This is a genomic window from Sphingopyxis sp. EU05-FHT14B03 (assembly GCF_058790875.1).
In genome coordinates, this window is sequence record NZ_JBYTDC010000004.1 from 113,716 (window position 1) to 170,257 (window position 56,542).

The window sequence follows — 56,542 nt, forward strand, 5'->3', positions numbered from 1 at the left end:
CAGCATGGCATCCGCTGTGCCTTGCGGCTTGATCCGCGCGCGAAGGCCTTGTCCGGGGGTCAGTCCGCCAATGCCTTCGGGAATGAGGACGATCGTCGCCGTCTTGCTCTCGGCGTCGAGGCTCGGGGTAGCCGAGCGCACCACAGCCTTGACGGTCTCACCGCCGAGCAGTTCGATGACCGCCGTATCGCCAGGCCTGATCCGGCGGGCGTCGGCCGCGAGCACCGAGGCGTTGATCTGGATATGGTTGGGATCGGAGACCCGGAACAACTCGGTTCCGGCGAGCACATAGGCACCGAGCTTGGCGTCCGATTTGGTAATCCGCCCCGAAATCAGGCTCGTCACCGCGAGGGTGCGGCCATCGCCCGACACCTTGGCGGCGGCGGCAGCCGATTGCGACCGCCGCGCCTCGGCTTCGGCTTCGGCCAGCGCTGCGGCGGCGGCCTCAAGGTCCTGCTTTGCGGTGATGCGGGCGTCGAACAGCTTCTTTTCGCGCGCATAGGTCGATCGCGCGAGCGCCAGGCGCGCCGTCGCCGAACTCCGCTCGGACGCGATGGCCGCCGCGTCGCGGCTTTCCATCACCGCCACCGATTCACCGGCGCGAACGACGTCGCCAAGGCGGCGATGGATGCGGGTGATCGCTCCGTCGGCGCGCGCCGTCAGCACCGCCTCGCCATCGGGGGTCGATGCGACGACGCCCTGTGCCAATATCTCGGAGGCCAGACCGCCGGCCTGGATCGTCTCGGTGACGATGCCGGCCCCCTTGGCGCGCGCCTCGTCCATCAGGACCAGCCCTTCGACATGGCCTTCCTCTTCCTCCTCGGCGGGAGTCGCCGCGGGTGCGACGGCCGAAGGTGCGGTCGTCGAGCGGCCGATCAAGATGCCGCCGCCACCCAGAACGAGCGCCCCGGCCGCGACGGCGGCCATCAGGCGATATTTGTTTTCGAAGATTTTCATGGTGTAGTCCCCTATTGCGCGTTCGCGCGGCCCAGCGCGGCAAGCGCGCGGGCGCGATCGAGTTCGGCTTCGATGAGTTTGAGATTCGCGCTGGTCAGCGCCTCCTGGGCATCGATCAGTTCGATGAGCGTGAACTTGCCCTGCTGGTATCCGATCTCGGCGACCCGCGCGGCTTCGCTCGCCTGAAACAGGCCGACCCCCGACAGCGCCGACACCCGTTCGTTGGCGGCCGAGAGCATCAGCTCGGCATCGCGCCGCGAGAAGCGGGTGTCGAGGCGGGCCTGTGCGAGTTGGGCCTCCGCGGCCTCGCCTTCGGCGCGCGCCGCATCGATATTGCCACGATTGCGATTGAACACCGGCAGCGGGATCGAAACACCAACGATAAACGCCGTGTCCTTGCTTTCGCGAAAGTTCCGCACCCCGCCTGACGCCGTGATGTCGGGAACGCCCTCGGCCTGCGCCTGCCGGACCCGTGCGGAGGCGGCATCGCGCTCGGCGGCGGCAAGCCGCTCGTCGAGGCTCTGCGCATCGGCTGCGAGAGCGGGAAGCGAAAGGATGTCCTGCCGAACGGCCGACAGCTCAGGATCATCGCTGCCGATGAACAGCGCCAGTTTTTGGCGAGCCGACATCAACTGCGCCATCGTCTTCAGGCTTTCGGCCTTCGCCTCGGCGAGCAGCGCATCGGCGCGCAGCTTGGTCAGCGGCGGATCGCGCCCGACATCGACGAGGGTTTCCGCGATCCGAGCCAGTTCGACCGCCCGCGCGAGAACGCTTTGCGACAGCACCGCCCGGTCTTCCGCCGCGCGGAGTTCGGCATGCGCCACGATGATGTCGTAGGACAGGTCGGCCTCGGCGCTGCGCAGTGAGATTCGGGCCAATTCGCGCTCGGCGGCGGCGACCGCTTTGCGGGCACGCCTTTTGCCGCCAAGCTCGAAGGGCTGCGAAACCGCGACGGTCGTCTCGGTCTGGCCAAAGGTCCGATAGGGTCCGGTGCCGCTGAAATTCTCGACTTCGGCGGATATGGTGGGATTTGGACGCACGCCAGCCTGCGTCGCGCGGCCTTCGGCCGCCTTCAGCTCGGCCTTGGCTCTGGCGATCCGCGGTGAGGCCTCTTGTCCGCGCGCCAAGGCGTCGGACAGCGAGACAGGTTCGGCCAATGCCGGTTGAACCGACATAGCCAGCATCCCTGCAAACAGCAGGATGCCCGATGATTTCGACATAAATACTCCCGATCAATGCGTGGAGCGCGGGCGAAATGCCCGCGCGAAGCAGTGATCAGGCGGCGGGAGGTTGGGTTGGTGGCGCGATGCTGCGCGATGCGAGCGCCACGGCGAGGCGCGGCAGATGCACGTCGCGTGCGTGCGGCCCCGACGCGGACGCCAGGCCTTCGTCCGCGACAAGGCCGGTCGGACAATGATGATGATGCACCACTTCGCCGCCGCTTTCGGTCGGCGAATTGTCGTCGCGAACCGCGTCATCCGACGGTTCCACAAAGTCATGGTGATGGCCGACAATGCCCGACGCCGCCACATTGTCATCCGCCATGGCACGCGTGTCCATGCCCGCCATCAGCGCCGCGATGAGCAACAGGAACTGGATCAGGGCCTTCCGCATCGCCCGCCAACTAACAGTCGAGTAAGAGACAGGCAAGCTGGCGATCATCGCGCCCCCGGTCGCACATAGGGCTGCAAATCGTCGGGCACCGGCATCGGCACGAACGCGCTGACGCTGGCGCGGCCCGTATTGCCGACGGGCAGCCGGCCGGTGAGCGCGCCGAGCGGGACCAGCATGATGCGCAGCACCTGCCCGAATATCTCGCGCGTGTCGCCCCGCGAGACTGCGAAGCCCAGCATTTCGAAATGCGAGGAGATATGCAACCGAAACAGGGGCTGGGCGACGATATGGGCACGCTCGAGATACCGCCAGCAGGCGGCCCAATCGCGATCGCGGCGTGCGCGCCGAAAATGATCGATCTCGTGGCGATATGCGCCGTGCCGCGCCTCCGCGGTGCTGGTCGCACGCAAGGCCCCTGAGTCTCCGATGGAGCGATGGTCTGGCATCATATTGCACCGATGTTGTTCGAGTCGGCGCCTTCCCTACACCCTGTAGCTGCTACAGGGTCAAGCCGGATCGAACGACCAGCTTGGCGGCGGCGTGATGCCACGGATGCCGTCCCGGCCCATATTTTCCCCGAAACGGTCGCGACCCGCAGCGCGAGCCCGACGCGACACACTGGCGCTTCGACGTCGTGCTGCTCGGTTGAACAGATTTGGGGGTAAGCGACGATCCGTGGAACAGCGGCGCGCGCATCAGAACCAGGCCTTGATCCCCATCACGAAACTGACGCCGCTCGCATCCTCGCCTGCGGCGCGGGCGAAGCGGGCGCTGTCGCCGACCTTGCGCGCCCATTCGACGCCGACATAGGGGGCGAATTCCTTGACCACCTCATAGCGGAGCCGCAGGCCGAGTTCGACGTCGGAGAGCCCCGAACCGATCCCGCTTTCGGGCACGTCCTGCGCCGCGAAATTGACCTCGGCCATCGGCTGGAGGATCAGCTTCTGGGTCAGGCGCTGGTCGTAACTCGCTTCGAGGCGGGCGAGCAGATCGCCCTTGTTCGACAGGAACAGCGCCCCCTCGACCTCGAACCAATAGGGCGCAAGCCCCTCGAAGCCGATCGTGGCATAGGTCCGGTCGGGGCCGTGGCCAAAGTCCTGGCGAACCCCCGCCTGCGCGTTGAAATAGGGACCGATCGCGCGGCTGTAGAGCGCCTGGACCTCGCCGCTTTCGATGCCTTCGCCGAACACCGCCTCGCCTTCGCTCTTCACCGTCAGGCGGTTGATGTCGCCGCCGTACCAGCCCTCGCCCTCCCAGCGAAAGCCGTCGCGCCCCTTGCGCGCCTGATATTCGGCAAGGTTCAGGCTGACGAAGGCGATCGTCTGGTCGCCGCCCTCCTTCATCATCTCGTGGCGCGAATGTTCCATCGCGCCGCCCGGAAAGATGCGATCGGCATACCAGTCGGTCGGCGGCGGGGGCGCCGGCGCGTCGCCGGGCGGCAGGTCGGTGCCGCTGGCACCGCCCGCCGGAACGGGCGCCGGCGCCTTCGGCGTGCAGTGCCCCATGCCCGCATGCTCGGGCGGGCAGTCGGGATCGGAGGGCGCCGGCGTGCCATGATCCATCGTTCCCATGTCGGGCATTTCCGCATCGGGTTCGCTTGGCTGCGGCGTTTCCGCATCGGGCGTGCAATGCCCCATCGCGGCATGTTCGGGCGGGCAGGCCGACGCCTTGGCCGCGGGTTTCGTCACCGGCGCGGGCGCCGACCCATGCATCGAATGATCCATCGTCTGCGCCGCCGCCGGAACGGCAAAAACCAGCGGCGCGATGCCCGACAGAAGGAGGACAAGCCGGGTCATGCGGCCTCTCCTTTCGGACGGACGCTAACGACGCGCATCATGCCGGCGTGCATATGGTAGAGGAGGTGGCAGTGGAACGCCCAGTCGCCGAGCGCATCGGCGGTGAAATCGAAACTCGCCGTCCCGCCCGGCTGGACCAGCACCGTATGCTTGCGCGGCGAGCGATCGCCCTTGCCGGTGACCAGTTCGAAGAAATGGCCGTGCAGGTGGATGGGATGGCTCATCATCGAATCGTTGATGAGGTTGATCCGCACCCGCTCGCCCTCGATGAAGGGGATGGGCTCATGATGGTCGGACATCTTCACCCCGTCGAACGACCACATGAAGCGTTCCATATTGCCGGTCAGGTGGATGTCGAGCGAACGCGAGGCAGCGCGCACGTCGGGGTTGCGATCGAGCGCGATCAGGTCGTGATAGGTCAGCACCCGGTGTCCGACATCCTCCAGCCCCTGCCCCGGCTCGCCCATGCGGTCGACGGGCATCGGCGAGATCGTCTGGACGCTCGGGTCGCGCTTGACCTGCGGCGCGACGTCGAAGTCGCGCATGCTGTGCTTCATGCCGCCGGCGCCATGTCCCATGGCGGCATGATCCGACGCCGCTCCGTCGGCGGGTGCGGGGGTGCAATGGCCCATCGCGGCATGTTCGGGTGCGCACGCCGCGTCGCCGCCCGGGGTCGCACCCCCGCCCATGTCCATGCCCATGTCCTTCATCGTGGCGAGCGGACGGGTCCGGAGCGGCGGCACCGCGGCGACCATGCCCGCACGCGGCGCCAGGGTGGCGCGGCCCAGGCCCGACCGGTCGTTGGCCTCGGCGACCAGCGTATAGGCACGGTCCTCGACCGGGGTGACGATCACATCATAGGTTTCGGCGACGGCAATCTGGAATTCGTCGATCTCGACCGGCACGATGTTGAGTCCATCGGCCTGGACGACGGTCATCCTGAGGCCCGGAATCCGGATATTGAAGATCGACATCGCCGAGGCGTTGATGATGCGCAGCCGCACGCGCTCGCCCGGGTTGAACAATGCGGTCCAGTTGTCGCGCGGCCCGTGGCCGTTGACAAGGAAGCTGTAGGTCGAGCCGTTGACGTCGGCGATGTCGGTCGGGTCCATCCGCATCGCGCCCCACGCGATCCGGTCCTTCAATGGCTGGTCCTTGCCATCCAGCAGCCCGCCCAGCGTCTGGCGCTGGTGGTTGAAATGGCCGGGATTGACCTTGAGCTTGCGGTAGATCGCCTCGGGCGACAGCAGACTGTGGTCCGACAGCACGACGACATGCTCGCGGTCGGATGCGATGGGGTCGGCGCCCGCCGGATCGATGACGATCGGACCATAATGGCCGATCTGTTCCTGAAGCCCCGAATGGCTGTGATACCAATAGGTCCCCGACTGGACGACGGGAAATTCATAGACGAAGGTCGATTTGGGCTTGATGCCCGGAAAGCTGACCCCCGGCACGCCGTCCATGTGAAAGGGCAGGATCAGCCCGTGCCAGTGGATCGAGCTGTCCTCGTCGAGGTCGTTGACCACGGTCAGGCGCGCCTGCTGCCCCTCCGTCAGGCGGACGAGCGGCGCGGGAACGGTGCCATTGATCCCGATCGCGCGACTGACCTTGCCATCGACCCGCATCGTCTGGCGCGCAATGCGCAGCGTAATGTCGTTGCCCGACACGGTGGGCAGTGTCGACGCAATGCCGGGCGAGACCGGCTGCGCCCAGGCCGGAAACCACGATGCGAGCGCGGCCGCGGTTCCACCACCCAATGCTCCGCTCACGAAACGACGCCTGTTAATCTGCATGATCTTCCTGATGGTTGCCGATTGTCTGCAATATCATACGCAGGGAATGCCGACGCCCCTTGTCGCTGCCGGCTTTTTGCGGACCGGCGGCGCGCTTGTCCACGCAAGCCTAGCCCTCGCCCCCTTCGAGCAGCGCGCGGAGCCTGCCACGTGCGCGATAGAGCCGCGTCTCGACCGTCTTTTCGCTGACCTGCAGCAGCGCCGCGGTCTCCGCCTGGCTGAGGTCCTCGACCCCGCGCAGCACCAGCACCTCGCGCAGATTGTGCGGCAGCGCCGCCATCGCGGCACGGACGCGCGCGAGTTCGGCCCGGTTTTCCGCCTCGACATCGGGGGCGGGCGCTTCGATCGCCACGTCATGCGCGCTGTCGAGCGGCAGCGCACGCGCGAAAAAGGCCCGCACCGCGCGCCGCCGCGCCCAGTCGCGGCACTTGTTGAGCGCGATGCGCGAAATCCACAGGCGAAAGGGCCGCTCGCGATCATAGCGCGACAGCGCGGCAAAGCCCGCGACGAAGCTTTCCTGGGTCAGGTCCATCGCCTCGTCGGCATCGCCGACATGGCCCCGGATCAGGCGAAAGACCGGCGCCTTGTAGCGGGCCAGAAATTCGCGATAGACATCCTGCCGCCCGGCGTCGGCGAGCGCGGCGAGTTCGCCGTCGCTACATTGCGACAGGTCGAGGCTCACCGCGCATCGGCGGTCAGCGCCTTGACCACGCGCTTGTCGAACATCGCCGCCTGCTCGCGGTCGAGCACCCCGCGCATCGCGAACAGGTGCTGGAGCGTTTCCTTTTGCAGGTCGCCCATCACCTCATGCGTCTCGTCGATCGCCTCGGTAACCTGCGGTCCATAGCCATGCTCGGCGTCGATCGCTTGCGCCAGCCGGATGTTGGCGGCGCGCATCTCGAGCTCGAGCGCATCGCGCCGCGCGGCGAACCGGGCCTCGATCAGGTGGATCTTCTTTTCCTGATCGGCGGACAATTTCAATTCGCGGTGCAATAGCGCGTGCAATTCGGTCTCGTTCGCGCGCGGCGCATCGACGAGTATCCGGCCGACGAACACACCCGCCACCGCCGCCAGAAAGGCGATCAGGCCAATGATGAGCAACCGGCGCGAAGCCATCGTCAACGCACGTCCAGCAGCGTCGATGGCGCTAGCGGACTCGCCGGAACCAGCGGCGTCAGCGGGCTCGCCGCAACCGCGGGCGGCACGACCAGGCTGCCCGCCGCGATGCCGCCGCCGAGCGAGACGAACGCCGCGAGCGCGATCGTCCGCCGCATCGCGGCGGCTTCGCGGCGGCGCGCGGCCAGCATCTGCAGCACGCGGTCGTCGAGCGCGTCCAGCGCGGCGGGCATCGCCGCCGCATTCAATATCCGAAGTTCGTCGTCCATCGGCTTTCCGCCAATCCTTTCAAAAGGACTATACGCGCGCCCGCGCCCTACCCCTCAACCGCCGCCCACCGCGAAAACTCTATTTTCCCGAGGGGGAACCCAACCGGGCTGCGTAATAGCCAAGACGGACATGCAATTGGAGTTTTTTATGACCAAATGGTTCCCCCTTCACCTCGCCGCCGCGATCGCGCTGCTATCGGCGCCCGGTGCTGCGCTGGCGCACACCAAGCTCGTCGGTTCGACACCGAGCGCGAACAGCACCGTGTCGAAGGTGACTTCGGTCCAACTGAAATTCAGCGAAAAACTCATCGCCTCGACCGTGAAGGCCGAACTGGTGATGACGGACATGCTCGGCATGAAGGATCATCCGCCGATGAAAATCGCCTTCACCTCGGCGATCGGCAAGGACGGCAAGTCGATGACGCTGCAGCCGAAACGCGCGCTCGTTCCCGGCACCTATACGGTCAAATGGTCGGCGGCCGGTGCCGACACGCACCGCATGGGCAGCGAATTCAGCTTCACGGTGAAATAGGCGATGGGCGACCTCCTCGTGCCGGGTGTCAGGTTCGCGCTTTACGCCGATCTCATGCTCCTGACGGGGCTGGCCGCCTTCCCGCTTCATGCCTTCGACCGCACGGAACGCCATATTCCCGCGCTGCTCACGCTATTCCGGCGCCCGCAACCGTGGCTCTGCGCGTTCGGGCTGCTGGTCTCGGCGGCCGGCATGGTCATCCTGACCGCCGATATGCAGGGTGTTCAGCCGGACGCGGTCGATCCCGCGATGCTGCTGGGCATTATCGGGGAAACCGGCGTCGGCGCCGCATGGACCTGTCGCATGGTGGCGCTGCTCCTCGCGGCGGCCGCGCTCTGGCGCCTCGCCAGCCATCCGGTGATCGCGGCGTGGGCCGTCGCAATCGCCGGCGCGATCGCGCTTGCGACGCTGGCATGGTCCGGCCACGCGGCGGCAAGCGAGGGTTGGGCGGGCACCATCCACCGCGCCAGCGACGCGCTGCACCTCGTCGCCGCCGCCATCTGGATCGGCGCGATCGCAGCCTTCCTGCTGTTGCTGCGTCCACGCCACGGCGCCGTACCGCCCGAATATGCGACGCTGGCGGCGCGCGGTCTCGACCGTTTCGCCCGGACCGGAACGATCTGCGTCCTCGTCATCGCGGCGACAGGGCTGGTCAACGCGCAGGCGATCGTTGGGATCGCGAATGTCGGTCAGGCGCTGGCATCGCCCTATGGGCAATGGATGCTGGCCAAGCTCCTGCTCTTCGCCGCGATGCTGGGACTTGCGGCCGCGAACCGCTGGCGGCTGACGCCCGCGCTCAGGACTGCGCTCGTCGAAGGCGAAGCCGCGCCCGCCATCGGTGCGATACGGCGGAGTCTTGCGGCCGAAATCCTCGCCGGCCTGGCGATCCTCGCCCTCATCGGCTGGCTCGGGTTGCTTGATCCGTTGCCCTGACCGGCGCCTATTGGCGCGGCGGGGGCGGATCGGGCGGCGGGGTCTCGGGCGGACGGCCGCTGTCGATCGGCAGCCGCAGGTCGATGCGCGTGCCGTTGATCTCGGTCGTCACCACGGCATTGCCGCCTTCGACCCCGATGCGTGTCGCCTCGCCGACCGGGATGGTGCCGATATCGGGAACGTCCTGCGGCTGGACCGGGCCGCGCGGATTGCTGGGCGCCGGCGCCGGTGCGGCCTTCCTGCCCGCCGCTTCGCCCATGAAGTCGCGCCAGATGCGGGCGGGCAAACCGCCGCCGTTGATCCCGGCCAGCGGGCTATTGTCGTCATTACCGATCCACACCCCGACGACGAGGCCGTTCGCATAACCGACGAACAGCGCGTCGCGATTGTCCTGGCTGGTCCCGGTCTTGCCGAAATTCGCCGTGGGTAGCCGCGCCGCGCGGCCGGTACCGCGATTGACCGCGGCGCGCAGCAGTTGCTCGATCGCGTCATGATCGCCCGACGAGAAGCTGTCCGGACCCGAAAACAGGCTTTCGAACCAGCCCGGCTTCTCGGTCTCGAAGGCGTGCGGAACGACCGGATAGCTGTTCGCCGCGACCCCGGCATAGGCGGCAGTGAGTTCGAGCAGGGTCATGCTCGACGTGCCGAGCGCAAGGCTGGGGTCGCCCTCCGCCATCGGCGAGGTAACGCCAAGATCGCGCGCGAGCGCGATGACCTTCTCGCTGCCCACCGCGTTGAACAGCCGCACCGCTGCGACATTGCTCGACGTCGCGAAGGCATCTTCGAGGCTGATCGTGTCCGAATAGGCGCCGCCGGCATTTTTGGGGCGGTAGGACCCAGTCTCGATCGGCGTGTTGGCGATGGTGTCGTCGGGATCCCAGCCGTCGCGCAGCGCGGCCAGATAGACGAACAGTTTGAAGGTCGAACCCGGCTGGCGGCGCGCCTGCGTCACCCGGTTGAAAGGGGAGTCGGCATAATCCTTGCCGCCGACCATCGCGACGACCTCGCCATTGGGGCGCATCGCGACCATCGCGACCTGCGCCTTGCCGACGCCCGCCCGGTTCACCGCGCGCCGCGCCGCCGCCTGCAATCGCGAATCGAGCGTCGTCGTGATCGTCTGGCGCGCATAGCCGACGTCGCTCAGCTTGCGCGCCTCGGGCAGCGCCCAGTCGGCGAAATAGGTGCCGGTGGGCAGCGTGTTGCGGGTGCGCACATCGATGCGCGGGGTGCGGATCGCCTTGGCCTCGGCTGTCGTGAGGTAGCCGGTGTCGACCATCGCGCCGAGCACAAGGCGCATGCGCTTTTCCGCGAGGCCGGGGTTCTTGGTTGGCGCGAGGCGCGACGGCGCCTGTACCAGCCCGGCGAGCATCGCCGCCTGCGCCGGGGTCAGTTTTTCGGGCTGGCGATAGAAATAATGCATCGACGCGGCGCGCAAGCCATAAGTGTTATCGCCGAAATAGGCGTTCGACAGATAGCGTTCGAGTATCTCGTCCTTGCTTAGCCAGGCTTCCAGCCAGAAGGCGATCAGCGCCTCGCGCGCCTTGCGTCCGAGCGTCTTCTTGGGGGTCAGGAAGGTGAATTTCGCCAGCTGTTGGGTGATCGTGCTGCCGCCCTGCGTCGAACCGCCGGTGACATTGCTCCACACCGCGCGCGCGATGCTGCGCGGGTCGACGCCCCAATGGCTGTAGAAACGCCGGTCCTCGATCGCCAGGAAGGCGCCGGTGACATGTTTGGGCAACGCGCTGGCCTTCACCGGTTCGTCGACGATCGCCCCCATGCGCGCGATCGGAGTACCGTCGGACGCCAGCAGCGTGAGTTGCGGCGGTGCAATCGGTTCGAGCGATTTCGACAAAGGCGCGGTGATCGCGAGCCAGCCGACGAGCAGGATGAAAATGATCGCGAAGATGGCGAAGCCGCGCGAAATACGGCGCAGCCATTTGCGGCGACGCGATAACGGAACCGCAACAGGCGGAGTGCCGCCATCGGGCAGCGGGGCACCACCGACGGGCGCGAGCTCGGCTGGAGGCGTGGCGGGGCGACGGAAAGCGAACATGCCTGGCGGCCGTATTAGACGGGCAATACGGTCTTGGCAAATGGCTTGGCGAGGGTCAGGGCAGAGCGGTTTTGCCACCATCGGCAACAAGTTAGTCGATCTTCCACCTTTCCATTGTTAGAAGGCGGAGAATTTTGGGGGATCGCATTTGGCTGGCTTCTTTGCATTTGTCGCGATTGTCATACTTTTCCTCCTGCTGATCGACACGCGCGGCCGGCTCAAGCGCGCCGAGGCGACGCTGCAGGAAGCCGCGAAGCGGATCGGCGCGCTGCAACGCCACGCCGGCCTGCTGCCGCCCAAGCCGGGCGAGACGCCGTCGCAGGCACGCGCAGCCGCCACCGCCCCGCTTTCATCGCAACCGGTCGGTACGCCCAGCCCGGCACCGGCCGCGCCGCCGCCCTCTCGCTCGCCCTGGGCGCCGCCGTCTCCGGAAACGCTCGACCGCTGGAAGCCCAAAACCGACGAACCGGTCCCCGCGCAACAAGAGGAGGCGCCGGAACCGGTCGCTCCGCCGCAGGATGAGGCGCCCGCCCCCATACCCGTACCCGCGGAAGAGATCGTTCCGGCCGCCGCCCCGGTTGCCGCCGCCAGCGCGCCGCTTCCGGCGGTGTCGGAGCCGGTGCCCGACGAAGAACTGACGGAAGAGGAAGAAGCCGGGGAAACGGCCGCCGCAGCGCCCGCCAACGCCGAGGCCGAAGCGGATGTTCCGGAACCCGAAGCGGAGCCGGTCGCGGCACGCGCCGCCGCGCCGCCGCCAAAACCGCCCGCTCCGCCCGCGCCTCCCGCCAGCATGGCGCAGCGTTTCGAAAATCTGTTCGGCAAGACGCTGCCGATCTGGGCCGGCGGGATCACGCTGGCAATCGCCGGGGTACTCATCGTCCGTTATGCGATCGACGCGGGATTCTTCGCGCGCGTCTTCACGCCGGGGGTACAGGTCATCGCGGGCGTCCTCTTCGGCCTCGGGCTGATCGGCGGCGCCGAATATGCCTGGCGCAACGAGGACAAGGTGCGCGACCTGCGCGTGCCACAGGCGCTGTCGGGCGCAGGCATCGCGACGCTTTATGCCGCCATATTGGTCGCGGCCAACGTCTATGGCCTGATCGGGCCGCTCGCCGCTTTCGTCGGGCTGGCGGCGGTCACGGCCGCCGCGCTCGGCCTGTCCTTGCGCTTCGGGCCACCGAGCGCGCTGCTCGGGCTCGCGGGGGGCCTTGCCGCGCCGGCGCTGGTCGGCGCGATGCAGCCCAATGTGCCGCTGCTCGCGGTCTATCTCGGCCTCACCATCGCGGGCCTCACGGGCGTGTCGCGGATGAAGCGCTGGCCCTGGCTCGCGCTCGCCGCACTTGTCGGCGGCGTGGGGTGGAGCCTGTGGATGGTCCTCGCAACGAGCGCGCTCGACACGCTCGGGTCGCTCTCGATCGGCGGCTTCGTGCTGCTGCTCGCCCTAGCGCTGCCGATGCTGGCGTTCGACGGCCCGCGAGCGGCGGTCCTCCGCGCCGGGTCGGCGATCGTCGGCGCGCTGCAACTCGCGCTGCTCGTCGGCTATGGCGGTTTCGCACCGCTCCACTGGGGCCTGTTCGCGCTGCTCGCGGCGGCAGGCCAGTGGCTCGCCTGGCGTGAAAAGGACTTCGCGATCGTGCCATCGATCAGCCTCGCGCTGTCGGTGATGCTGCTCGCCGTGTGGCCCGATCCGAGCGGCTACTGGTTCACGCTGATCGGGCTGGCGCTCGCGGCGATCCATGCACTGCCGCTGCTCGCTCGGCTGTGGAGCGTGCCAAAGACGCTGCGCCGCACGCTCGAACTGTGCGGGCTGCTACTCGCAGCGGTGCCGCTCACCAAATATCATTTCTGGCATATCGCCGACGCGACGCTGGCGCTCGTCGCCCTCGGCGGCGTGCTGCTCGCCGGCGCGGGCATCGCGCGCGGGTGGAAGGTCGAGGATCGCGCCGCGGACACCCGCTTCGCATGGCTGACCGCCACCGGCGGCATCCTGCTCGCGCTCGCGATCCTGCTCGTCCTGCCGCACTGGATGGCGCCCTTCGCTATCGGCGGTGTCGCAGCGGCGCTGCTCTTTTTCGGCAAAACGGCAAAGGATCGGCGGATCGAACCGATCGCCGCCGCCTTCGTCGGGGCCGCGCTGGTGTCGCTGGTCGCGACCCCGCTCGCGCTCGCCGAACTGCCGCGCCTCGTCATCGGCGCGGGTGACGGGTTCGCCACGCAGGCGCTGCTGCGCTGGGCTGGCCTCGCCGCCTTGCTCGCGTTGTTCGCGGGCAAGGCCGAGGATCGCTTTTTCCGCGCCGCGTCGCTCGCGATCGCGGGCGGGCTGGCCTATGGCATGCTCGCACAGATCGTCCCGGGCTGGAGCCTGACGCTGGCGATGGGCGCGGTGACGGTCGGGCTCTTCCTGCTCGCACGGCGCGGCGCGTCGCTGCCGGTCGAACTCCTGTCGGCGGGCTTCGGCCTGCTCGCGCTGATGCTGCTCGCTGCGACCGGCCCCAATCTGGTCGCGCAGTGGAGCCGCCTGTTCGGCAGCGACGCCGTCGTCGGCGCCACCGATATGATCCGCTGGGCGGGCATGACCGCGCTGCTGGCGCTGTTCGCGGCGAAGGCCGGTCAGCCCATCCTCCGCTTCGCCGCACTGACGATCGCGGGCGCGCTGACCTATGGCACGCTGGCGCAGGTCGTGCCGGGCTGGAGCCTGCCGCTCGCGATGGGCGCAGTGGCGATGACGCTGTTCGCGATCGCGCGGCGGCGTGCATCGCACCCGGTCGAATTGCTCTCGCTCATCTATGCCCAGCTCGCGGTGCTGCTGCTCGCCGGCACCGGACCGCATCTGGTCGCGCAATGGACTCGCCTCTATGGCAGTGACGCAGCGGTCGGCGCGACCGAGGTCCTGCGCTGGGCCGGACTCGCCTTCGCCGGCCTCGCCTATGCCCTATGGTCGGGCACGCCGATCATTCGCCGCGCGGGTCAGGTTGCGGCGGCGCTGCTCGCTTATGGTGCCTTCGCGCAGGTCATCCCCGGCGCGTATCTGATGCTCGTGCCCGCAATCGGCGGCGCGGCGGTGTTGTTCGCGGCGCGGCGCATCGCGCTCGCGCGTGTCGATGGCGCGGCGGCGAGCTTTGTCGCACTCAGCCTCGCCTGGGCGGCCTTGCCCGTCGCGGCGTGGGCGGTCGAGGCGCTGATGTCGATCGCCGGCCAGCCGATGTTGCTCGAAAGCCCCATGCTCGCGGTCGACCAGTTGCTGCTGCGCCTGCTGGTTCCCGCCGCGCTGTTCGCCGCGCCGCTATGGCTGATCCGCGCGCACTTGCCGCGCTGGCTGTTGCTCGCGGGACTGGCGACCGCCGGCGTCGTCGGCGGGATCGCGGTCCATTGCCTCTATCGTCTCGGTTTCGCGGCGGCGTTCGGGGGCGATTTCGTCGCCACCGGGGTCGGCCAGCGGCTCGTCTGGGAGGCGTTGCTGATCGGCGGCGGCTGGCTCGCGATGACACGGCGGTGGATCGGCCTCGCCCGTCCGCTCGTCCTTGCCGGGACCGCGCACGCGGTCTGGTACGGGCTGATGCTCCACAATCCCTTATGGGCCGAGCAGACGGTCGGCGGCTGGCCGGTCGCCAATTGGCTGGTCCCGTTGTTCCTGCTGCCCTGGCTGGGGTTCACGCTCATCGGCCGGCTGTTCCCCGGTGCGCCCGCGATATACGGACGCGCGGTCCAGCTCATCACAATGCTGTTCGTCGCGGGCTTTGCCTGGGCGACGCTGCGGCAGCTCTTCCACCCCGCGCTGCTGATCGAACCGGGGGTGACCGCGACCGAGAATATCCTGCGATCGATCCTGATCCTCGCACTCGCGATCGGTTTCCTGCTCTGGGGCATCCGCAAGGGCCGCCACGACTGGCGCATCGCATCGCTGATCCTGATGCTGGGGGCGGTGGGCAAGGTGTTCCTGTTCGACGCCTCGGGGCTCGAAGGGCTGCTGCGTATCGGCTCGTTCGTGGTGCTGGGTTTCAGCCTGATCGGGATCGGCTGGCTCTACAGCCGCCAGCTCGCGCGCCCGGCGGCGGAGGATGACGGGAAGGCAGCGTGACGACCCTCCTGTGGCTGGTCGCCGCGATCGGCCTGCTGCCCCTGGTCATCGGCATGGCGCGGCTCGGCGGCGGCGGGCCGCGCATCGACGCCCGCGGTTTCGTCGCCTCGGTGCTGCTCTGTGCGCTGGCGTTCAGCCTGACCTTCCTCGTGCAGGAACTCGGACTCGTCCTGCCCAAGGCACTGGTGCCGGGACTCGACCCGATCCTTTACCACAACGACCATGACTGGTCCGGCGACGCGCCGGTTGCCGAACTGCTGCAGGGCGGCGGCGCGGTCGCGACCTTGCTCAGCGGATTGCTCTTCCTGTGGCTCGCGGGGCGAATTTCGCCCGCGCGCCCGACGTTGCGGCTCTTCGCCTTCTGGATGGCCTTCCAGGGTCTGTTCCAGTCGCTGAGCCAGGGCGCGGTCGGCAGCCTTATCGCGGGCAATGACGTCGGACGCGCGCTGGGCTGGCTAGGCGCCGGGCCGGTGGCGAAAGGCGCCTTACTGCTGGTCACGATCACCGCGATGGCGCTGGCCGGACGCGCGCTCGCGCGGCGCTATCCGTTTGGCGGCGACGAGCGGGCGACGGCGCTGCAGTTGATGGCGACGCTCGCGCTCGCGATCCTGCTGATCGTCCCGTTCCGCGTCCCGCGCGAACCGGTCGAGGTCGTGCTGATCCCGCTGCTCGTCCACCTGATCGGGTCGGGCTGGCTGGTGCTGGGCCTCGCGACCGCAAGGGTCGACGTCGCCCCGGCTCCTGCCGCACCCGCAATTGTGGGGCCGCTGGCGGCGCTGGTCGCACTGCTCGCCATCTTCCAGCTCGTCCTGAGGACCGGCATCGCGTTCTAATAGGTAGGTAAAGGTGGGACGATTCTGTTGCCCGGCTCGTCCCCAGCCGCTGGTATCCGATTCTGTTGCCCGGTTCGGTCCGAACCGCGTTCTATTTGAATAACCTTAGGCCGTGAGGCTTATCGGTTACGCAGCCAGAGCGAGTGCTTCGTTATCGTTAGCACCTATTGGTTTTGAGCCTTGAACGGGTTACTCAGCCCGGGCAAAAACACCGTCTTTGAACACACGTCGATCCTAGTTCGGCCCCGTCAGAAACCCGATCTTCCTTGCGGATCGTCGGGTTTGTGGTGGAGCCGCCGGGTACTGCCCCCGGGTCCGCTGTGTCTATTACACGGCACCATTTATCACCATAGTCGGCCGAAACCGACAGCGTGCATATAGGAAGCCCGCCCGCGCTTGGAAAGGGCGCGGACGGGCGAAGCCTTGAAAAACGGTGGAAAATTATTTCTTGCGTAGCTCGTCGCGAATTTCGGTGAGGATATCGACCTCGGTCGGCCCCGCCGGCGCGTCGGGGCCGCGACGCAACACCTTGTTCACCCATTTGACGAGCAGGAAAATGATGAACGCCAGGATCAGGAAATTGATCACCGCGGTGATGAAGGCGCCATAGCCGATCATCGCGACGCCGGCCTTTTTGAGCGCGGCATAATCGGTCGCGGCGATGCCATCGGGAATGCTGCCAAGCAGGATGAACTTGCTCGAAAAATCGACCCCGCCGAATATCCAGCCGACCAGCGGCATGATGAGGTCCGCGGTCAGCGATCCGGTGATCGTGGCGAAGGCGCCGCCAATGATGACACCCACCGCAAGGTCCATGACATTGCCCTTGGCGATAAATTCCCTGAATTCTCCCAACATCTTGCTGCTCCCCGAGTGGTTGGTCCCGAGCGCCGAACCTGCCGCGCGGATTGCACAAAGGCAAGCGCCATCCTATGTACTGTATTGTTGCGGCAAAACGCCGCCGGAGGGAGCTTGTTACCATGTCCTATCGTTCTGCCCGTTGGTTGATCGTGCCGGTTGCGGCGATGTCGCTGTCCGCCTGCGGCATCAACAGCGTTCCGACCAAGGAAGAGGCCGCCAAGGCGAAGTGGGCGAATGTCGAAGCGGCCTATCAGCGCCGCGCCGACCTGATCCCCAATCTCGTCGAAACCGCCAAGGGTGCATCGAAAATCGAACAATCGACGCTCGAGGGCGTGATCCAGGCGCGCGCGTCGGCAACGCAGGTCAAGCTGTCGACCGACGACCTCAATGACCCCGCGAAGGTGCAGGCCTTCCAGCAGGCGCAGGGCAATGTGTCGAGCACTCTCGGCCGCCTGCTCGCGACCGTCGAAGCCTATCCCGACCTCAAGAGCCAAGCGCGCTTCGCCGACCTGATGACCCAGCTGGAGGGCACCGAGAACCGCATCAATGTGACGGTTCAGGACTATAATGCCGCGGTGCAGGACTATAATACGACGATCCGCACCTTCCCCGACATCATCGGCGCTAAGATCGTCCATGGCGCGCAGCCGATGACGCCTTACAAGGCGATCACTCCCAACGCGAACGTCGCTCCGAAGGTCGATTTCGGGCAATAATATGCGCCGCCCTCTCCTTGCCGGCCCGCTCGCGATCCTGTTGGTCGCGAACGGCTGCAAGGAGGCGCCGCCACCCGAAGCCGCCACTTGCGGCCAGGTTCCGCAGATGGCGTTGCAGGGACGGGTGAACGACGCGGCGACCGTTCTGAGCGACGAGGAGGAGGTCCGCTTGACCCAGCGTCTCGCCCGATACGAAGCGCGAACACGGCATCCGATGGTTGTCGCAACCGTCGCAAGCCTCAACGGCGTCACGGTCGAGGATTTTGCGACCTGCCTCGGCAATCGCTGGGGCATCGGCCGAAAGGGTGAGAATGACGGAATTCTTATTTTGGTCGCGCCTAACGAACGCCGTGTTCGCGTCGCGACGGGAACCGGAATCGAAAAGCTGCTCTCCGATGAAAAGGCGAAGGCCGTGATCGACCAGATGACCCCCGGCTTCAAAAGCGGCGATTATGCGGCCGGCCTGACGACAGGCATCGAGGCCATCGCCGCACAGACGGGAGAGCCGCAATGAAGTCCATCCTGCTCGGCTGGGCGCTGGGCCTCTCTCTGCTCGCCGCACCCGCGAGCGCGCAGACCTTCCCCAAGCTCACCGGCCGCGTCGTCGACCAGGCCGACATCATCCCGCCCGCCGAGGAAGCCGCGCTCAACACCCAGCTCGAAGCGCTGGAGACCAAGACAGGGCACCAGTTTGTCGTCGCGACGGTCAAGGACCTCGAAGGCAACGACATCGCCGATTACGGCTACAAGCTTGGCCGCGACTGGAAGATCGGCGACGCGGCGAAGGACGACGGGGTCGTCTTCCTGGTCGCACCGAACGAGCGGCGGATGAACATTTCGGTCGGTTACGGCCTCGAACCCGTGTTGACCGACGCGATGTCGGGGCGGATCATCCGCGATACCGTGACCCCGCTGTTCAAGGCGGGCGACATGCCCGGCGGCATCCAGGCCGGCGTCAACGCGATCGCCGAGCAGATCCAGTTGACCCCCGAGGAAGCCGCGGCGCGCGCTGCCGCGGCCGACGCCGCGGAGCGCGACCGCGCCGACGACGGCGACATCGGCGGGCTGATCTTCGTCGGCTTCATCGTCTTTTTCTTCTTCATCCTGCCAATGCTGTCGAGCCTCGGTCGGCGCGGCAAGAAACGGCGGCGCAAGAACAGCCCGTGGGGCGCCCCGATCATCATCTGGGGCGACAATGACTGGGGTGGCGGCAGCGGCGGATCATCGTGGGGCGGTGGCGGCGGTTCGAGCTGGGGCGGTGGCGGCGGCTTTTCGGGCGGCGGCGGCAGCTTCGGCGGCGGCGGCGCCTCGGGCGGCTGGTAGGAGCAGGGACAATGCCACGCAAAGTCAGCCATGTGAGCGAAGCCGACCACGACATCGTCACGACCGCGGTCGCCGCGGCGGAAGCGCATACCAGCGGCGAGATCGTCACCGTCATCGCGGCGCAGTCGAACGATTATGACGATGTCGCGCTCGTCTGGGCGAGCATCGTCGCCTTCGTCGCGATGTCGGTGATCGCGCTGTTCCCCGATTTCTATCGCACCCTTTATGACCGGCTGACCGGCGGCTGGGGCTATGAGCTCACCGCCAATCAATGGCTTGGTACGGTGATCGCGATCGGCGTGCTCAAATGGATCGGCATGTGGCTGATTTTGCTGTGGCGCCCGCTGCGGTTCGCACTCACGCCGGGAGCGATCAAGGCCGCACGGGTGCGCGCCCGCGCGATCGACCTGTTCAAGGTCGGCACCGAGGCCAAGACATTGGGCCGCACCGGCATCCTGCTTTACGTCAGCCTGAAAGAACATCGCGCCGACATCGTCGCCGACGAGGCGATTGCGGCGAAGGTTTCACCCGATGTCTGGGGCGATGCGATGGCGGCGCTGATCGAGCATGTTCGCGCCGGCCGGCCGGGCGAAGGCATGGCCGAGGCGGTACGCCAGATGGGCCTGGTGCTCGCCGAACATTTCCCGCGCGGCAGCGAAAACCCGAACGAACTGCCCGACCGCCTGATCGAACTTTAAAAAGGACAAACAATGGCCCGCCCCGCCCCCGACACCCCCATCGAAACACAGTGGGAGGGCCGCTTCATCACGGTCAAGCAGCAGGGGACATGGGAATATGTCTCGCGCTCGCGCGGCATCCACGCCGCGGTGATCCTGGCGATCGACGAGGCCGCCGACGGGCGGCACATCATCCTCGTCGAGCAATATCGGGTGCCGATGGGCAAGAATTGCATCGAACTGCCCGCGGGGCTCGTCGGCGACGACCATGCGGGAGAAGCGTCGGAAATCGCGGCCGCGCGGGAACTGGACGAAGAGACCGGCTATGCCGCCGCGAAGTGGCGCACGGTCGGCGAGTTTTTCAGCTCGCCGGGCATGGTCAGCGAGAGCTTCACCCTGCTCGTCGCCACGGGGCTGACAAAGGTCGGAGAAGGCGGCGGGGTCGATAGCGAGGATATCATCGTCCACCGGGTGCCGCTGAACGGCATCGAGGATTTCATTGCGGCAAAACGCGCCGAGGGTTGCGGCATCGATGTGCGGGTGGCGATGCTGCTGGTCGGCGGATTGCTGAACAGCGTCTGATCGCACGCCAATCCCTCTAATCCGTTTGTGTCGAGCGAAGTCGAGACACCCATCGGGCGGGCGTTTGCCTTCGGGGTGTCTCGACTGCGCTCGACACAAACGGGAATGGGACGTTACCGCCCCTTGAACCGCCACCGCAACAACGGCCGCGCCAGCAGCAGCCCGGCGATGAAACCGCCGACGTGCGCCCAGATCGCGATATTGCCCAGCCCCGCTCCGCCAGCGAAACCGATGAGCAGTTGCAGCCCGATCCACGCCGCGGCGAGCCACAAAGCGCGCACCCAATGGCCGGGGATCGGCCCGATCGCCGCGGTGCGCGTGCGGCTGAAGATCAGCGCATAGACCGCGACCAGCGCCGAAATCGCCCCGCTCGCGCCGATCACGACAACGAGCGATCCGGGGTCGGCGATCCATTGCGCCAGCGCGCCGGCATAGGCCCCGGCGACGAGCAGGAACGCCGTCGCCGACGACCCGAGCGGCGCCTCGAGCTGGCGGCCGATGAAGATCAGCATGATCATGTTGAAGACGAGGTGCATCACCCCGCCGTGCAGGAACGCCGACGACAGCGGCGTCAGCGCAAAGGGCAGCATCGTCCCCGGCGGCGCGATCAGCTCGCTGCCGAACCGCCCGGGGATGAAGCCCGCGCCGATGAAAGCCTGATGCTCATAGCCGGTGATCGCGAGCAGGACGAAGACGATGACGCACGCCGCCGCATAGCCGGTGATCACGGGGGTGCGGGCGGCGTTCATCGACGCTGCGCCGGTCAGACGAATTCGATCTTGGTCACCACATAATATTTATCGCCGGCGGGAACCGTCACCTCGATTTCGTCCTCGACGCGGCGGCCGATCAGCGCGCGGCCGAGCGGCGAATTATAGCTGATCTTGCCATCCTTGGCGTCGGCTTCGGCCTGGCCGACGATCTGGTAACGCAGCGGCTTGTCGTCCTCGTCGGCGAGGGTGACGGTCGCACCGAACACGATCCGGTCGCCCGACAGCGTCGTCGGGTCGATCACCTGCGCGCGCGAAAGCTTGTCTTCGAGATCGCCGATCGTCGCTTCGACCTGGCCCTGACGCTCTTTCGCGGCGTGATATTCGGCATTTTCCGAAAGGTCGCCATGCGCGCGCGCTTCCTCGATCGCGTCGACGATCAGCGGTCGCTCGGCCTTGAGCGCAGTGAGCTGCGTGCTCAGCTTCTCATAGCCTTCTGCCAGCATCGGCACCTTTTCAACGCTTGCCATTATCCCATTGTCCTTCGTCAATAATCCGCCGCCAGCGAAACTTCGCCGGGCGGCTGCGCCGCTGTTTCCGTCAATGTCGGGGGGTGGAGCGGTCTCTCAATAATAGTCCTGAAGCGGCTTCACTTCAAGACTGTGCGCGCGCAATGCGCCGATCGCGTGGGTCGCGGCGTCGCTGCCCGCCGCCGTCGTGTAATAAGCGACGTCGGCCGCGAGCGCCGAGGCGCGGATCGACTGCGAGTCCTGCAGGCTCTGCCAGCCCTCGGTGGTGTTGAAGATCAGCTGCACATCGCCGTCCTTGATCCGGTCGACGATATGCGGGCGGCCTTCGGCGACCTTGTTGACGCGTTCGACGTCGATCCCCTGCCCCGCCAGATAGTCGGCGGTGCCACCGGTCGCGATCACCTTCCAACCCCAGCCCGCCAGGCGGCGGACCGATTCCAGGATGCGCGGCTTGTCGCTGTCCTTGACCGACACGAACACCCGGCCGTCGGTCGGCAGGCGGTCGCCCGCGCCGAGCTGGGCCTTGGCAAAGGCGAGGTTGAAATCGCTGTCGATTCCCATGACTTCGCCGGTGGACTTCATTTCGGGCGACAGCACCGGGTCGGTCCCGGGGAAGCGAGCGAAGGGGAAGACCGCTTCCTTCACCGCGACATGTTTGATGTCGCGGTTGATCTTCGGCAGGTCGGCAAGCTTCTCGCCCGCCATCACCCGCGCCGCGATCTTGGCGATCGGCGACCCGACGGCTTTCGCAACGAAGGGCACGGTACGGCTGGCGCGCGGGTTGACCTCGATCAGGTAGACCTCGTCGCCCTTGACCGCGAACTGGATGTTCATCAGCCCCAGCACGCCGAGCGCGCGGGCGAGCGCCTCGGTCTGGCGCTCGATTTCGGCGACGGTCTCGGCGGGCAGGCTGTACGGCGGGATCGAGCAGGCGCTGTCGCCCGAATGGACCCCGGCTTCCTCGATATGCTGGAGCACGCCCGCGACGACCACGTCGGTGCCGTCGCAGAGCGCATCGACATCGACCTCGATCGCATCGCGCAGGTAACGGTCGATCAGCACCGGCGAGTCGCCCGACACCTGCACCGCGGTCTCGATGTAATTTTCGAGCTGCGCCTGGTCGTCGACGATTTCCATCGCGCGGCCTCCGAGCACGTAGGACGGCCGCGTCAGCACCGGGTAACCGATGCGCGTCGCGACCGCGATCGCTTCCTCGCGGCTGCGTGCGATGCCATTCTCGGGCTGCTTGAGGCCGAGCTTGTTGACCAGCGCCGCGAAGCGCTCGCGGTCCTCGGCAAGGTCGATCGCGTCGGGCGAGGTGCCGAGGATCGGGATGCCGGCATCCTCCAGCGCCTGCGCGAGCTTCAGCGGGGTCTGGCCGCCGAACTGGACGATGACGCCGACGAGCGTGCCCTTGGTCATTTCGACCGCGAGGATTTCAAGCACATCCTCGGCGGTCAGCGGTTCGAAATAGAGGCGGTCCGACGTGTCATAATCGGTGCTCACCGTCTCCGGGTTGCAGTTGATCATGATCGTCTCATAGCCGGCCTCTTCGAGCGCGAAGCAGGCGTGGCAACAGCAATAATCGAACTCGATCCCCTGCCCGATGCGGTTCGGACCGCCGCCGAGGATGACGATCTTCTTGGCGTCCGACGGATTGGCCTCGCATTCGGGTTCGCCGAAGGTCGGGGCTTCGTAGGTCGAATAAAGATAGGGCGTCTTGGCCGCGAATTCGGCGGCGCAGGTGTCGATCGTCTTGAAGACAGGACGCACGCCGAGCTTGTGCCGCAGCGCGCGCACTTCCATTTCGGTGACGCCGCCGGTCATCGCCTTCACGGCTTCGTGGATCAGCCCGCTGCCGCGCGCGGTCGCGCGGGCGGCGCCGGGGCGCAGATGCGCCGACTTGAGCGCCAGATAGGCAAGGCGCTTGTCGGAGAAGCCCATGGCCTTGAGCGCGCGCAGCCCTTCGGCGTCGCGCGGCAGGCCGTTTTCCATCACCGCATTTTCGGCGGCGACGATTTCGGCGATGCGCTCGAGGAACCACATGTCGTAACCCGCGACGCGGTTGATCTCGGCGAGCGGTAGCCCTTCGCGGATCGCCTGCGCGGCGTTGAGCAGCCGGTCGGGGGTGCGCTGGGCGAGTTCGCTGCGCAACTGGTCGTGGCTCGCGCCGACGAGACGATCGACGAAGTTGAAGCCGCTGAGGCCGGTCTCCAGCCCGCGCAGCGCTTTCTGCATCGATTCATGGATCGTGCGGCCGATCGCCATCACCTCACCGACCGACTTCATCGCGGTCGACAAGGTCGACTCGGCGCCCTTGAATTTTTCGAAGGCGAAGCGCGGGATCTTGGTGACGACATAGTCGATCGTCGGTTCGAACGACGCCGGGGTCACCCCGGTGATGTCGTTCATGATCTCGTCGAGCGTGTAGCCGACCGCGAGTTTCGCCGCGACCTTGGCGATCGGGAAGCCCGTCGCCTTCGACGCCAGCGCCGACGATCGCGACACGCGCGGGTTCATCTCGATGACGATCAGGCGGCCGTCCTTCGGATTCACCGCGAACTGGACGTTCGACCCGCCGGTCTCGACCCCGATCTCGCGCAGGCACGCGATGCTCGCGTTGCGCATGATCTGATATTCCTTGTCGGTCAGCGTCAGCGCCGGCGCGACGGTGATGCTGTCGCCGGTGTGCACGCCCATCGGATCGACATTCTCGATCGAACAGATGATGATGCAATTGTCCTTGCGGTCGCGCACCACCTCCATCTCATATTCTTTCCAGCCGAGGAGCGATTCCTCGATCAGGACCTCGGTGGTCGGCGAGGCGATCAGGCCGCCGCGGACGATATGCTCGAACTCCTCGCGGTTATACGCGATGCCGCCGCCGGTGCCGCCGAGCGTGAAGCTGGGGCGGATGATCGAGGGGAGGCCGGTGCGCTCGAGCACCGCGAACGCCTCGTCGAGCGTATGCGCGATGCCGCTGCGCGCGCTCTCCAGCCCGATCTTGGTCATCGCGTCGCGGAACTTGATCCGGTCCTCGGCCTTGTCGATCGCCTCGGCATCGGCGCCGATCATCTCGACGCCGTACTTCGTCAGCGTGCCGTCGTTGAACAAAGCCAGCGCGGTGTTGAGCGCGGTCTGCCCGCCCATCGTCGGCAGCACCGCGTCGGGGCGCTCCTTGGCGATGATCTTCGCGACGATCTCGGGCGTGATCGGCTCCACATACGTCGCGTCGGCGAGGTCGGGATCGGTCATGATCGTCGCGGGGTTCGAATTGACGAGGACGATGCGATAGCCCTCCTCCTTCAACGCCTTGATCGCCTGCGTCCCCGAATAGTCGAACTCGCACGCCTGACCGATAACGATCGGGCCGGCGCCGATGACGAGGATGGATTTTATGTCGGTTCTTTTGGGCATCAGAATTCTTTGTCCGATATGGTAACGGTGATGTTGGTTCCGCTTGCAGCCTTGATGGCGCAATCGATGGTCTTGAAATTCTTGGGTTCGATCGGGATAGCGACCCCGACGCTATGTGTAAGCGTAGTGGCGAAATCGCGCCCGCCGCAGGCCCAAACGGCCTTCATCGCCGACGAGTCGGATTTCGGATCCAACTCGTCGCCGTCCAGCCTGACATAGGCGACATTATCGGCGTCGGACGCCGACAGCATGGCAGGCAGCGTCGCCGCGACCAACCCAACCACGATACCGATCGCAAGCCAGACAAGGCGCGTTCGCCTCACTGCACATTCCGATCGACGCCGATCTGCGGGTCGGTCCCACCGACCTCGGCGATGAAGTCGAGCACCGGCCGCGCCGTCGCCGCGACCCATGCCGCATCGGGCACCACATCCTCATATTCGAAGATCAGATGATGCCGCCCGACCCCGCGCGCTTCGCCGAACCCGCGCGCCTCGGCGAGCTGCACCGCCTCATAGGGCAGGCGCCGCGCGCAGGTGATGTTGAGCCGCACCCCCGCGCCCCAGCGCTCGGGATGCGCTACCGCATCGGCGGCGAGCGCGTCGAGCTGGTCGGCAAAGCTCATTTGAGCCCGCCCACGAACTTCTCGAACAGGTAAAAGCTGTCCTGCGGCCCCGGGCTCGCCTCGGGATGATATTGCACGCTGAACGCGTTCTTGCCGGTGATCGCGATGCCGCAGTTCGATCCGTCGAACAGGCTCTTGTGCGTCTCGACCACGCCGCCCGGCAGCGTCGATGCGTCGACCGCGAAGCCGTGGTTCATGCTGGTGATCTCGACCACGCCGTCGCCATCATCGCCGCCGACGCGCTGCACCGGATGGTTCGCGCCGCGATGCCCCTGGTGCATCTTCACCGTCTTCGCCCCCGCGGCAAGCGCGAGCAGCTGGTGACCGAGGCAGATGCCGAAGATCGGGACATTGCGCTCGAGCAGCCCCTTGATCACCGGCACCGCATAGTCGCCCGTCGCAGCGGGATCGCCCGGGCCGTTCGACAGGAATACACCGGCGGGGCGCAGCGCGACGATCTCGTCGAGGCTGGTCTTCGCGGGCACCACCGTTACCCGCGCCCCGGCCTTGACCAGATTGCGGAAGATATTGTCCTTCGCGCCATAATCGACCGCGACGACATGCGGCGCGGCATCACCGGCACGCTTGTGCGCAGAGACGTCATAGCCCGACCCCAAGTGCCACACCCCGGCATCCCACGCGCCCTGGCGTTCGCGGGTCACCGTCTTGGCGAGGTCCATCCCCTCCAACCCCGGCCAGCCCTGCGCGAGCAGCAGCAGCCGGTCGATGTCGAACTGGCCGTCGGGGCTGTGCGCGACGACGCCGGTCGGCGCGCCGCCATCGCGGATGCGGCGGGTCAGCGCGCGGGTGTCGATGCCGGCAAGGCCGATCAGCCCCTGCGCCTTCATCCAGTCGGGCAGCGTCTGGACGCTGCGAAAGCTGCTCGGCGCGGTCGGCAGTTCGCGGGTGATGCACCCGATCGCGGCGCGCTTGTCGCGTTCCATATCCTCGGGGTTCGCGCCGACATTGCCGATATGCGGAAAGGTGAAGGTGATGATCTGCCCCGCATAGCTCGGGTCGGTCAGGATTTCCTGATAGCCCGTCATCGCGGTGTTGAAACAAATCTCGCCCACACCCGCGCCCGCGGCGCCATATCCGATGCCCCACAGGATCGTCCCGTCGGCAAGGACGAGAACGCCGGTCGCGCCGGCAGGCTGGCTTTTGGGCGCGGCAGAGGGGTTGGCTGGTGCCATTCAACATGCTCCGGACGATGGGCTAAACGGCCGATCAACTAGGCAGCAAAAATGTGATTCACAAGCTATCGAATTTCAAAAATTGCCGTTAGAGAGGGCCTTTCCGAAATTTGCAGCGCATGGGAACACGTAATGATTCGTGACGACATCAAGGCTGCGCAGGTCGCCGCGATGAAAGCCGGCGACAAGGCGCGGCTCGGCACCATCCGGCTGATGCTGGCCAAGATCAAGGACAAGGACATCGAACTGCGCACCGGCACCGCGCCGGCCGACGACGATGTTCTGGTCACCGACGTGCTCCAGAAAATGGTCAAGCAGCGCCGCGAGTCGATCGCCATGTACGAACAGGGCGGCCGCCAGGAACTCGCCGACATCGAGGCCGCCGAGGTCGTGGTGATCGAGGATTTCCTGCCCGCACAGCTTTCGGACGACGAAGCGCAGGCGGCGATCAAGGCGATCGCGGCCGAACTGGGCGCGGCGAGCCTGAAAGACATGGGCCGCGTGATGGCGGCGGTGAAGGAACGGCACGGGTCCGAGCTCGACATGAGCAAGGCGAGTGGTTGGGTGAAGGCGGCTTTGAGCTAAATCTCGAACACGGCCTTTCCTTTCCGTTCGTCCCGAGCGAAGTCGAGGGACGTGCTGCGTTGCGCCAAACCAACGTGTCTCGACTTCGCTCGACACGAACGGGTATGGGGAAGAATGGCGTTCTGGACCTATATCCTGCTCTGTTCTGACGGCCGCTATTACACCGGACACACCGACGATTTGGAACGCCGTATTGCCCAGCACCAACATGGCGGATTTTGCGACTTCACGTCGCGCCGAAGGCCGGTGACTTTGGTCTGGTCGCAAGATTTTGGGACCCGCGTCGAAGCGCTGGAGGCCGAGCGTCGGATCAAACCTTGGTCGCGCGCCAAAAAGGAAGCGTTGATACGCGGCGATTGGGCGATGGTAGGCCATTTCGCCAAGCCCCCGCACGAACGCCCTTCCCTCCCGTTCGTCCCGCAGGAAACCGCCCCCTCTCCGTTCGTCCCGAGCGAAGTCGAGGGACGCGAGGCCGGGCACCAACGTGTCTCGACTTCGCTCGACACAAACGGAGGTGGGCGCATGGCCGAGCGGGAGGGGAACCCATGACCCTCACCCCGCAATGGCTCGACGAACTCCGCGCGCGCGTCACCCTGTCGACCCTCATCGGCCGCACGGTGAAGGTCACCCGCGCCGGCCGCGAGTATAAGGCGTGCTGTCCGTTCCATAACGAAAAGACGCCCAGCTTCACGATCAACGACGAAAAGGGCTTCTACCACTGCTTCGGTTGCTCGGCGCACGGCGACGCCATCCGCTGGATGACCGACCAGCGCGGGCTGTCGTTCATGGACGCGGTCAAGGAACTCGCCGGCGAGGCCGGGATGGAGGTTCCCGCCGCCGATCCGCGCGCCGCGAAAAAGGCCGAGGAGGCGGCCAGCCTGCGCGACGTCGTGCAGGGCGCCGCCGACTGGTTCACCCAGCAACTCGGCAGCAGCAACGGCGCCCCGGCGCGCGAATATCTCAAGAAGCGCGGCATTTCGGACACAACGCGCCAGGCCTTCGGTTTCGGCCTCGCCCCCGACAGCCGCAGCGCGCTGAAAGACGCGCTCAAGAAATTCCCGACCGCGATGCTCGTCGAATCGGGCATGCTGATTTCGGTCGACGACAAGGACCCCTACGACCGCTTCCGCGGACGCCTGATGATCCCGATCCGCGACGCGCGCGGTCGCGTGATCGCGTTCGGTGGACGCATATTGGGCGATGGCGAGCCCAAATATCTGAACTCGCCCGACACGCCTTTGTTCGACAAGGGGCGCACGCTCTACAATCTCGACAAGGCGTCGCCCGCCTCGCGGCAGACGAACCGGATCATCGTCGTCGAGGGCTATATGGACGTCATCGCGCTCGCCGAGGCGGGGATCGCCGACGCCGTCGCGCCGCTCGGTACTGCGCTGACCGAGGCGCAGCTCGGGCTGATCTGGCGGATGGTGCCGGTGCCGGTGCTCTGCTTCGACGGCGACGCGGCGGGACAAAAGGCCGCGATGCGCGCCGCGATGCGCGCGTTGCCGCTGCTGCGCCCCGGCTTCAGCCTCGCCTTTGCGACCCTGCCCCCGGGCCAGGACCCCGACGATATCGTCCGCGCGCGCGGCGCCGAGGGCTTCGGCGCGCTGCTCGACGAGGCGCAGCCGCTCGTCGAGCGCCTCTGGGCGCATGAGGTCGCGGCGGGGCCGCTCGCGACCCCCGAGGAACGCGCCGCGCTCAAGACCCGCCTGCTCGCGCACGCCGACGGCATCGAGGACGCCGACGTCCGCCACCATTATCGCGAGGCGTTCCGCGAACGGCTCGACGGGCTGTTCGCGCGCAAGCAGCCCGAGCGCGGGCCGCGGGTTCCCTGGGCACCGCAGGCTCCACGCGGCGGCAACCGCCGCTTCGCCCCCGATCCGCGATTGCAGCCCCCGGGCGACGAAACGCGCAGCATCGGGCAGGCGGGTATCGCGGGCCACCTGCTCGCCGCGCTGCTCGGCGGATTGCTGCGCTATCCGGCGATGCTGCGCCGTCACGAGGAAGCGCTGAGCCGGCTCCCGGTGGCCGATCCCGGCGACGCCGAACTGCTCGGCGCAATGCTTGACACGGTAATGCGGCAAGAAGGGCTTGATACTGAGGGCTTGCTTGCCATATTGGAGCCAATGAAAGTGTATAATAGGGCGACGACATTGCTCAGAGCCGATGGAATGCACTTCTCGTTCAATCGCATGCTGGACAGCAAGGATGGGGCCGATACGGCACGGGAAACCGCGCTTCGCGACCTCGACGAATATATCGGCGTGCTCGTGACGCAGCCCGAAATCCGCGCCCGACTCGCCGAGGCGACCGCGGATTTCCAGCGCACGATGGACGACGAAGGCCTGGCGCGGCAGCAGAAACTGCGCGCGATGGACGAGGATTTGACCCGCCGCTTGGCCGCGCTGTCCGAAAACAGCCACCAAGTCTGAAATTTAGAGCCCTTTAGGCAGGAACCACGAATGGCCACCAAGAACACCGCCGCCGAGACCGAAGCCGATACCGACGGCCCGCTGATCGACCTCAACGAGGCCGATGTCAAAAAGCTGATCGCGCGTGGCAAGAAGCGCGGTTACCTGACCTATGACGAGCTGAACGCGGCGCTGCCGCAGGACGAAATGTCGTCCGAGCAGATCGAGGACATCATGTCGGCGATTTCCGACATGGGCATCAACATCGTCGAAAGCGACGAGGATGTGCAGGAAGAGGCCGACGCCGAACCCGACGACGAAGTCGATGTCAGCGCCGGTTCGGGTTCGGTATCGAACCCCGCGATCGAAAAGAAGAAGGAAGTCGTCGACCGCACCGACGACCCGGTTCGCATGTACCTGCGCGAAATGGGCGCGGTCGAACTGCTGAGCCGCGAGGGCGAAATCGCGATCGCCAAGCGTATCGAGGCCGGCCGCGACACGATGATCCTCGGCCTGTGCGAAAGCCCGCTGACCTTCAACGCGATCATCGAATGGTCGAACGCGCTGAACAACGGCGATATGCAGCTGCGCGAGATCGTCGATCTCGAAGCGATGCTGTCGAAGGACCCCGCCCCCGAGAATCTCGAGAACGCCGAAGAAGCCGACGACGGCGAGATCAGCGAGAAGACCGCCGGCGTTTCGTTCAAGGACGAAGACGAAGTCGAGGACGAGCCCGCCGCAGACGGCGACGACGAGGACGGCGAAGGCTCGTCGGGCAAGCGCGAGAACTTCGAAGAGGATGAGGAAGACAACACCCTCAGCCTCGCGGCGATGGAGGAATTGCTCAAGCCCGACGCGCTCGAGAAATTCGCCAACATCACCAAGAGCTTCAAGGCCTTCTCGAAGCTGCAGGAAACCCGGCTCGACGCCTTGTCGGGCATCGGCGAATTCCCCGCGGCGTCGGAAAAGAAATATCACAAGCTGCGCGAGGACCTCACCGCGCAGGTCGAAGGCGTGCAGTTCCACAACACCAAGATCGAATATCTCGTCGATCAGCTCTACAGCTACAACCGCCGACTGACCGCACTCGGCGGCCAGATGCTGCGCCTCGCCGAGCGCCACAAGGTGCCGCGCAAGGCCTTCCTCGACAATTATGTCGGGCGCGAGCTTGAGGAAACCTGGCTCGAAGCCGTGGGTTCGATCGACAAGAAATGGGCGGCGTTCGCCGAAAACGAAGCCGGCGCGGTCGACCGTATCCGCATCGAAATCAGCGAAATCGCTCAGGCCGCGGGCATGAGCCTGACCGAATTCCGCCGCGTCGTGAACATGGTCCAGAAGGGCGAACGCGAAGCGCGCATCGCCAAGAAGGAAATGGTCGAGGCGAACCTGCGCCTCGTGATCTCGATCGCCAAGAAATACACGAACCGCGGCCTGCAGTTCCTCGACCTCATCCAGGAAGGCAATATCGGCCTGATGAAGGCGGTCGACAAGTTCGAGTATCGCCGCGGCTACAAGTTCTCGACCTATGCGACCTGGTGGATCCGCCAGGCGATCACCCGCTCGATCGCCGACCAGGCGCGCACGATCCGCATCCCGGTCCATATGATCGAGACGATCAACAAGCTCGTGCGCTGCAGCCGCCAGTTCCTCCACGAAAGCGGCCGCGAGCCGACCCCCGAGGAAATGGCCGAGCGTCTGTCGATGCCGCTCGAAAAGGTCCGCAAGGTGATGAAGATCGCCAAGGAGCCGATCAGCCTCGAAACGCCGATCGGCGACGAGGAAGACAGCCACCTCGGCGATTTCATCGAGGACAAGAACGCCGTCATCCCGGTCGATGCCGCGGTGCAGTCGAACCTCAAGGAAACGGTCACCCGCGTCCTCGCATCGCTGACCCCGCGTGAGGAGCGTGTGCTCCGTATGCGCTTCGGCATCGGCATGAACACCGACCATACGCTCGAGGAAGTCGGCCAGCAGTTCAGCGTGACCCGCGAACGTATCCGCCAGATCGAGGCGAAGGCGCTCCGCAAGCTGAAGCACCCGAGCCGCAGCCGCAAGATGCGCTCGTTCCTCGATCAATAAGCCGGCTTCGCTCTCGGGCGACGGGACGCGAAGGTTAAAAAAGGCGCGGGCGTGATGCCCGCGCCTTTTCTTTTGCGCGTTCGATACGGGGTGAGCGACGCCCACCCAGCGCGTCTTAAATGCCGTCCAGACCCTTGCTGACCAGGATATTCACCGCAACACGGCGGTTCTGGGCCTTGCCCTCGACCGTGGAATTGTCCGCCGCCGGGTCCGCTTCGGCCATCCCGGTCGGGGTCAGCATGCGATAGGGTTTCCAGCCGCAGGACTGCTGAAGATAGTTGACGACGCGCGCCGCGCGCTTTTCGCTAAGCTCCTGGTTGAACTCCTGGCTTCCGGTCGCATCGGTATAGCCGACGACCAGCAGCAGCGCGTTATCCATCCCCTCGGCTTGCGAGGCGGCGGCGCAGAGATCGGATTGCGCCTGCGCCGACAGCACCGCCTTGCCGGTGTCGAAGTTCACGTTCGTCGTGCTTTTGACATTATATTGGTCGATGTCGCCGACACGGCCGCGGAGCGCTTCGGTCGCGGCCGCCTGTTCGCCGAAGCGCTGGTCAGTGCCGGTATGGATCATCGACGCGGTCCTGAGGTCCTTGGTCTTGAGCGCGATCTGGTTCGCGACCAGGCCGCCGTCCCACTGCAGGGTCTCGACGGCGACCGGCAGACCGTTGAGCAGCGAACCCGCCGCGAGCTTGCTGCGACCAAGACCCAGGAACCCGCCCTTGCCCTTGATCTTCGTATAGTCGGCGATGGCGATCGTCGTATTGCTGCCGTCGGCGGTCGTGACCTGCATCCGGCCGTCGCTGCGCGCCGAGATGATGCCTTCGACCTTGGGCCCTTCGGTCATCTGTTCGGGCGAAGGCAGCGTGCCATAGACGGTGGTCATGACTTCGCCCTCGGACGAGTCCTGCGGCTGCGCCGCCACGCTGATCGTCGCTGTCCCGGCCAGCATCGCCGCCAGCAGCAAAATTCTCGGACTTTTGGAAACGGCACTCATACGCTACTCCTGCAAAGCCGCCCCCGCGTGTCGCCTCGCCCTTTCCGGCACATCAATATTTCCGGCAAGACCGATGGGGATAATTGGAGCGCATCGTGCGGCGAACCGAAGCAAACGGCGCCGCACCAGCGCCATTTCATGCGCGCGTCGATCGAAGCGCCGCGACAAATGCTTTGTGCGCCCGCCGATGATTTGCCATTGGCGTGACGATGCGCGACCCAACCACCTTCGCCGAAACCGCCGCCGAAGCCTGGGCGCCCGTCAGCGGCTGGCGCGCCAAAGCGCGCGGGGCGGCGCGCGCGGCGCGGATCCGGTTGGAGGCGCTGCGGCAAGGGCCGGCGAGCGCCCCCTTCGTGCGCTGCCTCTACGCCCATGCGGTGTTTTCCGACACAGTGCCGACCTTTCGTGCCTTCCTGCGCGCCGCGAAGCAGGAGGGCGAGTTCGTCGATACTGCAACGCTGCGCACGATCATCGCCGACGGCAAGCCATCCGACGGCCGCTTCTTCCACCTCAGCTTCGACGACGGCTTCGCCAGCGTCTATGAGGACGGCGGGCCGGTGATGGAGGACGAGCGCGTCCCCTATACCATGTTCGTCGCGACCGACCTGATCGACGCCGACCCCGACACGCTGAACCGCTATTTCGCGCATATGCCCGCCTATCGCGCGCGCGTCCGCACCCTCGACTGGCCGCAGGCGAAAACCGCGGCCGAGGGGATCGGCGAGATCGGCTGCCACACCCGCACCCATGCACGGCTGTCGAAGATATCGGGCGACGGCGCCAGGCTCGCCGACGAAATCGCCGGCGCCAGGGCGATTATCGAAGGCCATGTCGGCCAGCCATGCGACAGCTTCGCCTGGCCCTATGGCACCGCGACCGACATCGACGACGCCGGACGCAAAGCGATCGCCGACGCAGGCTTCACCAGCAATTTCAGCGCGGTGCGCGGCGCCGTCCGGCCCGGCGCGACCGACGTCATGAACATCCCGCGCCACCAGCTCGAATTCCACTGGCCGCTCCACGAACTGATGGTCTGGGCGCGGGGGTTTCGCGAGGCATGACCCTGCGCGTCGCTTTGATGACCAGCGGCCCGATCGGCGGCTCGGGTGTGGTGCTCGACCGGCTCACCCGCGTGCCCGAGATCGAACTCGCCTGCCTGATCGTGTCCGAAACCGTCGTCGCCAAACGCAGCCGCAAGAAGATGCTGCAAAAGATGTGGAAGATCGGCCTGCTCGGCGCGCTCAACGGCATCCGCATCCGCAAATGGTTCGGCCATGACATGCGCACCGACGCGCGCGAGGTCGCGAAGGCGCACGGTATTCCGATCGTCAACGTGCCGCGGGTCAATTGCGACGAGACGGTCGCGGCGCTGAAGCAATATGCCCCCGACGTCGGCCTGTCGGTCGGCAACAGTTATATCGCCTCGCGAGTCTTCACCGTGCCGCATCAGGGCTTCGTCAATTTCCACGGCGAACTGCTCCCCGAATATCCGGGCGCGCAGAGCGTGATCTGGCCGATCTATTTCGGGCGGACCCAGACCGGCTATACGATCCACCGCATCGACAAGGGCATCGACACCGGCGAGATCCTTTACAAACGCGCGGTCGACATCGACTTCCAGCCGAAACTCGCCGACACGATCCGCCGCACCAACGACAAGGTGCGCGAGCAATTGCCCGAGGCCTTTGCCGCGCTGCTCGCCGACTGGGACGCCCACGCCGCGGCGGCGACGGCGCAAAAGGCCGATCGGCACTTCACCACCCCGACCTTCGGCCAATATCTGCGTATCGAACGCAACAACAAGCGGCTGTGGCGCGAAAGCCAGCAAGGCTGACCACCAGATTTTGTGCGCTGCACAATTATTTTTCGCGCCGGTCTTATAATCTTCATCTTTGGCTCCCAGATAGCGGCCCGGCCGATGCGACGACGCGGCGCCGCGACAGCGATAGGAGCTGCCGCACGCACGCTCCGAACAAATGGCCGATATTCCTACTCGGTGGGAAATCACCCGGACCCAGGCGTTCATCGCCGCGCCAGTGCGACGAAAAAGCCTCGGAAATTCGGGAAAGAGTAAAATTGGCACGCCCGTTGCTTAGCTATGGGCATGAACGCGGGGCGGCCCCCGCGGCCCCAGGAAAGACGAAAAAATGGAAACCGAAACCAACCTCTTCCGCCGCCGCGACACGATGTTCGGGATCTGCGAGGCCCTCGGCCAGGATTTCGGGATCAACCCGACGTGGTTCCGGGTCGCCTTCATCGCCCCGCTCTTCTTCTTCCCGGTTCAGACCTTCGCCGTCTATTTCGGCCTCGGCCTGATCGTCCTCGCCTCGCGCCTGATCTTCCCAGCGAAGAAGGCCGCTGCCAACGCACAGCCGGCGCTCACCGCGGTCGCGAAGCACGAACACGCCGAGGAAGACGGCAAGGAATTCGCCCTCGCGGCTTGACCGGCGCCCGGGCGGGCCCTCCCTCTCCCCCGCGCCCGCCCGCGCACCGATCCGCACCGCCCCCAAAACGGGCCGGTGCAGCACCAGGGACCGGCAAGCATCCCCCGCTTGCCGGTCTCTTGTGTCTCTGACTGACACAAGGATTCGTCGATTGGCGCGCCGCCTATAAACGTGGTGTTTACGACGTTGCTCTATGGCTGGTGGTTGAAGTTCGGCAGCCGATGCTGCCCGAAGCCAAGGATGAAGCGTTGAGCCAATCGCCCCAGTTCCAGCCGCAGACGCGCAGCGTCGCCGAAATGCTCGATACGCTGGTCGCCAGCGACGGCACCGGCGCGCACCGCCACGTCCGCAGCGGCGGACTGTCGAACGGCCCCGACGCGATGCGCAACCTCGCCGACGCCGTGCATTTCCTGTGCCTGCTCCATGGCCGCCATCCGGGCGTGATCGACAGCGCGGCGCGCAAGGCGGTCGACCCCGTTTCACGCGTGTGGATGGACGAGGCCGCCGAAGCCTTTGTCGAGGAACGCGCCTTCCTGTCGAAAATCGCCGCCGCGGTCGGCCCGGTACCGAGCACCCAGGGGCAGGACCAGTGCGAAGCGGCCGTCGCGGCGCAGCGCAAGGCGCTCGACATGCTCGCCGAATCGGACCGCCACGGCTGCGCCGTCGGCGCGGCGATCGCACTGACGCTCGACTGGCGCACGATCCGCGTCCTGCTCGACATCAGCGCCCAGCGGCTCGACATGGCGCCGCCGCGCTGCACCCTGCCCGACCTGCGCGATACCGCGCGGCTCGCCGGCGCGGTCGCCGACACCCCCGCCGCCGAACGCGCCATGCTGTTCGGCGCGCAGCAGCTGGTCGCCCAGCACAGCGGCCTGTGGGACCTGCTCGAAGCCCGCGCCGCGAGCCGCGCGATTAGCTGACGCTTCGTCAGGCGCGCTTGCGCGCTCCCGACACCCTCGCTATGCCCCTTGACGTTCACGTTAAGGGAAAGGCTCTCCGGCCATGCGTTTCGAAGGTACCAGCGCTTATATCGCCACCGACGACCTCAAGGTCGCGGTCAACGCCGCGACGTTGCTGCGCCGCCCGCTGCTCGTGAAGGGCGAACCCGGTACGGGTAAGACCGTGCTGGCCGAGGAAATCGCGAAAGCGTTCGACGCGCCGCTGATCACCTGGAATATCAAATCGACCACCAAGGCGCAGCAGGGCCTGTATGAATATGACGCGGTTGCACGGCTGCGCGACGGCCAGCTCGGCGAAGAGCGCGTCCACGACATCCGCAACTATATCCGCAAGGGCAAATTGTGGGAGGCGTTCACCGCCCCGAAGCTGCCCGTGCTGCTGATCGACGAGATCGACAAGGCCGACATCGAATTCCCGAACGACCTGCTTCAGGAACTCGATCGCATGGCGTTCCACGTCTATGAGACCGACGAGACGATCGTCGCGAAGGAACGCCCGATCGTCGTCATCACCTCGAACAATGAAAAGGAACTGCCCGACGCCTTCCTGCGCCGCTGTTTCTTCCATTATATCAAATTCCCCGACCGCGACACGATGGCATCGATCGTCGAGGTTCACTTCCCGGGCATTCAGAAGACGCTCGTCAGCCGCGCGATGGACATCTTCTACGAAGTCCGCGACGTCCCCGGCCTCAAGAAAAAGCCCTCGACCAGCGAACTGATCGATTGGCTGAAATTGCTCCTCAACGAGGACATGCCGATCGAAGTCCTCCAGAACCGTGACGTCGGCAAGGCGATCCCGCCGCTCCACGGCGCGCTGCTCAAGAATGAGCAGGACGTGATGCTGTTCGAAAAGCTCGCCTTCATGGCGCGCCGTCAGGGCAGCTGATTAAAATCCTCCCTGTCGCGCAGCGATGGGGAGGGGGACCGCTCGCGAAGCGAGTGGTGGAGGGGCCGCGACGGTAGTTCCATCGCCCCTCCGTCAGCGCTTCGCGCTGCCACCTCCCCACCGCTTCGCGGCAGGGAGGATAATCTCAAAGCTGGTACGCCACCTCGACGTCGCCCCAGCGGCGCCCGTTGATCACCACCGGCATGTAAACGTTGCGCACCGTAACATAGTTGGTGCCGTCGCCTTCCTGGCGATAGACCGCCATGAAATAGGGCGCCTGGCTCTTTTTCGCCGCCTTGTCGGTGTCGTCGAACAGGATGCGGCCGTTGCGGCAGTGCGCGGTGTCATGGACGACGTCGCCGGTCGGCGCGCGCGAGCAGTCGGTGATGTGGGTCGGCAGGAATCCGTTCATGTCGCCCGCCGAGGACATCTTCACCTCGGGATGGTTGCCGACGATATGGTCGAACAGCGGCCGCCAATTGGTGTCGGCCCAATCGCACAGGCTGGTGCGGAACCGTTCGGGGTTCGACCCCGGCACGCGGACATAATTCTGGTCGAACAATTGCTCCATCGACAGCTCGCCCTTGGCGACCGCCAGCTCGGCGATGGCGACGAACTGGTCGCGTACCCGCGCGGCAAGGTCGACCACGGCCGAATCGCGCGGGCTTACCCCGGCCGAAATCACCGCGTTGAACATGCGGTTCGACACATTTTCCATCTTCAGGATCGAATCGCGGGTCCCGCCCAAAGTGGCACTATTGTCGCGCACCGAGGTGACGACGCGGTCGACCGCATCGCGGACCTTGGCGCCATTCGCATGGACCATCGCGCTCGACTGCGCGATGCGGTCGCTCTGGTCGTCGAGCAGCGCCACAAGATGCGTCGCATCGTGCAGCGCGTCGGTGATCGTCTCGAACTGCGCCTCGGCACGGCTCGACTGTTCGACCCCCGACTGGATTTCGGTGACCAGCCCGCCCGCCTCGGCGGCGAGGCTGCCGATGCTGCGGCGGATTTCGTCGGTCGCGCTGCGCGTATTCTGCGCCAGCTTCTTCACTTCGGCGGCGACCACGGCGAAGGTCCGCCCGGCGTCGCCGGCGCGCTCGGCCTCGATCGCGGCGTTGAGCGCCAGCATGTTGGTGGTCTTGGCGATCTGTTCGATCGACTGGCTGACCTGCTGCACCTGCGCCATCACCGCGGCGAAATTGGTGACGTGGGTGCCGAGGCGCGCAACGAGGTCGATGACCGACCGGAATTCGGTGACCGCGGTGTTGACGCGCTCGGCGCCGGTATCGAGTTGTTCGCAGGCGCGCGCCGACAGCAATTTCGCCTCGTCGGTCGAATCGGCGATCTGGCGCTGGTCGGCCTCGAGGCTGACGACGAACTCCTCGAGCCGCCCGAGTTCGACGATCTGGCGATCCATCTGGTCGGTCGAGCGCTTGATCCGCCCCGCCGCCTCGCTGCACCCGACGGCAAGCTCGCCGCAGTCGCCCGCGACCGACTGGTCGAGGATCGGAGCCGCCGGATTTATGGACTCGAATTTCATTGCGCCACCCACCTTTGGATTAATCCGCAGGTGATGACCGATAATGGTTAACGCGGGGTCAATGGGAAGCGAGCGTCAAAAGTCGGCTTTGGGGTGGGCAGCGGACGTTAAATTATGCAAGAAGGCGGGTGGCTATCAACTGCTCGATCATTCGCAAATCGGTTTCGACGCCGGGCGAATTGTATTGATCCTCGTTGCGACTAGCCCACGCTTCAATGACACGAACGCCGCTAGGAGAGCCGTCGAGCCGCACGCCATATATGCAGTGGCCGGTCCATGATCGATGGAAATAGAGCCAGCCCTCCTCGAAAAAAATGAACCATTTATCGTCCATGTCCTCCGGAATGTGACCACGCTTTATCCGCTCGGCCTCAACATCTGAGAACAATAGTCCGAGCTCCAATGACTCCCGCTCCGCCGGTGGCGGCAGGGTCTTCCACGATGTGCGAGTGGCGATATCCATGTTCTCACATAAAGCCATGAGGTGAACGTCCGCAACCGGTCGTCAGCAGCCGTTTGCGCCAACCCGATCAAAAGCCGCTTTCCTAATAAATCCCGCCATGATCTACCCTGTTGGATGACCCGGCCTCGCAACCCGACTCCCATTTCCCGAACCTCCCGACACCCCCGCCTTAGCGCGACAAAGGAGACATTCCGGACGCGCACGACCGTATCCTTTGTCGCCCTAAGGCCACAAAGACCTCACTTGCGGCGTGTTCATGCGGGGCTTTTGTGGCTTTATGCGAGCGGTCAATCCGCCGCGCCGACGCCATTCGCGAATGAAGTTGCGCAGTTTTCCGCCATTTCCCTTTCCCTCGCCCGTGCACCTTCCGTTTACGTAAAGCGGTTGCGCCCGCCCCCGCGACACGATAGGCCATAGCCATGCTGTTCGGCTTCCTCGAAGAACTCCGCACCGCGGGCATTCCCGTGAGCATGAAGGAGCATCTGCTCCTGCTGGAGGCGCTCGACCGCGAGGCGATCGACCGCAGCCCCGAGCAATTCTATTACCTCAGCCGCGCGATCTATGTGAAGGACGAGGGGCTGCTCGACCGCTTCGACCAGGTGTTCAACAAGGTCTTCAAGGGCCTGCTCACCGATTACGGCCAGAACCCCGTCGACGTCCCCGCCGACTGGCTGAAGGCGGTCGCCGAGAAGTTCCTGACCCCCGAGGAAATGGCGGCGATCGAGTCGCTCGGCGACTGGGACAAGATCATGGAGACGCTGAAGGAGCGGCTCGAGGAGCAGCAAAAGCGCCACGAAGGTGGCAGCAAGTGGATCGGCACCGGCGGCACCTCGCCCTTCGGCAATTCGGGCTATAACCCCGAGGGCGTGCGCATCGGCGGCGAAAGCAAGCATAAGCGCGCGCTGAAGGTCTGGGAAAAACGCGAGTTCGCCAATCTCGACAACACCAAGGAACTCGGCACCCGCAACATCAAGATCGCGCTCCGCCGCCTGCGCAAATTCGCGCGCGAGGGCGCCGCCGACGAACTCGATATTCCCGGCACGATCGACGGCACCGCGCGCCAGGGCTGGCTCGACATCCAGATGCGCCCCGAACGGCGCAATGCGGTCAAGCTGCTGCTGTTCCTCGACGTCGGCGGCTCGATGGATCCGTTCATCAAGCTGTGCGAGGAATTGTTCAGCGCCGCGACGACCGAATTCAAGAATCTCGAATTCTTCTACTTCCACAATTGCCCCTATGAAGGCGTGTGGAAGGACAATAAGCGCCGCTGGTCCGAACGCCACCAGATGTGGGACATTCTCCACAAATATGGACATGATTACAAAGTGATATTCGTCGGCGACGCGTCGATGAGCGCTTATGAAATCACCCATCCGGGCGGCAGCGTCGAACATTTCAACGAGGAATCGGGCGCGGTCTGGCTCCAGCGGATCACCCATGTCTATCCCGCTGCGGTGTGGCTGAACCCGGTGCCCGAACAGCATTGGGGCTACACCCAGTCGGTCAAGCTGATCAAACAGCTGATGAACGACCGCATGTATGGGCTGACCCTCGAAGGCCTCGACAAGGCGACGCGCGAACTGACGCGAAAGCATTGACGGCGGCGGCCAAAATTGGCCGTGACGATTTCTTCCGAACCTCCTAATCCCGTTCGTGTCGAGCGAAGTCGAGACACCCCGATGCCGTGCGCTACCGACGGGTGTCCCCACTTCGCTCGACACGAACGGTTTTTTCCTGCCCCGCTGCGCTAGGCCCCCATGTTCGACCTCCCCCTGCTCACCATCCTCTTGCTCACCGGCTTCATCAATCTGATCGGCGCGCTCGCCTATGCCGCGCGCATCGCCGGCGTCCGCACCCGGCGCATCGCGATGTCCTTCGCGCTGTTCAACATCCTCGTGCTCTTTTCGCGCACCTCGAACAGCTTCCTCGGCCCCTTCCTCGCCAAGCGGATCGAGACGCGCATCCACGACGGCAGCGGCGCCTCGCTGTTCATCGACATGCAGTTCGTCCTCGCCGCGGCGAGCGTCGCGACGCTGGTCGGCATCCTGCTCGTCCCCACCGGCCAGCGCATGTTCGCCGCCGCGATCGGCTGGTACCAGACCAACCGCTCGACGACGAAACTGGCGCTGAAGGCTCTGAGCCCGAGCGGGTTGCGCACCCTGCGCCAGTCGCTCCGTTTCCCCAGCCTCGCGCACCTCAAAAGCTGGAAGATGCCGAAGGGGATCGGCTGGGGCGTGCTGATCGCCAATTGCCTCGCGCAATCTCTGTTGGCTGTCGGCGTCGTCGCCTCGCTCTACGCCGGCTATCTCGCCCCCGAATTTCGCGTCACCGCGTCGCAGCTGTCAGCGCTGATCAACGGCTTCGCGACGATATTGCTCTTCGCCTTCATCGATCCGCAGCTCTCGGTCATGACCGACGACGCGGTCGAGGGCCATGTCGCCGAGGCCGACTTCCGCCGCGCGATCATGCTCATTTCGCTCAGCCGCCTTGCCGGCACTATTCTCGCCCAGGCGCTGCTCCTCCCCGCCGCCTTGTTGATCGCGTACGTCGCCGTGCATGTCTGAAATGCGGCGCAGCCAGTCGCGTTTCCACGCCGTCCGTTTGCGGCTCGAGGCGATGGCGGTCGAACCCGGGCCGCGCGGCTGGTTCCTCGAATTTCTCGTCTTCGGCTTCAAACAGGGCTGGGCGTGCCTGTTCGGCGGGCTGATGCTCGCTCTGCTGCTCGGCACCCATCTCTTCTGGCCCGACAATGCGGCGATCCACCGCTACGACGCGATCACCATCGGCGCGGTGCTGATCCAGATTGGCATGCTCGCGTTCCGGCTCGAAACACCGCGCGAAGCCGTCGTCATCCTGATCTTCCACATCGTCGGCACGGTGATGGAATTGTTCAAGACCGCCGCCGGTTCGTGGCAATATCCCGAGGCCAGCCTGCTCCACATCGGCGCCGTCCCGCTCTTCTCGGGCTTCATGTATGCCGCGGTGGGCAGCTTCATCGCCCGCGTCTGGCGCATCTTCGACTTCCGCTTCACTGGCTATCCACCAGCCTGGGCGACCTATGCGCTGGCCGCCGCGATCTATATCAATTTCTTCGCGCATCACTGGCTGCCCGACATCCGCTGGCTGCTCTTCGCGGCGACCGCCTTACTCTTCTGGCGCTGTCAGGTGTGGTTCCGCCCGCTGCACATCCACCGCCGCATGCCGCTGCTCGTCGGCTGGGGCCTCGTCGCGCTGTTCATCTGGTTCGCCGAGAATATCGGCACCTTTGCGCGGGCGTGGACCTATCCGAGCCAGGACGACGGCTGGCACATGGTCGGCGTCGAGAAACTCGGAAGCTGGTATCTGCTGATGATCATCTCGTTCGTCCTGGTCAGCTTGGTGCAACGACCGAAGGCGCCGGATACCGCTGGATAACCGTCGCCCCCGCGAAGGCGGGGGCCGTTGTCGGTCTTGCTCGGCATCGACGCGTAAACCGCTGGCGGCCCCCGCCTTCGCGGGGGCGACGGGTTAATCGAACGGCTTATCAATCGACGGCGGCGGCTCGCTGAACCATTGCGGCCCGCTCTCGGTCATGTAGAAGCAATCCTCGAGCCGGATCCCGAACTCGCCGGGAATGTAGATTCCCGGTTCGTTCGAGAAACACATGCCCGGCGCCAACGGCGTCGTTTCGCCATGCACCAGATTGACCGGCTCATGCCCGTCGAGCCCGATGCCGTGGCCGGTGCGATGCGAGGTTCCAGGGAGCTTGTATCCCGGCCCCCAGCCCAGTCCCTGATAATAAGCGCGCACCGCGTCATCGACCTGCCCCGCTGGCGTGCCCAGCTTCGCCGCGGCGAAGGCGACATCCTGCCCCTTGCGCATCTGGTCCCACACCTGCCGCTGGCGGGGGCTTGCCTTGCCATGGACGAAGGTCCGCGAGATGTCGGACTGATAGCCGTGCACCGTCGCGCCGCAATCCATCAGCACGACCTCGCCGTCCTTCACCGCCTGCGGCTTGCCGGACCCATGCGGATAGGCGCTCGCCTCACCAAGCAGGATCAGCTCGAACTCGCTCTGCCCGCCCAGCGCCTGCGTCGCGGCCTTCATGAGTCCGCCGATATCGGCCGGGGTCATCCCCACCTCGACCCGCGGCGCGGTGTGGCGATAAGCAGCGAGCGTGATGTCAGCGGCGACCTGCATCAGCGCGATCTCAGCCGCCGATTTGTGCATCCGGCACCCGCGCACCACGGGGGCACCGTTGACCACCGTCGCATCCGGCATCGCCTTTTTGAGTCCATCGACCGCAAAATAGCGCACCGTTTCCTCGACCCCGATCTGTCCCTTGGCCAGCCCGCGCTTGCCAAGCCAGGCAGCAACCGCGGCGAGCGGGTTCTCATCCTCGTTCCACGTCAGCACTTCGGCCTCGATGCCCAGGCTCTCCCGCACCGACGGTTCCTCAAAGAACGGCGTGACGATGGCCACCTCGCCTTCGCGCGTCAGCACCGCGGCGGTCAGCCGCTCACTCCGCCACCATTGGACCCCGGTGAAATAGATCAGGCTCGATCCCGGCTCGATCAGCAGCGCGCCGATATCGTTCGCCGCCATCAGTTCCTTCGCCTTGGCGATGCGCGCCATGCGCTCTGTCCTGCCGATCGGCACCGCCTTGGCGCCAAGATTGGGGAGGCCTGCCGTCTCGGCCGCAAACACCGACGTCGGCATGGCCGCCGTCACCAGCCCGGTCAGCGCCGCAGTCCCCAGAAAGTGCCGCCGGTGCATCGTCATCCCCTCATTGATAGATCAGCAGATCCGCGATTCCCTCGCGCCACGCCGCCTCGTCGGGTCCGGCCAGCGCGTCGAGATCGCCCGCCTCCGCCCCGGCATCGTCGACCCACGCGCGCAAGCCGCTGCCGCCGTTGATCACGTCGATCGCGAGCACATCGTCGGTATATTCATATTTGAAGTCGGTGCCGCGCCAGATCGGATAGTCGGGGTACAGCGACCGGATCGCCTTGAACCCCAGCGCCTGCACGCGCCAGGGCCGGAACGCCGCATGGTCGTACCAGGCACCCTCGGCATGGATGAACACGCCGCTATTGAGCGTTCCCTTATGCTTGTGGAAGGTCGGCTCGAACCAGATGTCGCGCAGCCTGCAGCCTGCGAGCCATTCGGGCGCGATCCTCTGCATCTCGGCGATCACCGCCTTAGCGTCGATATCGGGCGCGCCGAACAGTTCGAGCGGGCGCGTCGTGCCCCTGCCCTCGCTGAGCGTCGCACCCTCGACCATCACCGTCCCCGCATAGGCGCGCGCCATGTTGAGGTTCGCGGCATTGGGGCTGGGGTTGATCCAGACGCGATCGGTGGGCCAGCCGAAGCCCGGTCCATCGGGCTGCCACCCCTCCATCTCGATCACGCGATAATCGACGTCGAGGTTGAAGTGCCGGATGAACCAGCGCCCCATCTCGCCCATCGTCAACCCGTGGCGCATCACCATCGGCCCTGCGCCGACGAAGCTCTCCCAGCCCGGCTGCAGCAACGTCCCCTCGACCGGACGCCCCGCCGGGTTCGGCCGGTCGAGCACCCACACGGCTTTGCCATGCTCCGCCGCGGCTTCGAGGATGTAGAGCAGGGTCGTCACATAGGTGTAGATGCGGCACCCCAGATCCTGCAAGTCGACCAGCATCACGTCGAACGTGTGCATCGACTGCCCCGACGGGCGGCGTACTTCGCCATAGAGGCTGAACACCGGCATGCCGTAAGTCGGGTCGGTGAAGTCGGGTGACTCCATCATATTGTCCTGCAGGTCGCCGCGCACGCCATGCTGCGGCCCGAATACCGCGGTGACGTTGATCCCGGCTGCGACCAAGGCATCGAGGCTGTGCGTCAGGTCGGCTGTGACCGACGCCGGATGCGCGAGCAGCGCGACGCGCTGGCCCTCGAGCGGTTTGCGAAGCGCAGGGTCGGCGAGCAGGCGGTCGATACCGAATTGGACAGTCATGCCGGATCGGGTGCCCCAAGCGTCAGCGCAAAGCAATCGGGATGATGGAAGTCGGGTTTGCCGGGGGCGTGAGCCAGCGCCCAATAGCTTTTGGTGCCGGTCTTCTCCTCGATCACCACCGACAGGCCGACCTGCCAGTCGGCATCGTCGAGGCCGGGCTGGCCCGAAAAGTCGAACAGCGCCTGAATTATGCCGCCGACGCGGTCGAAATCGGGGACCACATCGGCCTCGCGCATCCCGGCGCGATAATCGTCGAACCAATAGGACGCCCAAGCGGTCGAGGGCGACAGGTTGAATTCCAGATAGTCGCTGCGCCCCGCAGGCTTCACGAACGCCTCGCAGCAGGTCGTCTGCCACAGCCCGTCGGTGCGCCCGAGGGCGCGGCGCGGCGGCATGACGATCCTGTCCATCTCGCCGTCGATGATGAAGCGCAGGTAAAGCGATCCCGGCTGGTTGCGAACCGCATCGACCGAAAGGAACAGGTCGGCCGAGCAAGGCGTGTCGGGATGGCAAGTCAACAGCATGACCCATCCCTACGCCAATCGCACGAACGCGGGAATGACGGGTTTGAGGAATTTCGCGCCCATGCTAAGCGCCCGCCCGCTATGACCTACAAATCCGATCTTCTGCGCGTGCTCGACGAGCGCGGCTACATCCACCAGACCACCGATGCCGACGGTCTCGACGCCCTCGCCGCGCAGCAGATCATTCCCGCCTATATCGGCTTCGATGCGACAGCACCCTCGCTGCATGTCGGCAGCCTGGTGCAGATCATGATGCTGCGCCGGCTGCAGCAGACGGGGCACAAGCCGATCGTGCTGATGGGCGGCGGGACGACGCGGATCGGCGACCCGACCGGGCGCGACGAGAGCCGCAAGATGCTGTCGGACGAGACGATTGCCGCGAACATCGCGTCGATCTTCAGCATCTTCCAGCAATATCTGACCTTCGGCGACGGCCCGACCGACGCGGTGATGGTCGACAATCAGGACTGGCTCGGCCAGCTCGGCTATATCGAACTGCTGCAGGAAGTCGGCACCCACTTCACGATCAACCGCATGATGACCTTCGATTCGGTCAAGCTGCGGCTCGAGCGCGAACAGCCGATGACCTTCCTCGAATTTAACTACATGATCCTGCAAGGCTATGACTTCCGCCACCTGTCGAAGCAAATGGGCGTGCGGTTGCAGATGGGCGGCTCCGACCAGTGGGGCAATATCGTCAACGGCATGGAACTCGGCCGCCGCATGGACGGCGCCGACCTGTTCGGACTAACGACTCCGCTGCTGACCACCGCCGCAGGCACCAAGATGGGCAAAACCGCCGCCGGCGCGGTGTGGCTCAATCCCGCACAACTGTCCCATTTTGACTATTGGCAGTTCTGGCGCAACACCGACGACCGCGACGTCGGCAAGTTCCTGCGCCTGTTCACCGACCTGCCGATCGACGAGATCGCGCGCCTCGAAACGCTCGAGGGCGCCGCGATCAACGACGCGAAGAAAATCCTCGCCGATGCCGCGACCGCGCTGTGCCGCGGCGAAGAAGCCGCGCGGACCGCATCGGAAACCGCCGCGCAAACCTTTGAAAAGGGCCAGATCGGCGGCGACTTGCCACAGGTCGCGGCGCCCGCCGAGGGGATTCGCATCCTCGACGCGCTGCGCGAACTCGGCTTTGCGGCATCGAACAAGGAAGCGCGGCGCAAGGTCGACGAGGGCGCGGTGAAGGTGGGCGGTGTCGTGATCCGCGACGCGAACCATGTCATCCTGCCCGCCGCCGAGCCGGTCCCGGTGAGCCTCGGCGCCAAGAAGCACGGCCTCGTCACCGGCTAACACCTTGCCGCAGCGTTTACCTATTCTTAGCGAAATCTGTCCGATGCTCCCGGCCTGACCAGCAAAGGCATCGTCATGCGTAAGATCGACACCAACAAGGCCCATTATGTCGGCCTCGACCAGCGCCTCGCGGCGCGTAGCGACGTCTATTGCCGCCTGCCCTTCATCCTGCCCGACGGCGGCCAGGAAATGTGCACTTGCGTCAATATCAGCGCCGACGGCCTGTTGATGCGTTACGAGCGCGGGCTGGAGATCGGCGACATGATCGTGTTCCGCATGCCGATCATCGGCCGCATCGCCGCCAGCGTGATCTGGTCGCTCGGCGGCAAGACCGGGGTGCAGTTCGAAAAGATGATCGCGGTCGAGGATTATCTGCCGATGATCCGCGCGATGGGCGCCCGCGGCGACACCTAACCGCTGCGCAGCAGCGGCACCGCCGCATCGCGCTCGAACAGATAGAGACAAAGACGCACCGCCTCCCCGCGCGTCCCTTCGATGCCGCCGTCGTGTTCGATGAACAGGCGCGCATCGTCATGGGCGATCGGCAACAAGCGCACCAGTTGCTCGGGGCTGGCAACGCGATAATCGGCATCGCCCGACTGCTTGAGCCCGAGCAGTTCGCCGCCGCCGCGCAGTTCCAGATCCTTCTCGGCGATCACGAACCCGTCATTGGTGTCGCGCATCAGCGCCAGCCGCTCGCGCGCGGTTTCCGAAAGGGCCTGCGAGCGCAACAACAGGCATACCGATTTCGCGGTACCGCGCCCCACGCGGCCGCGCAGCTGATGCAGCTGGGCGAGGCCGAAATTCTCCGCATGCTCGATCACCATCAGGCTTGCCGCCGGCACGTCGACCCCGACTTCGATCACCGTGGTAGCGACGAGCACGCCGATCTCGCCCGCCTGGAAGCGCGCCATCACCGCATCCTTGTCGGGTCCCTTCATCCGGCCATGCACCAGCCCGACCCGATCGGCGCCGAGCCGCAGGCGCAGCAGTTCCGCGCGTTCCTCCGCCGCCGCGAGTTCGCTGGTCTCGCTCTCGGCGACCAGCGGGCACACCCAATAGGCCTGCGCGCCGCCCGCCAGATGCCGTTCCAGGGCGCTGACCACTTCGTCGAGTCGATCGATCGAGACGACGCGCGTGTCGACCGGGGTGCGACCCGGTGGCATTTCGTCGATCCGCGACACGTCCATCTCGCCATGGTTGGCGAGCAGCAGCGTGCGCGGGATCGGGGTCGCGGTCATCACCAACAGGTGCGGGGGACGCGCCGCCTTCCCCGTGAGCATCAGCCGCTGCGCGACGCCGAAACGATGCTGTTCGTCGACCACGACGAGCGCGAGGTCGCGATAGGTCACCGCCTCCTGGAAAATCGCGTGGGTGCCGACAAGGATGTCGATGCTGCCGTCGGCGAGGCCCATCAGCGTCGATTCGCGCACCCGCCCCTTGTCGCGCCCGGTCAGGATCGCGATGGTGACCGGCAGACCCGCGAGCATCGCCTGCAAGGTCGCATAATGCTGGCGCGCCAAGATCTCGGTCGGCGCAAGCAGCGCCGCCTGCGTTCCCGCCTCGACCGCCGCCAGCATCGCGCGCAGCGCGACGAGCGTCTTGCCCGACCCGACATCGCCCTGCAGCATCCGCAGCATCGGGGTGTCGCGGCCCATGTCGGCGGCGATCTCGCGCCCCACCCGCTCCTGTGCGCCGGTCAGCCCGAACGGCAGGCGCAGCGCGCCGGTGAGCCGCGCATCGCCGACGATCGCGCGCCCCTTGCGGTTACGCAGCCCCTGCCGGATCAGCATCAGCGCAACCTGGCTCGCGAAAATCTCGTCATAGGCGAGCCGGTCATGCGCCGCCGCGTCGTGCGGGCTGGCATGCGCGCGGGTCAGCGCCTCGTTCCACGCCGGCCATTCACGCAGCGCCAGCAGCGGTCCGTCGATCCACTCGGTCAGCTCGGGCCGCCGTTCGAGCGCGATCTCGACCAGTTGGGTCAGCCGCGCATTGGTGAGGCCCTCGGTCAGCGGATAGACCGACTCGCTGGTAGCGATCGCTTCCGCGCTGTCCATCTCGGCAACATGGTCGGGATGGACGATCTGGCGCATGTCGCCATAGCTGTCGAGCCGACCCGAGACCCGTCTTACCTCGCCGAGCGGGAAGAGCTTTTTGGCGAGCCCCGCAGTGCGCCCGAAATAGACGAGCCGGACATGGTCGCCCGCGCTGTCGAACGCCTCGACCCCGAACGGCGCGCGGGGACTGCGGCCCGAGCGATACTCCTGCGCGGTCAGCGTGACGATGATCTGCTGCCCGACCTGCGCATCGTCGAGCCGATCGATCGGGTAGCGTTGCACCAGTCCAGTAGGCAGGTGGAACAGCACGTCGACGACGCGCTCCAGCCCCAGCCGCGTCAGCGGCTTGGCAAGCTGCGGTCCGACGCCCTTGAGGTCGGTCAGCGCGGCAAAGAGCGGATTGAGTATCTCGGGTCGCATGGCTACTGCGTCCCATCTATCGCTTGCTTGCCCCGTGCGCCACTCCCGGCGACATGGGCTATCGGGATTCGCGCCATGTCCGCCACCGACCGCCTCAAACGCCTGAAATTCCGTGCCTGGCACCGCGGCACGCGCGAGGCCGACTATATGATCGGCGGCTTTTTCGACCGCTATTCGGCCAAATGGAGCGAAGACGAGATCGCCTGGTACGAAATCGTCGTCGAGGAGGACGATGTCGACATCATGAGCTGGGCGCTCGGGACCGGCGAACCGCCCGCACATCTCGACCGCCCCGAGATGATCGCGGCGATGCGCCGGCTGGACTATATCCCGCTGCCATGACGCGAAGCGCCGCCGACATATTTGCCGCCATCGCGTCGGCCCCCGCACCGCTGACGCTGGCGCGCGCCGCCGACGGGTTCCTGCCGCTGCTGCTCGCCGACCTCGCGCGCGCCAGCGACAAAAGGCTGGTCTATGTCGCGACCGACGATACCGCGATGCAGGCGATCGCCGATGCCGCGCCCTTCTTTGCGCCCGACCTGATCGTCCATCGCTTCCCGGCGTGGGATTGCCTGCCCTATGATCGCGCCGGACCGTCGATGCGGGTCAGCGCCGACCGGCTGGCGACGCTGTCCGCGCTGCAACAGCCCGCCAAACGCGGCGAACTGATCCTGACCACCGTCGCCGCGATCACCCAGCGCACGCTGACCCCGTTCCGTATCCGCCAGCTCGCGACGACGCTGGCCGCCGGACAAAGGATCGACCGCGACGCGCTTGCCGAGTTGCTCGTCGCCAATGGCTTCAGCCGCGTCGACACCGTCGCCGACCAGGGCGAGTTCGCGGTGCGCGGCGGTATCCTCGACCTGTTCCCCGCCGGCGAGGAAAACGGGCTGCGGGTCGATTTCTTCGGCGACGAGATCGAAAGCATCCGCCGCTTCGATCCCGCCGACCAGCGCAGCCTCGGCCCCGCCAAGGCGCTGCAATTGCTGCCCGCGTCCGAAACCCTGCTCGACGAGGCGACGATCAAGCGCTTCCGCTCGGCCTATCGCGACCTGTTTGGCGGGCAGTCGACCGGCGATCCGCTGTATCAGGCGGTCAGCGAGGGCCGGCGGCAGGCGGGCATGGACCACTGGTTGCCGCTGTTCGAGGAACGGCTCGCCACCCTGTTCGACCATATCGACCCCGCGACCCCCGTGCTGCGTGGGCACCGCACCGAGGCGACCGCCGAGACGCGCTTCGCCGCGATCGCCGACTATCACGCCAACCGCGTCGCCGCCGAGCGCGAATCGCCGGGCAGCTACCGCCCGCTGACGCCCGAAACGCTCTACCTGACCGAGACGGATTGGGCTGCGGCCGCCGCCAGCCGCCCGATCCACATCGTCACGCCCTTCGATGTTCCGCCCGCGGCGACGATCATCGACCTCGAAACCTTCGCCGCACGCGATTTCACCCCCGAGCGCGCCGCCGACCTCAATGTCTATCACAAGGTCGCCGATCATCTGTCGGACGAACGCCGCAAGGGGCGCCGGACGATCATCGCCAGCTATTCGGTCGGCGCGCGCGATCGCCTGTCGGGGCTGCTGCGCGATCATGGCGTGACCTCGCTCGCCCCCGCCGACGGCTGGCAGGACGCGCTCGGCACAGCCTCGGCCGAGACCGGCGGCGCCACCGCCATGGTCGTGCTGCCGCTCGACCATGGCTTCGCGTCCGACGCGATCAGCCTGCTCACCGAACAGGACATCCTCGGCGAGCGCCTTGTCCGGCGGCAAAAGCGCCGCAAGAGCGCCGATGCCTTCCTCGCCGAACTCGCGACGCTCAGCGTCGGCGACCTCGTCGTCCATCTCGATCATGGCATCGGGCGGTATGAGGGGCTGACCTCGATCCCGGTCGGCAACAGCCCGCATGACTGCGTCGCTCTCACTTATTCGGGCGGCGACAAGCTCTATGTCCCGGTCGAGAATCTCGACGTCCTGTCGCGCTACGGCGGCGAGAGCGACGGCGTCGGCCTCGACAAGCTGGGCGGCGAAGCCTGGCAACGCCGCAAGGCACGGATGAAGGAGCGTATTCGCGAGATCGCGGGCGAACTGCTCGCGACCGCGGCGCAGCGCGCGTTGCGCTCGGGCGAACTGCTCGCCGCCGACGCCGCCTACCCCGCCTTCGCCGACCGCTTCCCCTATCAGGAAACCGACGATCAGGACCGCGCGATCGGCGACGTGCTCGCCGACATGGCGTCGGGGCGCCCGATGGACCGGCTGGTGTGCGGCGACGTCGGTTTCGGCAAGACCGAAGTTGCGCTGCGCGCCGCCTTCGTCGCGGCGATGGCGGGGGTGCAGGTCGCGCTCGTCTGCCCGACCACGCTTCTGGCGCGCCAGCATTTCACCAACTTCGTCGAGCGCTTCAAAGGCTTTCCGATCAACGTCGGTCGTCTTTCGCGCCTTGTCCCGGGCGCCGAGGCGCAGAAGACACGCGACGGCCTGTCGAGCGGACAGATCGACATCGTCATCGGCACCCATGCGGTGATCGCGAAATCGGTCGAGTTCAAGAACCTCGGCCTGGTCCTCGTCGACGAGGAGCAACGGTTCGGCGTCGTCCACAAGGAGCGGTTGAAGCAGCTCAAGACCGACGTCCACGTCCTGACGCTCACCGCAACCCCGATCCCCCGCACCTTGCAGATGGCCATGTCGGGCCTGCGCGAACTCAGCGTGATCCAGACGCCGCCGGTCGATCGCCTGGCGGTCCGTACTTACGTGGCGCCGTGGGATGCGGTCGTGCTGCGCGAGGCGTTGCTGCGCGAGCATGATCGCGGCGGGCAGAGCTTCTTCGTCGTGCCGCGGATCAAGGACCTGCCCGATATCGAGGAATTCCTGCGCAACCGCGTTCCCGAAATCAAATATGTCGTCGCGCACGGCCAGATGACCCCGACCGAGGTCGAGGACCGGATGAGCGCCTTCTACGACCGCAAATATGACGTGCTGTTGTCCACCACCATCGTCGAGAGCGGTCTCGACATTCCGAGTGCCAATACCCTGATCATCCACCGCGCCGACCGTTTCGGCCTCGCCCAGCTGTATCAGCTGCGCGGCCGCGTCGGGCGCGCGAAAACGCGTGCTTACGCCTATCTCACCACCCCCGAACATGGCGCGATTACCGACACCGCCGAAAAGCGGCTGAAACTGCTCGGCGATCTTGACACATTGGGCGCGGGTTTCCAGCTCGCAAGCCACGACCTCGACATTCGCGGTGCGGGCAATCTGGTCGGTGACGAACAGTCGGGGCATATCCGCGAGGTCGGTTTCGAACTTTATCAGTCGATGCTGGAGGAGGCGATTTTGATCGCCAAGGCCGAGGGCGCCGGAAAGCTGCCACCGCGCGAAGCCTTGTCGCCGACGATCACCATCGACGCGCCGATCCTGATTCCCGAGACGTATGTCCCCGACCTGCCGCTGCGCATGGCGCTGTATCGCCGCCTCAACGACGCGCAGGATCGTCCCGCGCTCGACGCCTTCGCGGCCGAGATGATCGACCGTTTCGGCCCGTTGCCGCCCGAAACGGCGAACCTCGTCCAGCTGATGGAGATCAAGGCCAATGCCAAGGCCGCCGGCATCGCCAAGCTCGACGTCGGCACGAAGGGCGCCCTCGTCAGCTTCCACGGCGACCAGTTCGCCAACGTTCCCGGTCTGATTGCCTATGTCGAAAGGCTGAAGGGCCGCGCGCGCATTCGCCCCGACAACAAGCTGTCGATCAGCGGCGATTGGGTGAGCACGGGGGCGCGGCTGAACGGCGCGCTGCAGTTGTCGAAGGGGTTGGGGAAACTGGCGAAGCAGGCGGGCTAGCATCGCCCCCGTGAAGGCGGGGGCCGCCAGCCACCTTGCGGCCCCCCGCCTTCGCGGGGGCGACGAGGGTTATTCCATCAGCGCCAGCAACTGGTCCCACGGCACCGGCCCCGATTTCAAAAATCCCTGCCAGGTGGCAACCCCCAGTTCGCCCAGCCGGACGAGCTGGGCCTCATTCTCGATCCCCTCGGCCACCACCAGCAGCCCCAGCGCGCGCGCAAGGTCGACGATCGCCCGCACGACGATACGGTCGCGGTCGCTGCCGTCGATGGTGCGGGTGAAGCCGCTGTCGATCTTGAGATAATCGATCGGCAGCCGCGCGAGCAGCGACAGGCTGGAATAGCCGGTGCCGAAATCGTCGATCGCGATCGCGCTACCCAGCGCGCGGATCTGCGCGAGTTGTTCGGCGGCGCTCGCGGGATCGCTGAGCATCGCCTGTTCGGTGAGTTCGAGGGTCAGCCGGTCGGGATCGACCCGCGCGCTTTTTGCCATCGCGGCGAACCGATCGGCGAAATCGGGATCGCCAAGGTCGGCGGCGGTGATGTTGAGCGACACGCGCAGCTTCGACAGCGGCTTGGGCCATTTCGCCATCTCGGCCATCGCGACCCTGTGCGCCTGTTCGGTCAGTTCGCATTCCATCCGCGCCGCGCGCGCCGCGGTGACCAGCGCCCCGGCACCGAGCAGCCCGAGTTCGGGATGCTGCCAGCGCAGCAGCGCCTCGACCCCGGTCATTTCGCCGGTCGCGACATCATATTGCGGCTGGTAGAAGATAACGACCTCGTCGCGCTCGAGCGCCGCCTTGACCATCGCACCGTCGCGCGCCGACGCGGGGCGCGCCAGCTGGTCGCTCGCGGTGCGCAATTGCTCGGCGACCGATTCCTCGCGGACGATCTGCGCGGCTGCGATGCGAATCGCCAGGCGGCCGTTGGGATCGCCGACCATCGGTTCGGCGAGCGCGACATGCAGCGCGCGTTCCTGTGCCCTCAGCGCGCCGAGCGACAGCGCGGCGGCGGGCACGATCAGGAAGCGCGGCCCGTCGAGCCGGTCCACATGCGACCCCCGGCCGAACTCGTCGCCGGCGAAATTTTCGAGCCGCCGTCCGATCTCTTCGAGCACCGCATCGCCCGCCGCGGTGCCGGCACTGTTGTTGATCCGCGCCAACTGGTCGACCTGGACCAGGATGACGCCGACATCGGCATCGTGCCGCAAATGAAGCGATTCAAGGTGGCCAACGGCGGCGGAGAAGGTGTCAACTGCGCGATTCATCGGCGCTCCCATAGCAGGCATTGCTTGCCAATCCCCTGCATTTTGCAGCAAGGTTTACAAAGATGGCTCCGTTGTCACCCTCGTCCCCGGTTCCCCTTACCGACGGCCATGGCCGCCGGATCGATTATCTGCGCCTGTCGGTGACCGACCGTTGCGACCTCCGCTGTCGTTACTGCATGGCGGAGGACATGATTTTTCTGCCAAAATCGGCAGTTCTCAGCATCGAGGAAATGGCCGAGCTCGCCGAGCGCTTCGTCGCGCGCGGTATCCGCCGCATTCGCCTGACCGGTGGCGAACCGCTGGTCCGGCGCGGCATCGACACGCTCGCGGAGCGACTCGGCGCGCTGATCGGCGAGGGACTCGACGAACTGACACTGACCACCAACGCTATGCGGCTCGCCGAATATGCGCCGATGCTCGCCGCCGCGGGCGTGCGCCGGATCAACGTCAGCCTCGACACGCTCGACCCGGCCGCGTTCCGCCACATCACGCGCGTCGGCGACCTCGACGTCGCGCTGAAGGGCGTCGCCGCGGCGCGGCATGCGGGCCTTGCCGTCAAGATCAACATGGTCGCGCTCGCGGGACTCAACGAGGATCAGTTGCTGCCGATGCTCGATTGGTGCGCCGCGAACGGCTGCGACCTGACGCTGATCGAAACCATGCCGCTCGGCGAGATCGCCGACGACCGCAGCGACCATTATATCCCGCTCCACGCGTTCGTCGCGCCGCTGCGGGCCGAACGCGCGATTTTCCCGATCGACAAAAAGACCGGTGGCCCGGCGCGCTATTTCGCGGTCGAGGACAGTCCGGTGACCCTCGGCCTGATCACCCCGCTCAGCGACAATTTCTGCACGACCTGCAACCGCATCCGCCTGACCGTCGAGGGACGCATCTATATGTGCCTCGGCCAGGAGGATCATGTCGACCTGCGCGCCGCGCTGCGCGACGGCGGGGCGCATGCAGTCGATGGCTTGATTGACAGCGCATTGGCTGGCAAACCCCGCGCGCATGACTTTCATATAGACCGAAAGTCCAAACCGGCGGTCGCGCGTCATATGAGTGCAACGGGCGGCTGACACGTCGCCCGCGAAGATGGGGAAGGCGGGACCAACATGCATCGCAAGATCGCGCTTGTCGCGTCGAACGCGCCCGCGGGACTGGAGGCCGAGGCCGAACTGCGCCCGCTCTACGACTTCGTCGATGTGAACGAGGCCGACCTGCTGATCGTGCTCGGCGGCGACGGCTTCCTGCTTCACATGCTGCACCAGCTGCTCGACCAGCGGCGCAGCATGCCGGTGTTCGGCATGAATCGCGGCACCATCGGTTTCCTGATGAACGAGTTCCGCGTCGAGGGATTGCTCGACCGGCTCGCCGCCGCGCGCCCCTATCTGATCCACCCGCTGTCGGGCGACATCACCACGATCAGCGGCGAACGCCACATCCTGCCCGCGATCAACGAAATCTCGCTGCTCCGCGAAACGCGCCAGGCGGCGAAGCTCGAGGTGATGATCAACGAAAAGACGATGCTCGAGGAACTGGCATGCGACGGCGTGCTGGTGTCGACCCCGGCCGGATCGACCGCGTACAACCTGAGCGCCAACGGCCCGATCCTGCCGCTCGAATCGCAGATGCTGGCGCTGACCCCGATCAGCCCCTTTCGCCCGCGGCGCTGGCGCGGCGCGCTCGTCCCCGAATCGACGAGCATCCGGTTCAACGTCCGCGAGGCCGCCAAACGCCCGGTCAGCGCGGTCGCCGACCAGCGCGAAATCCGCGATGTGAAGACGGTTTTGGTGACCACCGACCGCAGTCGCCCGCTGACTTTGCTGTTCGATCCCGACCAGGGGCTCGACGAACGCATCGCGATGGAACAATTTATCGTTTGAGGTCTTGCAAAATGCCGCGCGCGGCGGCAAAGGGGCCGCCTTGTCCGGCTCGCCGGCATGTTCCTCGGTAGCTCAGCGGTAGAGCTCTCGACTGTTAATCGAGCGGCCGTAGGTTCGAATCCTACCCGGGGAGCCATTCAGAATCGTCCGAGTTTTCGGGGCTTTTTCCGCCCTCGAATCTCGGAGATTCAAACGACATTTCCTCAAGCATTCCAAAGGGTTCGCTGAAGGTTACCGTGAGTGACCCGTTGGCCCATGTGCTGTTCAAAACCAACAAGTTCAAAGCGGCGTTTTTTGCGGCT

53 protein-coding genes, 1 tRNA gene and 1 other RNA gene (2 of these 55 running past the window's edge) are annotated in these 56,542 nt (G+C 66.0%); 28 read left to right on the top strand and 27 right to left on the bottom strand.

Translation table 11 applies throughout. The features are described from left to right. The 9 genes from AC3WS4_RS21975 to AC3WS4_RS22015 form a co-directional block, all read right to left on the bottom strand. A protein-coding gene (locus AC3WS4_RS21975) for an efflux RND transporter periplasmic adaptor subunit (protein ID WP_492740406.1) crosses the window boundary here: on the bottom strand, positions 1–957 show its 5' portion. The gene continues 216 nt to the left of window position 1, outside the view; only the first 957 of its 1,173 coding nucleotides appear in the window; the start codon lies at positions 955–957; the stop codon falls past the left edge of the window. Positions 958–968: 11 nt separating this feature from the next. Beyond that, positions 969–2,177, bottom strand: a complete 1,209-nt coding sequence (locus AC3WS4_RS21980; RefSeq protein WP_492742983.1) for a TolC family protein — start codon at positions 2,175–2,177, stop codon at positions 969–971. 55 nt (positions 2,178–2,232) lie between these two features. Continuing rightward, positions 2,233–2,571, bottom strand: coding sequence for a hypothetical protein (locus AC3WS4_RS21985; RefSeq protein ID WP_492742985.1), 339 nt, complete (start codon positions 2,569–2,571; stop codon positions 2,233–2,235). 44 nt (positions 2,572–2,615) lie between these two features. Beyond that, the gene (locus AC3WS4_RS21990; RefSeq protein ID WP_492740409.1) at positions 2,616–2,981 is read right to left on the bottom strand and encodes a DUF3703 domain-containing protein; all 366 of its coding nucleotides are present in this window, start codon (positions 2,979–2,981) and stop codon (positions 2,616–2,618) included. Between the two features lie 285 nt (positions 2,982–3,266). Next, a complete protein-coding gene (locus AC3WS4_RS21995) occupies positions 3,267–4,367 on the bottom strand; it encodes a copper resistance protein B (protein ID WP_492740410.1) in 1,101 nt (366 codons plus the stop codon). Next, positions 4,364–6,163: a copper resistance system multicopper oxidase gene (locus AC3WS4_RS22000; protein ID WP_492740411.1), complete on the bottom strand. Its 1,800-nt coding sequence runs from the start codon at positions 6,161–6,163 to the stop codon at positions 4,364–4,366. The genes AC3WS4_RS21995 and AC3WS4_RS22000 overlap by 4 nt, the downstream gene beginning before the upstream one ends. Before the next feature lie 109 nt (positions 6,164–6,272). Beyond that, a complete protein-coding gene (locus AC3WS4_RS22005; protein ID WP_492740412.1) occupies positions 6,273–6,845 on the bottom strand; it encodes an RNA polymerase sigma factor in 573 nt (190 codons plus the stop codon). Beyond that, on the bottom strand, positions 6,842–7,279 hold the full coding sequence (locus AC3WS4_RS22010; protein ID WP_492740413.1) for a periplasmic heavy metal sensor: 438 nt from the start codon (positions 7,277–7,279) through the stop codon (positions 6,842–6,844). The genes AC3WS4_RS22005 and AC3WS4_RS22010 overlap by 4 nt, the downstream gene beginning before the upstream one ends. 2 nt (positions 7,280–7,281) lie before the next feature. Continuing rightward, positions 7,282–7,548 carry a hypothetical protein gene (locus tag AC3WS4_RS22015; protein WP_492740414.1) on the bottom strand — a complete coding sequence of 89 codons (267 nt, stop codon included), beginning with the start codon at positions 7,546–7,548 and terminating at the stop codon, positions 7,282–7,284. 148 nt (positions 7,549–7,696) lie between these two features. Here AC3WS4_RS22015 and copC point away from each other — a divergent pair, with 148 nt between their 5' ends. Together copC and copD are read left to right on the top strand one after the other, a co-directional pair. Continuing rightward, the gene (copC, locus tag AC3WS4_RS22020) at positions 7,697–8,080 is read left to right on the top strand and encodes a copper homeostasis periplasmic binding protein CopC (RefSeq protein WP_492740415.1); all 384 of its coding nucleotides are present in this window, start codon (positions 7,697–7,699) and stop codon (positions 8,078–8,080) included. A 3-nt stretch (positions 8,081–8,083) separates the two neighbouring features. Continuing rightward, a complete protein-coding gene (gene copD / locus AC3WS4_RS22025) occupies positions 8,084–9,013 on the top strand; it encodes a copper homeostasis membrane protein CopD (protein ID WP_492740416.1) in 930 nt (309 codons plus the stop codon). Between the two features lie 7 nt (positions 9,014–9,020). On the opposite strand, the gene AC3WS4_RS22030 is transcribed toward copD, so the two are convergent. Beyond that, entirely contained in the window at positions 9,021–11,066 is a 2,046-nt protein-coding gene (locus AC3WS4_RS22030) for a transglycosylase domain-containing protein (protein WP_492740417.1), read from the bottom strand. Between the two features lie 148 nt (positions 11,067–11,214). Between AC3WS4_RS22030 and AC3WS4_RS22035 the strand changes: the two genes are divergently transcribed. After that, entirely contained in the window at positions 11,215–15,144 is a 3,930-nt protein-coding gene (locus tag AC3WS4_RS22035) for a DUF2339 domain-containing protein (RefSeq protein WP_492740418.1), read from the top strand. After that, positions 15,141–15,977 (top strand): hypothetical protein, encoded by an 837-nt coding sequence (locus AC3WS4_RS22040; protein WP_492740419.1) that lies wholly within the window; start codon positions 15,141–15,143, stop codon positions 15,975–15,977. The genes AC3WS4_RS22035 and AC3WS4_RS22040 overlap by 4 nt, the downstream gene beginning before the upstream one ends. A 51-nt stretch (positions 15,978–16,028) precedes the next feature. Here the strand turns inward: AC3WS4_RS22040 and ssrA are convergent. Next, positions 16,029–16,384, bottom strand: a transfer-messenger RNA (tmRNA) gene (gene ssrA / locus AC3WS4_RS22045). Between the two features lie 34 nt (positions 16,385–16,418). After that, positions 16,419–16,835: a large conductance mechanosensitive channel protein MscL gene (gene mscL, locus AC3WS4_RS22050; protein ID WP_056346527.1), complete on the bottom strand. Its 417-nt coding sequence runs from the start codon at positions 16,833–16,835 to the stop codon at positions 16,419–16,421. A 122-nt stretch (positions 16,836–16,957) separates the two neighbouring features. On the opposite strand from mscL, the gene AC3WS4_RS22055 reads away from it, so the two are divergent. From AC3WS4_RS22055 to AC3WS4_RS22075, 5 genes are read left to right on the top strand one after another with little or no spacing between them, the layout of a single operon-like run. Next, a complete protein-coding gene (locus AC3WS4_RS22055; protein WP_156377643.1) occupies positions 16,958–17,554 on the top strand; it encodes a LemA family protein in 597 nt (198 codons plus the stop codon). A 1-nt stretch (position 17,555) separates the two neighbouring features. Then, positions 17,556–18,068 (top strand): TPM domain-containing protein, encoded by a 513-nt coding sequence (locus AC3WS4_RS22060; protein WP_492740420.1) that lies wholly within the window; start codon positions 17,556–17,558, stop codon positions 18,066–18,068. Further along, entirely contained in the window at positions 18,065–18,877 is an 813-nt protein-coding gene (locus AC3WS4_RS22065) for a TPM domain-containing protein (RefSeq protein WP_492740421.1), read from the top strand. Before AC3WS4_RS22060 ends, AC3WS4_RS22065 begins: the two co-directional genes overlap by 4 nt. An 11-nt stretch (positions 18,878–18,888) precedes the next feature. After that, positions 18,889–19,575, top strand: a complete 687-nt coding sequence (locus AC3WS4_RS22070; RefSeq protein ID WP_492740422.1) for a TPM domain-containing protein — start codon at positions 18,889–18,891, stop codon at positions 19,573–19,575. A 12-nt stretch (positions 19,576–19,587) separates the two neighbouring features. Further along, positions 19,588–20,136 (top strand): NUDIX hydrolase, encoded by a 549-nt coding sequence (locus tag AC3WS4_RS22075; protein WP_492740423.1) that lies wholly within the window; start codon positions 19,588–19,590, stop codon positions 20,134–20,136. 113 nt (positions 20,137–20,249) lie between these two features. Here AC3WS4_RS22075 and AC3WS4_RS22080 read toward each other — a convergent pair whose 3' ends face one another. The 6 genes from AC3WS4_RS22080 to carA form a co-directional block, all read right to left on the bottom strand. Continuing rightward, a complete protein-coding gene (locus tag AC3WS4_RS22080) occupies positions 20,250–20,885 on the bottom strand; it encodes a rhomboid family intramembrane serine protease (RefSeq protein WP_492740424.1) in 636 nt (211 codons plus the stop codon). A gap of 14 nt (positions 20,886–20,899) precedes the next feature. Further along, a complete protein-coding gene (greA, locus tag AC3WS4_RS22085; protein WP_056346516.1) occupies positions 20,900–21,376 on the bottom strand; it encodes a transcription elongation factor GreA in 477 nt (158 codons plus the stop codon). 96 nt (positions 21,377–21,472) lie between these two features. Then, positions 21,473–24,793, bottom strand: coding sequence for a carbamoyl-phosphate synthase large subunit (gene carB, locus AC3WS4_RS22090; protein ID WP_492740425.1), 3,321 nt, complete (start codon positions 24,791–24,793; stop codon positions 21,473–21,475). Continuing rightward, positions 24,793–25,116, bottom strand: a complete 324-nt coding sequence (locus tag AC3WS4_RS22095; protein ID WP_492740426.1) for a hypothetical protein — start codon at positions 25,114–25,116, stop codon at positions 24,793–24,795. Before AC3WS4_RS22095 ends, carB begins: the two co-directional genes overlap by 1 nt. Continuing rightward, on the bottom strand, positions 25,113–25,418 hold the full coding sequence (locus tag AC3WS4_RS22100; RefSeq protein WP_492740427.1) for a hypothetical protein: 306 nt from the start codon (positions 25,416–25,418) through the stop codon (positions 25,113–25,115). The genes AC3WS4_RS22095 and AC3WS4_RS22100 overlap by 4 nt, the downstream gene beginning before the upstream one ends. Beyond that, complete coding sequence (gene carA / locus AC3WS4_RS22105; RefSeq protein WP_492740428.1) at positions 25,415–26,611, bottom strand: glutamine-hydrolyzing carbamoyl-phosphate synthase small subunit; 1,197 nt, start codon at positions 26,609–26,611, stop codon at positions 25,415–25,417. The genes AC3WS4_RS22100 and carA overlap by 4 nt, the downstream gene beginning before the upstream one ends. Before the next feature lie 132 nt (positions 26,612–26,743). Between carA and AC3WS4_RS22110 the strand changes: the two genes are divergently transcribed. The 4 genes from AC3WS4_RS22110 (at position 26,744) to rpoD (ending at position 31,686) form a co-directional block, all read left to right on the top strand. Beyond that, positions 26,744–27,196 (top strand): GatB/YqeY domain-containing protein, encoded by a 453-nt coding sequence (locus AC3WS4_RS22110; protein ID WP_187141813.1) that lies wholly within the window; start codon positions 26,744–26,746, stop codon positions 27,194–27,196. 114 nt (positions 27,197–27,310) lie between these two features. Next, positions 27,311–27,745, top strand: coding sequence for a GIY-YIG nuclease family protein (locus AC3WS4_RS22115; RefSeq protein WP_492740429.1), 435 nt, complete (start codon positions 27,311–27,313; stop codon positions 27,743–27,745). Then, positions 27,742–29,628 carry a DNA primase gene (gene dnaG, locus AC3WS4_RS22120; RefSeq protein ID WP_492740430.1) on the top strand — a complete coding sequence of 629 codons (1,887 nt, stop codon included), beginning with the start codon at positions 27,742–27,744 and terminating at the stop codon, positions 29,626–29,628. Before AC3WS4_RS22115 ends, dnaG begins: the two co-directional genes overlap by 4 nt. Before the next feature lie 30 nt (positions 29,629–29,658). Continuing rightward, the gene (rpoD, locus tag AC3WS4_RS22125) at positions 29,659–31,686 is read left to right on the top strand and encodes an RNA polymerase sigma factor RpoD (protein ID WP_056346500.1); all 2,028 of its coding nucleotides are present in this window, start codon (positions 29,659–29,661) and stop codon (positions 31,684–31,686) included. A 115-nt stretch (positions 31,687–31,801) separates the two neighbouring features. Here rpoD and AC3WS4_RS22130 read toward each other — a convergent pair whose 3' ends face one another. Then, positions 31,802–32,680 (bottom strand): OmpA family protein, encoded by an 879-nt coding sequence (locus AC3WS4_RS22130; protein ID WP_492740431.1) that lies wholly within the window; start codon positions 32,678–32,680, stop codon positions 31,802–31,804. A gap of 209 nt (positions 32,681–32,889) precedes the next feature. Here AC3WS4_RS22130 and AC3WS4_RS22135 point away from each other — a divergent pair, with 209 nt between their 5' ends. The 5 genes from AC3WS4_RS22135 (at position 32,890) to AC3WS4_RS22155 (ending at position 36,972) form a co-directional block, all read left to right on the top strand. After that, entirely contained in the window at positions 32,890–33,741 is an 852-nt protein-coding gene (locus AC3WS4_RS22135) for a polysaccharide deacetylase family protein (protein ID WP_492740432.1), read from the top strand. Continuing rightward, on the top strand, positions 33,738–34,514 hold the full coding sequence (locus AC3WS4_RS22140; protein WP_492740433.1) for a formyl transferase: 777 nt from the start codon (positions 33,738–33,740) through the stop codon (positions 34,512–34,514). Before AC3WS4_RS22135 ends, AC3WS4_RS22140 begins: the two co-directional genes overlap by 4 nt. 313 nt (positions 34,515–34,827) lie before the next feature. Then, entirely contained in the window at positions 34,828–35,124 is a 297-nt protein-coding gene (locus AC3WS4_RS22145) for a PspC domain-containing protein (protein WP_492740434.1), read from the top strand. A 248-nt stretch (positions 35,125–35,372) separates the two neighbouring features. Further along, a complete protein-coding gene (locus AC3WS4_RS22150) occupies positions 35,373–36,044 on the top strand; it encodes a DUF6975 family protein (protein ID WP_082545007.1) in 672 nt (223 codons plus the stop codon). An 82-nt stretch (positions 36,045–36,126) separates the two neighbouring features. Further along, complete coding sequence (locus AC3WS4_RS22155) at positions 36,127–36,972, top strand: AAA family ATPase (protein WP_056346491.1); 846 nt, start codon at positions 36,127–36,129, stop codon at positions 36,970–36,972. 145 nt (positions 36,973–37,117) lie between these two features. Here the strand turns inward: AC3WS4_RS22155 and AC3WS4_RS22160 are convergent, their stop codons facing one another. After that, the gene (locus AC3WS4_RS22160; protein ID WP_056346490.1) at positions 37,118–38,515 is read right to left on the bottom strand and encodes a methyl-accepting chemotaxis protein; all 1,398 of its coding nucleotides are present in this window, start codon (positions 38,513–38,515) and stop codon (positions 37,118–37,120) included. A 112-nt stretch (positions 38,516–38,627) separates the two neighbouring features. Next, complete coding sequence (locus AC3WS4_RS22165) at positions 38,628–38,978, bottom strand: hypothetical protein (RefSeq protein WP_492740435.1); 351 nt, start codon at positions 38,976–38,978, stop codon at positions 38,628–38,630. A 419-nt stretch (positions 38,979–39,397) separates the two neighbouring features. Between AC3WS4_RS22165 and AC3WS4_RS22170 the strand changes: the two genes are divergently transcribed. From AC3WS4_RS22170 to AC3WS4_RS22180, 3 genes are all read left to right on the top strand, one after another. After that, a complete protein-coding gene (locus tag AC3WS4_RS22170) occupies positions 39,398–40,576 on the top strand; it encodes a vWA domain-containing protein (protein WP_056346489.1) in 1,179 nt (392 codons plus the stop codon). A 159-nt stretch (positions 40,577–40,735) separates the two neighbouring features. Beyond that, complete coding sequence (locus tag AC3WS4_RS22175) at positions 40,736–41,542, top strand: lipid II flippase Amj family protein (RefSeq protein ID WP_492740436.1); 807 nt, start codon at positions 40,736–40,738, stop codon at positions 41,540–41,542. After that, entirely contained in the window at positions 41,535–42,392 is an 858-nt protein-coding gene (locus tag AC3WS4_RS22180) for a DUF817 domain-containing protein (RefSeq protein ID WP_492740437.1), read from the top strand. The genes AC3WS4_RS22175 and AC3WS4_RS22180 overlap by 8 nt, the downstream gene beginning before the upstream one ends. Before the next feature lie 93 nt (positions 42,393–42,485). Here the strand turns inward: AC3WS4_RS22180 and AC3WS4_RS22185 are convergent, their stop codons facing one another. From AC3WS4_RS22185 to AC3WS4_RS22195, 3 genes are read right to left on the bottom strand one after another with little or no spacing between them, the layout of a single operon-like run. Next, complete coding sequence (locus AC3WS4_RS22185) at positions 42,486–43,733, bottom strand: M24 family metallopeptidase (protein ID WP_492740438.1); 1,248 nt, start codon at positions 43,731–43,733, stop codon at positions 42,486–42,488. Positions 43,734–43,743: 10 nt separating this feature from the next. Then, the gene (locus AC3WS4_RS22190) at positions 43,744–44,952 is read right to left on the bottom strand and encodes an exo-beta-N-acetylmuramidase NamZ family protein (protein WP_492740439.1); all 1,209 of its coding nucleotides are present in this window, start codon (positions 44,950–44,952) and stop codon (positions 43,744–43,746) included. Next, positions 44,949–45,476: a DOMON-like domain-containing protein gene (locus AC3WS4_RS22195; protein ID WP_235535625.1), complete on the bottom strand. Its 528-nt coding sequence runs from the start codon at positions 45,474–45,476 to the stop codon at positions 44,949–44,951. Before AC3WS4_RS22195 ends, AC3WS4_RS22190 begins: the two co-directional genes overlap by 4 nt. An 81-nt stretch (positions 45,477–45,557) precedes the next feature. Between AC3WS4_RS22195 and tyrS the strand changes: the two genes are divergently transcribed. Next, positions 45,558–46,781, top strand: coding sequence for a tyrosine--tRNA ligase (tyrS, locus tag AC3WS4_RS22200; protein ID WP_492740440.1), 1,224 nt, complete (start codon positions 45,558–45,560; stop codon positions 46,779–46,781). A 75-nt stretch (positions 46,782–46,856) separates the two neighbouring features. Further along, positions 46,857–47,195, top strand: a complete 339-nt coding sequence (locus AC3WS4_RS22205; RefSeq protein ID WP_492740441.1) for a PilZ domain-containing protein — start codon at positions 46,857–46,859, stop codon at positions 47,193–47,195. Here AC3WS4_RS22205 and recG read toward each other — a convergent pair. Then, positions 47,192–49,258, bottom strand: a complete 2,067-nt coding sequence (recG, locus tag AC3WS4_RS22210) for an ATP-dependent DNA helicase RecG (protein WP_492740442.1) — start codon at positions 49,256–49,258, stop codon at positions 47,192–47,194. The genes AC3WS4_RS22205 and recG overlap by 4 nt on opposite strands. Before the next feature lie 75 nt (positions 49,259–49,333). On the opposite strand from recG, the gene AC3WS4_RS22215 reads away from it, so the two are divergent. Both AC3WS4_RS22215 and mfd read left to right on the top strand, forming a co-directional pair. Then, a complete protein-coding gene (locus tag AC3WS4_RS22215; protein WP_187141796.1) occupies positions 49,334–49,600 on the top strand; it encodes an FAD assembly factor SdhE in 267 nt (88 codons plus the stop codon). After that, on the top strand, positions 49,597–53,091 hold the full coding sequence (gene mfd / locus AC3WS4_RS22220; protein ID WP_492740443.1) for a transcription-repair coupling factor: 3,495 nt from the start codon (positions 49,597–49,599) through the stop codon (positions 53,089–53,091). The genes AC3WS4_RS22215 and mfd overlap by 4 nt, the downstream gene beginning before the upstream one ends. Before the next feature lie 69 nt (positions 53,092–53,160). On the opposite strand, the gene AC3WS4_RS22225 is transcribed toward mfd, so the two are convergent. Next, positions 53,161–54,357, bottom strand: a complete 1,197-nt coding sequence (locus AC3WS4_RS22225) for a GGDEF domain-containing phosphodiesterase (protein WP_187141794.1) — start codon at positions 54,355–54,357, stop codon at positions 53,161–53,163. A gap of 62 nt (positions 54,358–54,419) precedes the next feature. On the opposite strand from AC3WS4_RS22225, the gene moaA reads away from it, so the two are divergent. The 3 genes from moaA to AC3WS4_RS22240 all read left to right on the top strand — a co-directional run bounded on the left by moaA (position 54,420) and on the right by AC3WS4_RS22240 (position 56,376). Next, complete coding sequence (gene moaA / locus AC3WS4_RS22230; protein ID WP_187141793.1) at positions 54,420–55,433, top strand: GTP 3',8-cyclase MoaA; 1,014 nt, start codon at positions 54,420–54,422, stop codon at positions 55,431–55,433. Positions 55,434–55,469: 36 nt separating this feature from the next. Continuing rightward, positions 55,470–56,240: an NAD kinase gene (locus tag AC3WS4_RS22235; RefSeq protein WP_492740444.1), complete on the top strand. Its 771-nt coding sequence runs from the start codon at positions 55,470–55,472 to the stop codon at positions 56,238–56,240. A 61-nt stretch (positions 56,241–56,301) separates the two neighbouring features. Then, positions 56,302–56,376, top strand: a tRNA-Asn gene (locus AC3WS4_RS22240). Here AC3WS4_RS22240 and AC3WS4_RS22245 read toward each other — a convergent pair. After that, on the bottom strand, positions 56,362–56,542 hold the 3' end of the coding sequence (locus AC3WS4_RS22245) for a recombinase family protein (protein ID WP_492740445.1). It continues 1,388 nt past the right edge of the window; 181 of the gene's 1,569 nt are visible here — the last part of the coding sequence; its start codon lies off the right edge, out of view; it ends in the stop codon at positions 56,362–56,364. The genes AC3WS4_RS22240 and AC3WS4_RS22245 overlap by 15 nt on opposite strands.

Coding starts and splice junctions, on each gene's coding strand:
- AC3WS4_RS21980 (WP_492742983.1), bottom strand. CDS start 2,177: ATGTCGAAATCATCGGGCATCCTGCTGTTTGCAGGGATGCTGGCTATG.
- AC3WS4_RS21985 (WP_492742985.1), bottom strand. CDS start 2,571: ATGCGGAAGGCCCTGATCCAGTTCCTGTTGCTCATCGCGGCGCTGATG.
- AC3WS4_RS21995 (WP_492740410.1), bottom strand. CDS start 4,367: ATGACCCGGCTTGTCCTCCTTCTGTCGGGCATCGCGCCGCTGGTTTTT.
- AC3WS4_RS22000 (WP_492740411.1), bottom strand. CDS start 6,163: ATGCAGATTAACAGGCGTCGTTTCGTGAGCGGAGCATTGGGTGGTGGA.
- AC3WS4_RS22010 (WP_492740413.1), bottom strand. CDS start 7,279: ATGGCTTCGCGCCGGTTGCTCATCATTGGCCTGATCGCCTTTCTGGCG.
- AC3WS4_RS22015 (WP_492740414.1), bottom strand. CDS start 7,548: ATGGACGACGAACTTCGGATATTGAATGCGGCGGCGATGCCCGCCGCG.
- copC (WP_492740415.1), top strand. CDS start 7,697: ATGACCAAATGGTTCCCCCTTCACCTCGCCGCCGCGATCGCGCTGCTA.
- copD (WP_492740416.1), top strand. CDS start 8,084: ATGGGCGACCTCCTCGTGCCGGGTGTCAGGTTCGCGCTTTACGCCGAT.
- AC3WS4_RS22030 (WP_492740417.1), bottom strand. CDS start 11,066: ATGTTCGCTTTCCGTCGCCCCGCCACGCCTCCAGCCGAGCTCGCGCCC.
- mscL (WP_056346527.1), bottom strand. CDS start 16,835: ATGTTGGGAGAATTCAGGGAATTTATCGCCAAGGGCAATGTCATGGAC.
- AC3WS4_RS22055 (WP_156377643.1), top strand. CDS start 16,958: ATGTCCTATCGTTCTGCCCGTTGGTTGATCGTGCCGGTTGCGGCGATG.
- AC3WS4_RS22060 (WP_492740420.1), top strand. CDS start 17,556: ATGCGCCGCCCTCTCCTTGCCGGCCCGCTCGCGATCCTGTTGGTCGCG.
- AC3WS4_RS22065 (WP_492740421.1), top strand. CDS start 18,065: ATGAAGTCCATCCTGCTCGGCTGGGCGCTGGGCCTCTCTCTGCTCGCC.
- AC3WS4_RS22070 (WP_492740422.1), top strand. CDS start 18,889: ATGCCACGCAAAGTCAGCCATGTGAGCGAAGCCGACCACGACATCGTC.
- AC3WS4_RS22075 (WP_492740423.1), top strand. CDS start 19,588: ATGGCCCGCCCCGCCCCCGACACCCCCATCGAAACACAGTGGGAGGGC.
- AC3WS4_RS22080 (WP_492740424.1), bottom strand. CDS start 20,885: ATGAACGCCGCCCGCACCCCCGTGATCACCGGCTATGCGGCGGCGTGC.
- greA (WP_056346516.1), bottom strand. CDS start 21,376: ATGGCAAGCGTTGAAAAGGTGCCGATGCTGGCAGAAGGCTATGAGAAG.
- carB (WP_492740425.1), bottom strand. CDS start 24,793: ATGCCCAAAAGAACCGACATAAAATCCATCCTCGTCATCGGCGCCGGC.
- AC3WS4_RS22100 (WP_492740427.1), bottom strand. CDS start 25,418: ATGAGCTTTGCCGACCAGCTCGACGCGCTCGCCGCCGATGCGGTAGCG.
- carA (WP_492740428.1), bottom strand. CDS start 26,611: ATGGCACCAGCCAACCCCTCTGCCGCGCCCAAAAGCCAGCCTGCCGGC.
- AC3WS4_RS22110 (WP_187141813.1), top strand. CDS start 26,744: ATGATTCGTGACGACATCAAGGCTGCGCAGGTCGCCGCGATGAAAGCC.
- AC3WS4_RS22115 (WP_492740429.1), top strand. CDS start 27,311: ATGGCGTTCTGGACCTATATCCTGCTCTGTTCTGACGGCCGCTATTAC.
- dnaG (WP_492740430.1), top strand. CDS start 27,742: ATGACCCTCACCCCGCAATGGCTCGACGAACTCCGCGCGCGCGTCACC.
- rpoD (WP_056346500.1), top strand. CDS start 29,659: ATGGCCACCAAGAACACCGCCGCCGAGACCGAAGCCGATACCGACGGC.
- AC3WS4_RS22130 (WP_492740431.1), bottom strand. CDS start 32,680: ATGAGTGCCGTTTCCAAAAGTCCGAGAATTTTGCTGCTGGCGGCGATG.
- AC3WS4_RS22135 (WP_492740432.1), top strand. CDS start 32,890: ATGCGCGACCCAACCACCTTCGCCGAAACCGCCGCCGAAGCCTGGGCG.
- AC3WS4_RS22140 (WP_492740433.1), top strand. CDS start 33,738: ATGACCCTGCGCGTCGCTTTGATGACCAGCGGCCCGATCGGCGGCTCG.
- AC3WS4_RS22145 (WP_492740434.1), top strand. CDS start 34,828: ATGGAAACCGAAACCAACCTCTTCCGCCGCCGCGACACGATGTTCGGG.
- AC3WS4_RS22155 (WP_056346491.1), top strand. CDS start 36,127: ATGCGTTTCGAAGGTACCAGCGCTTATATCGCCACCGACGACCTCAAG.
- AC3WS4_RS22160 (WP_056346490.1), bottom strand. CDS start 38,515: ATGAAATTCGAGTCCATAAATCCGGCGGCTCCGATCCTCGACCAGTCG.
- AC3WS4_RS22165 (WP_492740435.1), bottom strand. CDS start 38,978: ATGGATATCGCCACTCGCACATCGTGGAAGACCCTGCCGCCACCGGCG.
- AC3WS4_RS22170 (WP_056346489.1), top strand. CDS start 39,398: ATGCTGTTCGGCTTCCTCGAAGAACTCCGCACCGCGGGCATTCCCGTG.
- AC3WS4_RS22175 (WP_492740436.1), top strand. CDS start 40,736: ATGTTCGACCTCCCCCTGCTCACCATCCTCTTGCTCACCGGCTTCATC.
- AC3WS4_RS22180 (WP_492740437.1), top strand. CDS start 41,535: ATGTCTGAAATGCGGCGCAGCCAGTCGCGTTTCCACGCCGTCCGTTTG.
- AC3WS4_RS22185 (WP_492740438.1), bottom strand. CDS start 43,733: ATGCACCGGCGGCACTTTCTGGGGACTGCGGCGCTGACCGGGCTGGTG.
- AC3WS4_RS22190 (WP_492740439.1), bottom strand. CDS start 44,952: ATGACTGTCCAATTCGGTATCGACCGCCTGCTCGCCGACCCTGCGCTT.
- AC3WS4_RS22195 (WP_235535625.1), bottom strand. CDS start 45,476: ATGCTGTTGACTTGCCATCCCGACACGCCTTGCTCGGCCGACCTGTTC.
- tyrS (WP_492740440.1), top strand. CDS start 45,558: ATGACCTACAAATCCGATCTTCTGCGCGTGCTCGACGAGCGCGGCTAC.
- AC3WS4_RS22205 (WP_492740441.1), top strand. CDS start 46,857: ATGCGTAAGATCGACACCAACAAGGCCCATTATGTCGGCCTCGACCAG.
- recG (WP_492740442.1), bottom strand. CDS start 49,258: ATGCGACCCGAGATACTCAATCCGCTCTTTGCCGCGCTGACCGACCTC.
- AC3WS4_RS22215 (WP_187141796.1), top strand. CDS start 49,334: ATGTCCGCCACCGACCGCCTCAAACGCCTGAAATTCCGTGCCTGGCAC.
- mfd (WP_492740443.1), top strand. CDS start 49,597: ATGACGCGAAGCGCCGCCGACATATTTGCCGCCATCGCGTCGGCCCCC.
- AC3WS4_RS22225 (WP_187141794.1), bottom strand. CDS start 54,357: ATGAATCGCGCAGTTGACACCTTCTCCGCCGCCGTTGGCCACCTTGAA.
- moaA (WP_187141793.1), top strand. CDS start 54,420: ATGGCTCCGTTGTCACCCTCGTCCCCGGTTCCCCTTACCGACGGCCAT.
- AC3WS4_RS22235 (WP_492740444.1), top strand. CDS start 55,470: ATGCATCGCAAGATCGCGCTTGTCGCGTCGAACGCGCCCGCGGGACTG.